Genomic DNA, 57289 nt, shown 5'->3' on the forward strand with positions numbered 1-57289 from the left:
AGAAGAAACAGAGAACATGGGTTCATGGAATTTTGCACTTCCATATTTACTGGATATTGCTAAAGGAAAAGATATTAAATATGTAGGGCGTGTTCATCGTTCTAGCCCTGCAGAAGGTGATATCGACACTTATAAAGTGGAACAAGCAAGAATTATTGAAGAAGCATTAAAAAGTTTGTAAGAAAAGCATTAGAGGAGGAAAATCAAGTGGCAGAAATTATTGTTCCGGAACTAGCAGAATCGATTACAGAGGGTACCATTGCACAATGGTTAAAACAACCAGGTGATACAGTAGAAAAAGGCGAATTTATCGTTGAATTAGAAACAGATAAAGTTAACGTAGAGGTTATTTCTGAAGAAGCTGGAGTAGTAAGTGAACTATTATTTGCAGAAGGTGATACTGTTCAAGTTGGTGAAGTTATTGCTATAGTAGGTGCTGGTTCAGGTGCACCAGCAGCTAAGGCAGAAGCAAAGGAACAACCAAAAGAAGAAGCGAAAGCTCCTGAAGTTAATGGTAACAAAGCACAAGAAGTAGCAAAAGCAAATGAAGAGGCTTCTAATGAACAAGATCGTACCATTGCAAGTCCTGCTGCTCGCAAACTAGCTCGCGAAAAAGGCATTAACTTAAGTGAAATTTCACCTGTAGATCCTATGGGTCGCGTTCGAGTTCAAGATGTATCTGCGCATGGTTCTAAACCTGCACCATCAAAAGCAGAGTCTGCTAAAACAACAACACCAGCTAAAGAGGATGATGGCCGTACTACTCGTGAGAAGATGTCACGCCGTCGTCAAACAATTGCTTCTCGTCTATTAGAAGTAAGACAAAGTACAGCAATGCTAACAACTTTTAACGAAATTGACATGACTAATGTTATGGCATTACGTTCTCGTAAAAAAGACAAATTCTTTGAGGACAATGATGTTCGTCTTGGATTTATGTCTTTCTTCACTAAAGCAGTTGTAGCTGCATTAAAAAAATACCCATATGTGAATTCTCAAATTGACGGGGATTACATTGTTAAAAACAATTTCTACGATATTGGTATAGCTGTTTCTACAGAAGGTGGATTAGTAGTACCGATTGTACGTGATGCTGACCGCAAAAACTTTGCAGAAATTGAAGGAGACATTGCGGGCCTAGCTAAAAAAGCGCGTGACAACAAATTAGCTCTTTCAGACATGGCTGGTGGATCATTTACTATCACAAACGGTGGAGTATTCGGTTCCCTACTGTCTACACCAATTTTAAATGGTACACAAGTTGGTATTCTTGGAATGCATACAATTCAAAAGCGTCCAATTGCTGTTGGAAATGAAATTGAAATTCGTCCAATGATGTATGTAGCGCTTTCTTATGATCACCGTGTAATCGATGGAAAAGATTCTGTTGGATTCCTAAAAACAGTTAAAGAACTTCTTGAAAACCCTGAAGATTTAATGCTAAATTCTTAATCATTTAGAGCAGACATTTAATTTGTCTGCTCTTTTTTTAGTTAAGAAAACATATACTGTTTTCAAAGTATATGTCCTGCTTTGCGTAACTAGTTAAATTAGTATCGTGATTGAATTTTCCTTCATTCAATCGTATACTATATTTAAAGGAAGTGGTTAAATGATACATACAAATTGGGCAGTGAAGCCAACTATTAAGACAGTAACATGTATCCATACAGACGCTAAAAAATTCTTAGTTAGCAATGTACTGACAGTTGGAAACACATATGAAGTTAAAAATGAAACCGAAGAATTTTTATTTGTCATAGACAATACAGGTAAGGTCGGCGGCTATTATAAGGAATATTTTCAATAAAAAACTGATGATTCTTCATCAGTTTTTTTTTGAAAACAAGATAGTTTTCGCGTTTTGAGCATGTAGGCAGTCATAGGCGCTTGAACTTTTCTTATTAAGGAGGAACAACATGATTGATTTAATAGAGAGAGAAAGACAAATAAGGACTAAAAGGTTGCACAGTGAGAAAGATATAGATTTGATTGGCTCTGGAGGATATGTTTCACCAATCGACTTTTTGTATGAGGATGTATTGATTGCGGTTTCCTTAAAAAAGCCTGTTTTATTAAAAGGTCCAACAGGAGCAGGGAAGACAAAGCTTGCTGAAACAGTGTCTCACTTCTTTTCTCAGCCTGTACAGAGCATTAACTGTTCGGTAGATTTGGACGCAGAATCCTTACTAGGTTTTAAAACTATTGTCATTAAAGAAGGAACTAATGTTATTGAGTTTGTAGATGGTCCTGTAGTGGAGGCGATGAAAAAAGGGCATATCCTATATATTGATGAAATAAATATGGCAAAGTCCGAAACCTTACCGATTTTACATAGCGTGTTAGATTATCGCCGTATGCTTACAAATCCCTTTACTGGTGAGGTCATCAAGGCTCACCCAGATTTTTCTGTTATAGCTGCCATTAATGAAGGGTATATCGGAACAACTCCTATGAATGAAGCATTGAAAAATCGTTTTGTCTCATTTACTATTCCATATATTTCTGGAGATTTACTTGCGAATCTATTTCATAATTTATTTCCTGATGCACAAGAAGAGCTTCACACTCTAATGCTTAATCTTGCATCAGATTTAATGGAACAAGTGAAGCAAGGTCTATTAGCTGAAGACGCTGCCTCTATTCGAAGCCTCCAATATGCAATGGAGCTAGCACACTACATGGAACCATTGAGAGCTATAAACTATGCGATTGCTGAAAAGTTAGAGGATGAACAAGAGAAGAGACTTGTTTTAGAGCTTGCTTCCTCTTGGATTAAGTGAGGTGATGTAATTGTCTTCGGTAAATCGCTTTATCCAATTCAATAACGAAACGATTGATGCAAGGCAACTGATGCATTACGAAACAATTGCTAAGGCTATGACGAAAAATATGGATATTACAATTAATGAAAGAAAGCTAATTGAGTTTCAACCTGAGGAACAGACTGTTTCTATAAGTGTATTTTGGAGACATCGTAGTGAAGAGGTTATGCATAAAGGTAGACTATCTGATATTTATTTATTAACAGAAGGATTTTGGAAGCATTTTAGTGTTCTTGCATGGTCACATTACCTTGATGAAAGGAATAGTATCCTACCAAAGTTCATGGATCAGATCATCTTTTGTCTGGAAGAGTTTCGATTGATGGAAAGTATTCAAAAAAAACGGATTGGTATGAGGAAAACTTTTGATATTAGAATAGAAACATATTTAGCCTTTCATAAGCAGCAGTTAATAGTAAATTTGCAAAAAGGATTTCTAGCAGATGCTTACCTCAGTTATATGTATATCTGTTTGTATGAGGGAACCATTTATGCTACTGGTCCAGATTCCTTTATCGAAACAAACCGAATTATTCAAAAGGTATATGACAATAAATCTACTCAGGATTCGATTGATCTTGCGTTCCAAATTATAAATATTTTATCAGAGTTTATTTTTGACGATACCCTTCTCCAGTTTTATGCCATCCTATCGCCTTCTAATATAGCAAATATAGATTTTCATTACCATCAAGGGTTGAAGGATTCTGAGATGGGGGAGGAAGCAAAAAAAGATACGATTGAAGAAGTATTTAGATCGTGGCATAGGGAAAATGAGCAGGAGGATGGAGTCCATCTTCAATATGAATTGGAGCATGGCCGGGATGGAAAGGCCGAGCAAAACGTAAATGCAGAACAAGGACAGGAAAATCATGAGATTACCGAAACGGGACGGGGAAACTCCACTGGAAATAACAGTGAAGTTCAGGACGTCAAGTATGAAGAAGAAAAAAGTGGTTATAGCAAAAAAGCGGGCAAGAATTTTGGAAACGAGCATACTAATGTGGTTTATGAAGAAAAAAGGATAGAAATTGTTCCTAACCTCATTCAAAAAACACAACTACAAGCTATTCGACAGGACCAGGCTCCCTTTGTAAAAGCATTTGTACAAGAAATGAAAAAACGAATGGAACAAAAGAAGATAGACCGACGAACAAACCTCTCTAAAGGCAGGCTTTCCACACAAATGACATCCATTTGGACTGAAGAAAGACCAAAACCGTTTTATAAAAAAAATGCTCCAAGTACTCAGTTAAATGCTGTATTTGGTTTACTTGTGGATGGTTCAGCTTCTATGCAGGATAAAATGGAGGAAACCCAAAAAGCCGTTTTATTATTTCATGATGTTCTAAGAGAGTTGAAGATTGTACATGAAATCGTTCTTCATTATGAAGATGCCTTCGAAGCATCTGAAACTAAGCAACCAAACACCTTTGAATGGGTTCATCGTTTAGAGGATGGTCAAAAAGATAGTGGTTTAAGTATTTTGTCTATGGAAGCACATGAGGATAATCGTGATGGATTTGCTATCCGCTGGATTGGTAAACGACTAGAGGCACGACCAGAAAATCATAAATTCTTACTTGTTTTCTCTGACGGAGAGCCTTCTGCGTTTGGTTATGCACAAAACGGCATTATGGACACTGCAGAGGCTGTATTGGAGGTTGAACGAAAAAAGATATCCATTCTTCATCTTTTCCTAAATGATGAGGAAGCCACTGAAGAACAGATAGAGCTTTTTCATCTGATATTTGGTAAGAAAACTGCTACTGCTGCATCTTTGGAAAAGTTCTCAGATGAAACTTTACGGTTGCTACGGAAAATGCTTCATCATATCGTTAAAAGCTGATTAGTGAAAACAAAACTATAGCGTTGTGTTTTTTTGGTGTGGCTTTGAGGAGAAATTGGAGAGAGGCTTTATTGTAAATTGTGTAATTGAATAGGAACTACTAGGTTTTTCTATAAGCATATAATATAAAAAGGCATCGCCAATAAAAGCTATGCCTTTTTATATTATGGTTGTACGGATCTGTTTTTAGATTGGTCAGCGATGAGAAGTAGACGTTGTTTCAGTTCTTCTTCCATACGGCTAATTTCTATTTCTGCTGCTTTACGTTTTACTCTTCCATCGGCTTGGATACGCATTGTTTCCTCGATTGTTTGAAGAAGATTTTCCTGTGTTTTCTTCAATGTATCGATTTCTACGATGCCACGTTCATTTTCTTTAGCAGTTTCAATACTATTTACTTTTAACATTTCTGAGTTTTTCAAGAGCAAATCATTTGTTGTTTTCGTTACCTGTCTTTGGGCCGCCACTGCTTTTTGCTGACGATTTAATGTAAGAGCGATAGCAATTTGGTTCTTCCACAATGGAATAGATGTCATAATTGACGATTGAATTTTTTCAGCTAACGTTTGGTTGGTTTGCTGAATCATTCGGATTTGCGGAGCGCTTTGGATGGTAATTTGACGTGAAAGTTGCAAATCATATACTCTTTTTTCTAAGCGGTCTACAAACTGTGCCATGTCATTAACTTCTTGATATGCCATTTGATCGTTAGACATTTCCGCTTTTCTTCTTAATTCTGGTATTGTTACATTTACAATTTCATCTCTTTTAAGCTCAGCTGCAGCAATATACACATTTAAAGCCTGGAAATATGTTTTGTTTTGATCGTAAAGTTTATCTAGCATTTGAACATCTTCCACAAGTCCACGTTTGGAATGCTCTAATTGAATGCCTATTCTGTCAATCTGAGTGCTTAGCTTTTGGTATTTAGTCATCATTTCTTGTACAGAACGGTTAACTCGATTAAAGAGTTTTCGGATACCTGATTTCTTTTCTGTGGAAAGCTCCTCGGGATTCAGCTCAGATAACTTTTTCATTAAATCGCCTAAAATATCACCAACTGGCCCAATATCTTTTTTCTGAACATGATCTAACATTTGGTGGGAAAAGCGAGTAAGCTCTGTTTGAGCATTGGCACCATATGTTAGTATCGCCTCATAGTTTCCAGCTGGTATTTGATCAGCTAATTGTTGAGCTTTCTGTTTTTCTTCTTCCGATAAACGATCTATTAATTTCGTTGGTAATGCATCTTTTGTTTGTTCGGAAACTGCTTGAGGCTTAGCTTCATTTAGAGCAAATGGGTTATTTAGTAGTTCGTCCATTAAAAAATCATCTGTTTTATTCGAGGTATTTTCGCTCATCTTTTGTCTCTCCTTTTAAATATAAAGGTTTAGCTTTTTTAGATACTGATAATTTAGCAAAGTCTAATTCCATTCTCAAATGCTCCATGTCGCTTGCTAGAACATTTTTTAAGTCATCTTCCATTACAGTGTTGATGGATTCTAAAGTCTCTCGTGTATCTTCTAAAGCTAGCTTCATTTCTCTGTTTTTAGAAGGTTGAGAAACTAAGAAAGTATACTTAGAAGTAAGTTCTACAGCTGAATCTAGATGAGCGTAGAAGAAGTTTTCTGCTTGATAAAATTTTTTAGGGTTTGCTTTAACCAATGCAATAATTCGTTTGGCTAATCTATTTAGTTCAAAAAGCTGTTTAAAGGAACTTATAGATCGCACTTTCAAATAATGACTATTAAGAGTACGGACCTTTGCATTAGCTTCCTTGATTTGATTTCGAATGTGGAAATATTCAGATGCTGTTAAATCATATTTCTTCATAATGGATTTTTGTTGTATTTTTTTAATCGTAAAGTTAGAGGCTGCATAAACGATAACAGCTAGTCCGGAACTCCCTAAAAATCCAAAATCGAGAGGAAAAAAGAATGTAAACCATGATGCAATCATGATTGGAATATTTATAAAATGACGAATGACGGTTTGAACTGCTTCAGTCATAGTCAAGACCTCCTTATATATACACTACATTATACGAATGAGAGAAAAGAAGGTTTCATTTTGCAAAAATAAACAATATGGGAAGAGCCTTTATAAGCTTACCCAATTTCTCCATTTTGTTTGTAGTTGTTAATTATAACTTAACCCAAAGAGAGAAGATTTTCAATTTAAACAGTTCAAGTAAGTCGTAACAGTAGACAAAATAATTTAGAGCAGTAAAATATGAATTATTATAAAGTATTAGAGGCGATATATTATGTATGAGGTAATTTATATGAAAGCAGATTATGAACCATGGTGGGCTTTTGAAGGATGGGAAGATCATATTTTAGAAAGAGTTTCGTTTGAAAAGGAAGAAGATGCACGATTGTATCTTGATAACAGGCTAACAGAATTTCGTAGAAAATTTCCAAAAGAAGAATCTAGAGAGGATAAATTCTGGGCTTTTTGGTCTGTTAAGGAGCAATGCTATTGTGAGTCCTGTGAGGATGATTTACAAATATTTCATGGTATCATCTGGAAAACTATCGAATAAACGATTTAGAATAATGTAAAAGTTTGTTGACTATATTTATCCAAATGCTATAATTTAGATAACAATTAAAATGATAAACCGTATTAGCAATTCACATATCCCATGTAGTGATCGATGATGTGATGTCGGTACTTCATGGAATATGTGAATTTTTAGATTTACATATTGTTAATTTTATTTTTGGAGGTAATAACATGAAACAAGGTACTGTAAAATGGTTTAACGCAGAAAAAGGATTTGGATTCATCGAAGTTGAAGGAGAAAATGACGTATTCGTACACTTCTCTGCTATTCAAGGTGAAGGCTTCAAATCACTTGAAGAGGGACAAAGTGTAGAATTTGAAGTAGTAGAAGGAAATCGCGGACCTCAAGCTGCAAATGTTACAAAACTATAAGTTAGAAAGCCCATCATTTAGATGGGCTATTTTTTTTTGTCTCAAAATAAAAAATGTTTATGAAAACACTATCCGCATAGTGTTTAACTTTAAAACTATATGGGTAAATAAGACGAGTGTTCAAATTATCATTAAAATATCTAGGGGGAAGCAACTTGGAAAAGCTATTTTTAGACGAAAGAATTATAGAGTACTTTAAAGAGAACAAGAATCGTGTTCAAGAAAATCTTCTTTCTGAAGCTGTAAATGTCCGTGACAAGATTAATGACATTTTAAGAGTTGGAGATATTGATTTAATTAATAATGCACATAGTCTTATTAAGAATATTATCGAAGGTAATGATGAGGAGTTAGACTTATTTGCTAAGCAAGAAGGAATCGCTTGGGCAACTCATTCCTTAACTTTAGCCTTCAAACTTGAATGGGTGCAGGCTATCCGTAGAACAGTCTGGGCCTTTATAAAAGAAATGAATGATCTTGAAGACTATTGGAATATGGAAGATTTCTTTGAAATAGAAAAACTGCTAAATAATCGAATAGATAATTTCTTAAACGCATTTTTCATAAATTATTCTACTTATAAAGATGCATTGATACTCTCTCAAAGAAAGGTTGTCGAAAATCTTTCAGTACCAATTATACCAATTACACCTTCTATCTGTATTTTACCTTTAATTGGTTCAGTTGATACATATCGAACAGCAATTTTAGAAGAGAAAGTATTGACAGAAATAGGAAGACTACGAATACAAACTTTAATCATAGATTTATCTGGAATTGCTGAAATGGAAAATGACGTAATAGAGCATCTTATGAAAACTTTATATGGAACTGCCATGATGGGGTGTCAAACAATAATTACCGGCTTAAGACCAGAGGTTGTTCGTCAAATGATCCGATTAGGAATGATGTTTGATAAAGATACAAAAACCTATGGCACATTACAACAAGCTTTAAATGAGTATTTAAATATAGGTGAAATAACATTAAAATAAGTTTATCTCATAAACAGAACATGCATGGAACAGGGATATTTAATGGCTTATCATTCATCCTGTACTTTGTTACAGGTGCCTGGCACCTGTAACAAAGTACGCAAGCTGTAGTGGAAATCAATTATTTCATTTAAGTAGTACTATATATGTTTCATTTACCTAAATATTTGGTATAGTGATAAAAAGAAGGGGGAGTTTTGTATGGACTTAGAGTTAAAAAAGGAATTGCCTTCCTATGATGAACAACAAGATTTTTATACGAAATTACGCGCTAAAATAACAAATTACGTTGATTCAAAATCAAATAAGATGGGAAAGTTTACTCCGTATCTTTTGTTTGCTCCTGATTTTTTTCATTTACTTATTAAATCAATGTTGGATGACCGCATTGACTCGAAAAGTAAAACACTTATAGGGAGTGGTATTCTTTACTTTATTACTCCAATCGATATCTTACCAGAGGGCCTAGTGGGACCTGGTGGTTTCATCGATGATATTATAGTTGCAGCATTTATCGTCAATATGCTATTAAATAAATTTTCACCTGAAATTGTAGAAGAGCATTGGGCTGGAGAAGACAAACTTTTAAACACGTTGAAAAAGGTATCGGAAACTGGAGATACTGTTTTAGGAAAATTACCGGCTCGTTCATTGCTTGGCCGATTTATCAAAACTTCAAAAAAAGCATGAGACAATAATTGTCTCATGCTTTTTTAAAAATTGATAATAGTAACTATTTTTGTTTGAGGTGGTAATAGTGGAATATTTTGAAGAAGCAAAAGCTATTTGGAAAAAATATGTTCCGCCGAATGGACAATCGGAAACCGTAGAAGGAGAATTAATTAGAGCTATTGAGAAGTTAAGATATGAGGCACAGAATAATGGCAATGCGAATTGGGATGTTGAATTTGTTCGATTCTGTGATTATATATGGGATTCTCTAAATGATGATGTTGTTTTTAAGCATGATGAGTTAAAAGAGATCAAAAATGATGTAGACGAGTTGCGAAATTCAGTTTCACCTGTTTTTGATGACGAATTGTATGATCGTATTATAGATCGTATAATCGAGTGGGGTCTGGTACATTATGGACCAATTAATAGAGATTTAGATCCTCTGCAATATAGATGAGAAAAGGGTATCCGTGAATTATCACGAATACCCTTTTTTAAGATAAGAAAATGAAGATTTTATCTAGCACTGCGCTTTTCTATATTATAATTTTTGAGCTTCTTTCCATTCCAAAAATTCATCGTATGTCAGCTGCTTATCTAAGATAGAGCCGTCCTTGCGGATTTCGATTACACGATTTGCAATCGTTTGAATGAACTGATGGTCATGAGAGGTGAAGATCATAGCACCTTTAAACGCGATTAAGCCATTGTTTAGGGCTTGGATTGATTCTAAGTCTAAGTGGTTGGTAGGCTCATCTAATAACAAAACATTACTTTCAGAAAGCATCATTTTGGATAGCATACAACGAACTTTTTCTCCTCCAGATAGTACGGAAGGCTTTTTCTTTACTTCTTCACCAGAGAATAGCATACGTCCTAGGAATCCACGTAAGAATGTCTCACTTTCATCATCTGGTGAATATTGACGAAGCCAATCAACTAGAGACGTTTCTGAACCGTTAAAGTATTTTGCGTTATCAAGAGGGAAATAAGCACGAGATGTAGTAACGCCCCATCTGATAGATCCTTCTTGTGGCTCTTCCTCTTCAGCTAGAAGACGAAGTAGAGCAGACTTAGCGAGCTCATCACCTAGCAAAATAATTTTGTCGTCCTTATTCATAGTGAAATTCATGCCAGAGAATAGTTTTTCGTTCTCTAATGAGTAACCAAGATCTTGAACTTGTAAAACGTCATTTCCAATTTCACGTTTCATAGCAAAGTTAACATATGGATACTTACGAGAAGATGGTCTAATATCATCTAACTCGATTTTATCTAACATTTTTTTACGTGAAGTTGCTTGCTTAGATTTAGATGCGTTAGCACTAAAGCGAGCAATGAAGGCTTGTAATTCTTTAATTTTTTCTTCTTTTTTACTGTTTTGATCTTGTGCCATTTTAGTTGCAAGCTGACTCGATTCATACCAGAAGTCATAGTTTCCAACATAAACTTGAATTTTACTAAAGTCTAAGTCTGCAATATGTGTACAAACCTTGTTTAAAAAGTGACGGTCATGCGAAACTACGATAACAGTATTTTCAAAGTTGATCAAGAAATCTTCTAGCCATTGAATTGCTTTTATATCTAAATGGTTGGTAGGCTCATCTAGTAAAAGTACGTCTGGTTTACCAAACAATGCTTGTGCTAAAAGGACCTTCACTTTTTCTGAACCTGTTAATTCAGACATTTTCTTTTGGTGCATACTATCTGGAATTCCTAAACCTTGTAGAAGGATTGCTGCTTCTGATTCAGCTTCCCAACCGTTTAGATCGGCGAATTCGCCTTCTAGCTCGGCTGCACGCATACCATCTTCATCAGAAAAGTCTTCTTTCATATAAATTGCATTTTTTTCATTCATTACTTCATATAAACGCTTATGACCCATAATAACTGTTTCTAACACATTATATTCTTCATACTCAAAGTGATTTTGCTTCAAAATCGCTAAGCGCTCATCTGGATTCATAATCACATTACCTTCTTGTGGCTCAATTTCACCTGACAAGATTTTGATAAATGTAGACTTACCAGCTCCGTTTGCACCGATTAACCCATAGCAGTTACCTGGTGTAAACTTTATATTTACATCTTCGAATAATTTACGATCGCCAAATCGAAGACTTACATTACTTACTGCAATCATACTATACCTCCTAAAATTCACAATGCTCTTATTATAGCATGTAGTTTAAACAAAAGCTATCAAACGTTGATATGTTGGGGTTTAGAGCTGAATTAATTAATGGAGTGCCCCAATTTTGGCCATACTTAATTGTAAAATATTTTTGAAACAAACTTACTGATTATTGTTCAAATTACAAATAGAATAAAAAAAATTGACTTAAACTTGTAATTTGAACCCAAAATGGCGATAAAGCTGAACGTAATAAATAAAAATGACTATTTTATTTTTTCCTGAAATTTCAAGTTGTAAAAACAAACAAATGTTCTTATAATAAATAAAAAGGAGGGAACAAATGTGCGTATTTCAATTTTGAATTCAATGAAAACAAATCAAGTATTTGAAATGATTTATATGAAAAACAACGGTGAAATCAGCAAGAGGAGAGTAAAAGTATTGAGTGCTTCAAAGGAAACATTCCAAGCCTACTGCTTTTTAAGGGGTACTAAAAGGATTTTTAAAATTAACAACGTATTAGCATTTGTCCCTGTCATTCATAAAGAAAGGACGGTTATTTAACAAAACTACTTGTTGTAGGAAGCTGTCTGAAGAACAATATACTTTTCATTCAAAGAAAATCAAAAAGCGGATGGCTTTAGATATTCTCTAGCTAGCTAATTAATAGTCAATTTAACATTTAAAAAAGAAAGGCTAATCATTTTTATTGAACCTTACTTATTACATTAAAGGAGAGTTTGACTTATGGGTTTTCATGATGCCTTTTTCGAAGAAGCAAAGAAATCAAAATATAATATTGATCCACGAAGAAATATTAAGTGGGGAACTTCAATGATGCTTCCAGAGCATGTAGCATTGCTACGTGATTATTACGAGGAAGTAAAAAGAGAGCCCAAACCAGAGTTAACAGAATATGATTACGTAACATTATCAGAGAATTTGGATATAGCTTATACATCCAAAAGTGATACAAAAATTAAAAGATGGAAAAATGGACAATTTGTTTATAATAGGGGAATTATCGAGGAAGTTGACTTAAAGCACAGGGTGATTCAGCTACAGGACCCATTTTATTTATTATCAATAAAAATAGATGAAATAGTAGATGTTACGATTATGGATTAAACTAAATGAATTTAAGAAGAATAAGTAAATAGAAGGAGAGGGTGTTGAGAAATAAATAGATAAGAAAACTAACAGTAGAATATTGATAAAATCAAAGATCAAAAAGAATTTTCTACCGAGTAATTTTTATCTTCTAACTTTATTTAATAAATAAATTCTCCTCCTACAACCCATCAACAATAACTTTAGGCTACAAGTTTTAAACCTACTGCAGCCCCTAAAACCATGCTTATAAAAACAATTCTTTTCCAATCTGAGGATTCTCCGTATAAAACCATACCCAAAATTGCTCCACCAGAAGCACCAATTCCTGTCCAAATAGCATAAGCTGTACCCATAGGAAGTGTTTTCATTGAATAAGCAAGAAGTATAAAGCTTGCTCCAAACCCTAAAATTAATATCACAAGCGTTTGCCAATTTCGATCTTTATGCAACTTACTTATCATTGCAACACCAAACATTTCACACAATCCTGCTAAGATTAAAGAAATCCAGGCCATTAGGATTCATTCCCTTCTTGAACTTTGTCGGGTGTAACTAGTTTCAAGCCAATTACTCCTGCTAACAAAAATAATATCAAAAGTACTTTTTCTACTTGGAACGGTTCGCCAAAAAATAGTATTTCAGAGAAGACAGTTCCTGCCGTACCTAAACCAACAAAAACTGCATATACAGTTCCTACTGGAAGTCTACGTCCAGACATGATCATTAAATAAAAACTGATAAAAATAGCAATGACGGTTCCAGCCCATGTCCAAAAGTCATCCGCATGTTTTAAACCAATAACCCAAAAAATCTCAAAGATAGCAGCAACAAATACCTTAATCCAGTCTTTATTCATCTAAAAGCACCTCCAAATTTATTATTACCAAAAATAAAAAAGCCTAGAAGATAACTGTTTAACAGTTTCTCCCAGGCTTTTATCCTTCCGTGACACAGCAAAGCTGTGAGTTTTCTCTCGGTCCAGACTAACGTAACTGTTACGGAACCCTAGAAAACATTTAAAGTATATAATTACTTTGTATTATACACATTTTAATACTAAAATCAATATTATGTTGAAAAAATTTTAATCCCTTAAGCATAAGCTCAGTCTGTAGTTAGCTTTGAGTTTTATTCCAATGCTTGCCGAGGAATTCATCTCTTCCGGATTGTGCACGATCTTCTTTATAGTGATCAGGACTTTTTTTATAAAAGTCTTGGTGATAATCCTCAGCAATATAAAAGACCTTGGCATCTCTTATTGTGGTAACGATTGGCTTAGAAAATTTACCGCTTTCTGCTAGCTGCTGTTTCGATTTTTCTGCTAGCTCTCGTTGGTTCTCATTATAAACAAATATAGCAGTACTATAGCTTTCTCCACGGTCCTGGAATTGCCCTCCAGCGTCTGTGGGATCAATTTGCTGCCAATAAATTTCTAATAGCTTTTCATAGGAAAAGATAGATGAATCATATTGTATTTCTACTACCTCTAAGTGCCCAGAATCACCTTTTTTTACCTGTTCATACGTAGGGTTTTCAATATGCCCACCCATATAACCTGAGGTTACTTTATGTATTCCGTCCCATGTATCAAATGGTTTTACCATGCACCAAAAACAGCCTCCGGCAAACGTAGCTTTTTCTATCATTTTTATATACCTCCTAATATAGTAAAATGATTTTACCATTACTTTTGAAGTTGTACAAAATTCTGAAACCAAGTTTATGAAAATACGTTATTATAAGAGTAGGCTACTAATGGCATTTAAGTGCCTTTTCATATAGCTGAGGAACTTAAGGGGAGATTTATAATGGATGAAGAACAAGTAAAAGAAAGAAGATACAAACCGAAGAAGAAGCTACGAAAAGGTAGAGTGATATTAACTATACTTATCGTTTTTGTATTAGTTATAGGCACTTATTCATTTTTACAATATAGAGCAGGATATAATTTAGCGAAGGAAACAAAAGTTCATCAAGAAATCGACTTCGAGGGTGACTCTTGGTCTAAAGGCGAGCGAGAAAATATTTTAGTCCTTGGTGCCGATTCAGGAGCAGGAGGGAAAGAAAAATCCAGAACTGACACGATGATGGTTATTTCCTGGGATAAGAAAAGTAATGATGTGAAAATTATCTCGTTCATGCGAGACATCTATGCAGATATTCCAAACTATCAATCATATAAGTTAAATACTGCATACTATTTGGGCGGTGTCCCGACTCTTCAGGCAACATTGAAGAATATGTTTGATATCCCGATACATCATTATGCCCTTATCGATTTTAGGAGCTTTGAGTCACTTGTTGATATTCTTGCGCCCGAAGGGATAAAAATGGATGTGGAAAAAGATATGTCCGAAAAAATTGGTGTGTCCTTAACTAAAGGGGAGCAACAATTAGATGGGAAGGAATTACTAGGTTATGCAAGATTCCGTGCAGATAATGAAGGCGATTTTGGGAGGGTTGCCCGACAACAAAAAGTGATGGAAGCTTTAAAGGATGAAGTGCTATCTATAGATAATATTTCTAATGTTCCTCAATTCTTAGGTGCAGCAGAGGGATATATCCAAACAGATTATTCAAGAAAAGATAAAGCTATTCGAGTGATGGATGCAATCGTTAGTGGAAAATTAGAAATAGACAAAATGACGATTCCTGTAGAAGGGAGTTATTCTTTTAAGAGCTATAAGCATGCTGGTTCTGTAATTGTCATTGATAAAGAGCAAAATAGGAAAGCAATAGAAGATTTTTTATCAAATTAGTAGCTTCTACATTTGATATTGAATCTTTACACTCGTAAAATAAGGGTATAGGAAAGGATGTTTGGTAAAAGTGGAACCAGAAAAGCCTTCTTTTTTCTCAACGAGATACATAAAGTTTTTAGGTGGGCGTAATACTATATTCACCCTTATATTGCTGTTGATGATTGGGTTAATCATTATGATTTATGATGAAATTTCCTTTATTTTTGTCCCGCTCACAGTTTTTTTGGGGAATGTTATACTACCAATCATTTTAGCGGTCATTGTTTATTATTTACTTAGACCGATATTGCGAATGCTAGAAAAAATTAAAGTTAAAAGAGTGCTCGGAATACTCCTGATCTTTTTAGCTTTAGTAGGAATTGTTACCTTATTGGTATTTCTTGTGTTTCCCTTTTTAAAAGCTCAATTTTTTAGATTGGCAGAAGAGCTCCCAGGTTATTTTATAGAAGTATTGAGTCAATTAGATTCATTTTTGAGAACAAATACTTTTATTAGCTCTTATTATTTACAAATAGAGAATGATGTTGCTAATCTGTTATATGATTTACCAAAGGAACTAGGAGCATTCTTCCAAAATACCTTCACTGGTATAGCAACTGGTATTTCATCTTTTATCGGTATACTTACTAGCTTCATATTAGCAATTGTCACTGTGCCTTTTATCTTATTTTACCTTTTAAAGGATGGAGAAAAGCTTCCTGCATATATTCTTAAAATATTTCCACCTCGTATGAGAGAGGATTTAAAATCGGTATTTACTAGCATAGACAAGCAAATTAGCTCTTACATCCAAGGTCAGATACTTGTTTCCATGTGCATAGGAATAATGATTTTTATTGGTTTCACCATTATTGGAATGGATTATGCATTATTGTTAGGCGTATTGGCTATGGTAACAAGTGTTGTCCCTTATCTAGGGCCAGTTATAGCTATTACTCCAGCAGCTATTATTGCTTTAGTCACATCGCCATTTATGTTGATTAAGCTCGCTGTTGTATGGACGGTTGTTCAACTGATTGAAGGGAAATTTATATCCCCACAAATTATGGGTAAATCACTACATGTGCATCCAATTACTATTATTTTTGTATTGATTACTTCTGGTGCATTATTCGGAGTTCCTGGAGTTATATTAGGTATTCCGGGGTATGCCATTTTAAAAGTTATAGTTTCCCATTTTTACACATTGTTTAAAAAGAGGTACAATAAATTTGAACCGGTTGTAGAAAAACATTATGAGTACACAAATAACAAGGTGGAATGAGAGTAATGGCCAAAAAATTTAACTCCAGTATAGAAGTAAAATCAATAAAGATTGATACAATTGTGGATCATCCTTATATCGAACACGGTATAAATCTTTCAGGAACTATCTATATTGATGGCGTACATGACTATGAGCAAATTGAAAATATTAAATTAGAAGTCTTTAAAGTGATTAATGGTAAAGTACCAAAGGTTGTTTCCAAGCATTCTATTGAACTGGTTGGTACTGTCGCATCTAAGGATATGCAAATGATTCCTTTTGAAATAATGCCAGATGAAAGATGGCTTCCAGATGGTGAAGAAGAAATGACTACACTTATCTTAAGAACGACCGTCTTGTTTGAAAATGGTTCCGAATACAATGATGAAGATGAAATACATTTTGATATTGAGGAATAAAAAGCAAAGAATCCCAGCATTTATTGCTGGTTTTTTTGTGGATAAAATTCTATTTGAAGACCACTCTATGTGAAAAGAGACTGCAGATTATTGCTTACAAGTGATATCTGCATCATAAAGGAGCAACCGATGAAAAAGTTAATTGTTTTGTTAATATTAGTTTTGTTGCCTTTAACTGCTTGTGGAGAAGATCGTACTTCAAATGATGTCCCACCGCCAGAAACGATCGATAATACAAGGGATAGTATTACCCCGGAATCAGGGAATGAAGAAGTTAATAAAGAAAATGATGAAGGAATGCCAAACACGAACGAGCTTAACGATCCTGGCTTAGAGGGCTTAAAAGGTGACGAATAAAAATTCACATTGTACAAAATAGTGGAATATGTTAAAATAGTCTTACATTAATGACCGGAGGTGAAGAAGGAATGAAAAACGCTGTGAATGCACATGGATTTATTTTGGGATTTTTATCCATATCCTGTGCGATTACTCATGGATTTACTAAGAACGGGACCAGTCTGTCCTTTTTTAAACAGTTACATGAAATTCACAGCTGATAAGCCATTCTTTCTGAACCACATTTAGGAGACTGCTCGCTTATGGAGCAGTCTTTTTGTATGCAGAAAAATGCTTCCAGCTATATTTTGGAGAGGAAGCGAATTAGAATGATATGTAAAATACAGGAAATTAGTAAAATGCTTGGTGGAAACACAATATTTGAGGATTTAACCTTGGATGTAAGGTCTGGAGAAAAATTAGGGATAGTTGGTAGAAATGGAAGCGGTAAAACAACTCTTTTTAAAATGATTGCAGGTATAGAAAAACCAGATCAAGGTACGATAACCTTCAAAAAGGGGACAAAAATAGGTTATCTTGCTCAAATCCCCACTTTTGAAAACCATATTACAGGGAAAGATCTGCTATATGATGCTTTTGAGGATATAAGGCTACTTCAGCAAAAGATGAGCGAACTAGAACATGAGCTTGCAGTAGCTGATTCTGAGATATTAGAAAAGCTCTTAAAACAGTATGGGGATATTCAGGAAAAATTCACTTTACAGGGTGGATACGGTATTGACTCGGAAATTGATAAAGTAATTCAAGGGTTACAGCTAAGTGGCTTTGTCAATCAGACTTTTTCAAGTTTAAGTGGGGGTGAGCAAACAAAAATAATGCTTGGACAGCTTCTTCTAACCAGACCACAGTTATTACTTTTGGATGAGCCGACCAATCATTTGGATTTGTATGCTATAGAGTGGCTGGAGGAATATTTGGTTAACTATTCAGGGACTGTAGTTTTAATTTCACACGACCGATATTTCCTAGATACGGTTGTCACTAATGTTGCCGATCTTGAGGACGGGATGTTAACACTTTATCATGGTAATTATTCTTCGTTTTTAATAGAGAAGGAAGAAAAGCTGACTCGTGAATTCCAGCAATATGAGGAACAACAAAAAAAGATAAAAAAAATGAGAGAAGCCATTAAGAGATTGAAAATTTGGGCTAATCAGGCTGTTCCTCCAAATGCAGGACTTCATCGACAAGCGAGAAATATGGAACGAGCTCTAGAACGTATGGAAAAGGTTCGAAAGCCTTTGATAGATCCTAAAAAAATGAACCTGACATTTGACGCAGCACCTAGAAGTGGAAAAGAAGTAGTAATAATGGAGAGCGTCTCCAAATGCTTTGGAGATAAAAAGATTTTAAATGACACAGATATGCATGTTTATTGGAAAGATCGACTTGCTATAGTAGGAAGAAATGGAACGGGTAAAACAACCATATTAAATATTCTCAGAGGGGAAGAAACAATTGATATAGGGGAAGCTCGATTTGGGAGTAATGTAAGACTTGGCTACCTATCTCAACATTTTGAGATAGGAGATCCAAAAGCTCGATTGATAGATATTTTCAGAGGTGAAGTGAACGTTAGTGAAGGAGAAGCGCGCCACATTTTAGCGAAGTTTATGTTCTACGGACCCGATGTTTTCAAAAGAGTTGCTGATTTAAGCGGTGGAGAAAGAATGCGTCTTCGTCTAGCACAGTTAATGCATCAAGACATCAATTGTTTAATATTAGATGAACCAACTAACCATCTGGACATTGATTCTTGTGAGGTGTTAGAAGAAGCACTCGATGATTTTAGTGGAACAATTATTGCTGTTTCCCATGATAGATATTTCTTAAATAAACTATTTTCAAGAACTGTTTGGCTAGAGAATGGCAAGCTTACAACTTATGAAGGCCCGTTTGAATGGGCAAGAGAAAAATGGGTTGAATTTAGCTCTAAACAAAATTCGGAGAAAGAAATAAAGGAGCAGCATCCCATAAAAAAATCACCAACCACTAAACAAGAAAATAAGGTTCCACTAGAGCACCAAATAAATGAGCTAGAGAAGATAATAAGTGACTTAGAAAATCAGATTAACTTAGAGGCAGACTGGTCAATCTATGAGTCATTAAGCTTGAAGAAATTGCACGCAGAAGAGCAGTTGGAACAATTAATGGAGAAGTGGTTAGAACTATGAGATTAATAGGCTATTCTTGAAAATGGGTTGATATAAATAAGAGACCATGCTAATATTATTTATTGACAAATAATTATAACAATTAAATATTCTTATCAAGAGAAGCGAAGGGATTAGGCCCGTTGAAGCTTCAGCAACCTCTGTTTTACAGAAAGGTGCTAACTCCTACAAGACATTATCTTGGAAGATAAGAGCTAAAGAGCAACTTTCTGCCCCTCTTTTCTTACATGGAAAGAGGGGCATTTTTGTTTGAAAAAAAGTATCTGGTTTTTGGTTGTCTAGCTCAGACTTTACCCACAAGGTTCAAGTAAAATCTGAATTGCTTTGTAATTGTATCTATGTTTTCACTGTACAAACGTTAGTTCTAGTGCTTTTCTATAAGGAGGAAATAAATTGCCTATTAATATTCCAAAACAATTACCGGCAACAAAATTATTAAAAGAAGAGAAAATCTTTGTAATGGATCAAGAAAGAGCATATACACAAGATATTCGTCCACTCAACATCGTTATTTTCAATCTTATGCCTGAAAAAGAAAAAACAGAGTTACAGCTACTAAGACTTTTAGGTAATACACCATTACAAGTAAATATAACATTTATGAATACAGCAACATACGAATCTAAAAATGCTAGTAAAACTCATCTAAATACATTTTATTCGACATTTGATGAAATTAAGGAAAAAAAGTATGATGGGATGATTATTACTGGTGCTCCAATTGAGCAACTTCCATTCGAAGAAGTAGATTACTGGAGAGAGATGAAGGAAATCATGGAATGGTCTAAATCGAATGTGACCTCAACGTTACATATTTGCTGGGGTGCCCAAGCAGCTCTTTATTACCATTATGGAATTGATAAATTTCCTCTTGATCAAAAGTGTTCAGGAGTGTTTAGGCACATTTTAATTGATCAGGTCGAGGATCTAGTAAGAGGATTTAATGACGAATTTAATGCCCCTGTATCGCGTTATACATCTGTTTCAAGAGAAGAAATTGAAAAGAATGAGCACCTAACCGTACTTGCCAATTCTGAGGAAGCTGGAGTCTTTCTTGTGAAATCGAATGACAACAAATATGTGATGGTGACTGGTCACTTAGAGTATGATGCAAATACTTTAGCAGAGGAATATAATAGAGATCTCAACAAAGGAATAGAGGTTCAGATGCCTAAATACTATTTCCCTAACAATGATCCTTCTAGTCAACCATTGAATACATGGAAGGCTCATACGCATCTATTATTTTCAAACTGGTTAAATTACTATGTATACCAAGCTACACCTTATGATTGGGAATAATATGTTTAATTGAACAGTCAGAAGGAAGTATTATTTGTCTTGTATATTAAACTCCTGTTTATTTAAACAGGAGTTTTTCCTATTTTTAGTTTTATTTATTCAGATATTAGGGAAAACAAAAGAGAAGAGACATTGTATTATGCAAAGAAACATATTTTTAAATGGAATTGATTTACACTTTATTGGAAGCGAGGTTAGGTCTATGAGTTTGACACCAAAACAAAGAATCGAGTTACATGGGTTTAATAATCTAACGAAAACACTAAGCTTTAATATGTATGATATCTGTTATACGAGAACCAAGGAAGAAAGGGAAAAATATATAGAATATATTGATGAGCAATATAACGCTGAACGCTTAACTAATATACTAACCAAAGTATCCGAAATTATAGAAGCGAATATATTAAATATTGCACAGCAGGATTACGAGCCGCAGGGTGCAAGTGTAACCATTTTAGTATCGGAAGGACCTGTCGATCAAACACCGATAGAATCATTTAAGCAATCTCCGGGGCCAATACCAGAAACTGTACTTGGTCACCTAGATAAAAGCCATATTACTGTTCATACTTATCCGGAATATCACCCGGATGAAGGAATCAGTACTTTTAGAGCAGATATAGATATTTCTACTTGCGGAGAAATTTCTCCATTAAAAGCACTAAATTATTTGATTCATTCCTTTGAAACTGACGTGATGGTCATGGATTATCGAGTGAGAGGGTTCACGAGAGATGTGAAAGGCCATAAATTATTCATAGATCACGATATTAATTCCATTCAAAATTATATCCCAGATGCTTTGCAGGAATTTTACCATATGATCGATGTTAACGTTTATCAGGAAAATATTTTTCATACTAAATGTAAGCTAAAGCAGTTTGACTTGAATAATTACCTATTTGGCTACAACGAAGATGAACTTTCAGAAGAAGAAAAAATATTGATAACGAAAAAGCTAAAAACAGAAATGGACGAAATCTTTTACGCAAAAAACATGACTCGATCAGATTAAATTGAAAAAAGCTCTGAGTAAATCACTCAGAGCTTTTCATTTGTGTGAAGAATGGACTTTATGACCGGATAGACCAAGTTTATGACCGGATAGAAAAATTTATGACCGGAAAGAAATTTTATAGCCGAATAAACCAGTTGTAAGACAATAGTCATAAAAAAGGTTGATTTATCATTTAATGTTCAGTGAACTACTTAGACGACTCTTACTTCATGAAATAATATGGCTGAAAATTAATATTCAGAAATATTCGAAACATTATAACCCTTTCTCCGTAAATGTTAGAAAGGGGATGAAAAGATGGACTTTTTAATAAACTTCATAATTATTACTTTGTTTATTAGCCCAATTATTGCACTCATTCACGAAGCTGGACACGCATTTTTTTTGAAAATATTTGGTGCGAAAGTAAGTGAGTTCTCTATAGGGAATGGTAATACACTTTTACAGATAAATAATTTTCTCATAAAAAAAGTTTACTTCTTTGGAGGAAGAGTTTTTTCAGAAAACCATGAGAAATTAAGTAAAAGCCAAAAAACATTTTATTACTTAGGGGGAGTTTTCTTTAACTTTATTTCTGCTATAGTACTTCACTTATTAACTGGTTATGAATTCCTAGTTTTTAGAAACTATTTGGATAGTTTTATTTTTGTATCGTATCTAACTGTTTTAATCAATCTAATTCCACTTAATACAATAATAGGTGCTACGGACGGTAAACAATTAATAGAACTATATAAGAATTAGTTAGAAGTTAATAGTAAAAACATATTGGAATAGACAGGATATTTCTGGAATGATAAACTTTAATGACCATACAATATTGGACGGCAAAGTGTAATGCTACCTTTATTTTGGATAAATTTTAATGGGAGTAGCTGCCAATAACATATACCTATTTTTAAATTTGTTTTTGTCTATAAAATGACGTACAAAATTATGATAGGAGTGTAATAATGATTGAATTAGACACAGAAAGATTAATATTAATTCCACTGACTGCAGAAAATCTAAGATTACTAATTGATAATCCAAAGAAAATGGAACAGAGTTTATCTATCAATGAATCAAATAGATTTCTTAGTTCGGATCTTAAACAAGCTATGGAAATTAGACTTTCAAAACTGTTAAGTGATGAAGAAAATTATATTTGGTATACCAATTGGTTAATCGTTTCGAAAGATCAAAACTGTAGTGTTGGTGGAGTAATGTTAAAAGGTCTTCCTAATGAAAATGGTGAAGTAGTAATAGGGTACTATACTCTTCCAGAATATCAAGGGAACGGCTATATGACGGAAACTATTAATAACATGAAAAACTGGTTGCTAGATCAGGCCGATGTTATGTATGTTATTGCTGATACGGATAAAGACAATATTCCATCGCATAGAGTTTTAGAAAAATGTGGGGCGAAAATTTATAAAGAAACAGATGAATTATATTTTTGGAGATTTGTTTAAAATAAATTAACGTAGGATGAAACGAGGCATCATTTGGCAATGGTGCCTCGTTTTTTTGTATTATTACCAAGGTCTATAGCATTAATAGTTGTTCCCAACATTCTAGTTCTATTATAGGTGCATAAGTAAATATGAAATTTTGAAAAGTAGAAGTATAACTGAGATTGTGATTTTTAATTGAAGATGTGTTTCATTTCGATGATTTGTTTATCAGTGTGAAATATTAAAATTCTACTAACGAAAAAGTTTAGTATAAGAGGTTGAATATAATATGCTTTATTCTGTATAATAATTCATATAAACGGACATATGAGGGTATTTATTTTTACTTTTGAGAGAAGTGTTCATTGTGAGTTTGTATTTTGCTTATGTAATGGTGGGACTTGCCATTGCAATGCCTGTAGGCGCAATTACAGTCGAAATGACGAAGCAAGGATTGAAAAATGGATTTATACATGGATGGGCAGTAGGGTTAGGTGGTATGACAATTGATTTTGTGCTAATCATTTTACTATCAACAGGACTTGCTTCTATCTTAGCGCTGCCTATTATCCAAATTCCGATGTGGCTTATTGGTGCTCTGTTTTTATTGTACATAGGTTACGATTCAATTAAAAATGCTGATAAAGATATTACTTTATCTGGAGAAAAAGTAACAAAGTCTTTTTTTAGTTCATTTAAGAACGGACTTCTTGTGGCCATATCTCCAGGGAATCTAGTTTTTTGGGTAAATGTATTTGGAGTAGTACTTGCTAAAAACTATGCCAGCGATGAAAGTCATTTTTTCATTGTTGCATTAGGAATTTTAAGTGGAATATTGCTACACGACATTGGATTACTCACTATTATATCGATTACAAGGAAAGCACTAAATAGAAATATGATTAAATGGTTAACAATAATATCGGGGATATTATTAATAGGTTTTGCGGGATATTTTGTTTATGAGTTCATTCAAAGTTTGAAGTTATATATATAATACTTTTTCACGAACGGGTGCTGAAGTTACACAAGACCATCATTATCGATGGTCTATTTTTACATTATAAATAACAAGTAGAATTCGTTGAACCACTGTGAAATGTTACAGGTTAGTTGAACAAGCTGATAAACTTTTTGCAATGAAAATATGAAGTAGATGAGGTATGTATGGAATGGGAGAAGAGGAACTTGTATTACTCTTTAAAAATGGAGTTTCTGATTTTAAAAGATGGGCTCGCAAAGCTGATAAATCCTCTGAAGAATGGGAAACAGAATACCCAAACTGGAACTGGCAATACCACGACACAGGAAATTTACTTAAAGAGTTATCAGTTGAGCGATGGAACGAAGAACTTATTGAAGATTTTCTTTATATACTAGCAAGAGATAATGAAGTCGAGAATATCATAGAAAACCTTATAGACATACCTAATCAACTTTTATCATTAACTAAGTATGCTTTAATTTATAGTGATGCCGATGCAAAATGGCAAGTTGCTTATGGTCTCGGAGAAATCAAGGGAGATAACTTATTGATAAGAATGTATTTAAGTGATTTTCTAAATGATGAACAGGAGTATGTGCGAAGGCGTGCTTCCTTTGCTTTAGATAAACATGGAACACAATAACTAACTTATGATGTGTTTAGTTTTATGAGCTAATTAGTAAACAATATTGGTCAACATACGGTTTGGTACTATTTCTCATTGTATGATTAACATTATATGGAGAAAGCAAAAATAAAGAATTTTTTTCTCTTGTGATGTATATTGATTATTGAGGAGGGATCATTCTTGACTAACGAAGAAATAAACAAACTATCGGATGTATTGTTACAAAGTCTGTATGAGTATCATTTTGCTAATAATGGAGGAAGCTATGTATTACCTAAAGCAATGGTAAATACTGATCTCAATAGCAAACAAGCTATTGAATACCTTATTGAAAAGGAATATGCCATAGATAACGGGCAAGGGTCAGATAACCTAGTTTTAGCGATAACAGCGCAAGGTATGGACTATATTAAAAACAAATAAGTGTATCAGCAGAGGAACGTCCACAGGAGGCGTTCTTTTTATTTTATCCAACTAACTCGAGGGGGGAGAATGATGGAGGGAGTGAGTGTATGGGACGAAATTTTTGGATAATGGAATTAAATCGATTAGAGTACTTTTAGCGATTATTGGAAAGGTATATGCTCCGTATAGTAAGAGAGGCCATGTGGTAATCTTTCTTTCATGTTATTAGACATGGTAACAGGCCATATTCGACTTGCTTAACTTGCATTCCGTCCAATCTCATTTAGATGGCCTTCATTTTTAGTTCAGCTAGATAACTTATCTTTTTCCCATAGAAAAACACCTCCACGTAGATAAGTTAGGTATTGTTATACCCGATTTTCAAGGAAAGGTGTTTTTATTTGTCTTATTTCTTTAGGTCACTGCATATTGCAGATTTCAAGTATTTGTTACCTTTTTTTTGGTTGATTATCACTTAACGGCACTCTCGTTATGTCCTGGTACTAACCCAGCTCAAGAACACAAATGAACGACGATAGAGAATTGTTTCACGATATCCGTAGCAACTTTGGCTAAGGTTTGCTCAGCCATTCGAGTGGCGATGTATGGAATGGAGTCCAACCTTCTCGATATCTTCTTTGTGGGAGGATAGTCTAGTAGCCACCTCTTGATTTAGCACCTGTTCAGTAAGAAATTCTATATGAGTTAGAATGGTTTTTACCAAAAGTCGTTGATGAGCCTCTAAGCGCTAGTTCCAGTTCAGTTGGAAATTCGTATAATGACCTTGGCAAACGAATTAGAAGATTATAAGATTGTTTGTTGGCTATTATATGCGTTCTGAAGTGTCCATAGATGTTTCTGCTGATTATTCAAATTCATTCTTACGATTTTTGAAAAAGTCGTAGAAAAATCTTACGTTTTCAAGTTCAGTCCATATATATGTTCTCAAAATGGGTGCGTCAAGACTATAAATTTTAGCATCTAGTGTTCCCAACATAAATGGAGAGTGTGTCGCTATAATAAACTGACAGTTAAAAAATCTTGCCAGTTTATTGATTTCTTCTGCCAGCTGAATTTGGTTTGTAGGTGAAAGAGATGTTTCAGGTTCATCGAGCAAGTATAATCCATTTGGGACTAGATACTCATCAAATATCTGGATGGATGTCTCACCGTTAGAATACTTTTCATTAGAAAACTTCATAATCTCGATTTGTTTGTACATCTCTGAAGAATGTTTCAACTTTTCCAAATGCTCCTTAGTATATCCCAATCGAGAGTGTTGGTACAGGTAACCTTCCTTAAGAACTGCCTCCTGCTGAATCTTCTTGATCTCATATAAAATATCTTCGCTTTTGATGTACAAACTATGCGGTATTCGATCTGACTCTCCGTCACTCTTATTTTCACCTAGGCCGTAAGAACAATCCGAAATGTAATCTAACGGGTATTTGTTATAGATATTATTTGTGATTTCCTCAGCCCCTATAATTTTCAGCTTGTTTGCCATTAAATTTAACAGAGTGGACTTACCAGAACCGTTGTTACCATACAATACTGTAATGTTATTGAAGATTAACACTTCTCCAGTTATTTTTCTAAACACATTGTATGGATAGGCATTTGGATTCTCGACTGTATGAGGAGGAAGTTTGAAACTTTTCAGATATATCATACGGGTAAACCTTCCTTTTGGAAAAATGAATAGCTATCATCAATAATATCATCTTTTTACCACGGTTCCAGAAATTTAGTGTGAGGGTTGAATTATGTTTTTCATAAATGCTTATTCTCCTAAAGTATAGGAAAAGCTAAGTCTTGAGGTATTACAGGGTTGTATTAGACTAACTAAAGCGCACGATGATGGATACCTATTAAATTTCTATTAGCTGCTTTTAAACACAATCGATTCTCAATTCTAACAGCCAGTTTTTTACTTTGTATTAATTATTGATCAACTGGACCTCAACTCGACAAGGTTATAAGTTATTACTTTTTAACAGTTTGTCTAAATGGTCAACCAGTTCATTTATGGCATTTAATAGTGTTATGGTATTGTAGCTAAGAATCATGATTATGTTTTCTTCCATCTTGTCTGGTAGATATTTGCATGTTTTTTGTGCGATCTTAATTAACTTCTTTTCTCCAGGGTGTGGCAACTCGTTAATCGCAAATAAGATATCAAAGTAACTTGCAAGTAATGCAGCAACCCTATGATTTATACTTATATAGTCTTTTCTTTTTAAAGCTTTCTCGATTTGACAATAGTAGGATGTAACACTGTCTCGCAATAAAGGGTAATTTTTGTTAAGGATATTTTCTTTTAATTCTTCTGGAAAGGTTACGTTAATTTTATCCTGTAGTTTCTTTAATTTACCATTTTGGTCATATAGTATTTTGGAATTTAAATAATTACTCCATAAGCAAGTGGAGTAACCGACTTGAGCCTGGAAATTCATTACCATGTTCATAAGTTCATTCTCAATGCCAGCATAATTTCTATATATAATTTCTATACCAATATTGGGTTCATTTAGCGTTCCATCATCTTCTGTTTCCCAATACTGGTTATTAATCTCCATATAATCAGAAAACGGTTCTAACAATTTTTTGCGAGTGCTGGTAGGGATTTCTTGATCACTATATATATACAAATCTATATCAGAATGTTCATCTTGGCTATTTGTTGAAAGAGAGCCAGAGAGCACAACACCTTCCACTTCTTCTAACTGAGAAAATACAGATGAAATCTTCATAATCATGTCATTAATAGTATTCATTTTGGATTTCTTCCCATCTCTTTTTATTTTTTTGTATTGTCCCAATTATAGGGTATTTATGGGATGTAAACCATTTTTATATTAGTAGATTGCTAACATTAAAGCACTTCATATTTCTAACTACTATATATAAGATTGTAAAATAAAAAAAATAATCCCATCTAAACGTTGTTCCATTCTGTTTTGGTAAAAAACAGCTCAAATAAAATTTTGGCACAGATAATCGGTATAGAAGGTTACTGTGACTCCGAATACAAATCTTTTAGTTTTTTAGCAACCAAACAATCTTTTCCACACTTTTTGTTCATCATTAATTGCTAATATTGCATAATGAAACTTTTCTAATTCGTCTAATAAAATTACAATCAGATAGTTTTATCATTTCTATATGCCTTCTTATTCAACTAAAATAATCCTTTAGTTAACATCCAAGTATAATAAGAATTTTATAACAATTAGAGATGGAGTTATTTCAATTGATTACATTTGAATAATATCTTGTTGAACTAAAGTGTGCTTTACTTAAAGAAGGAGTAAAGCCTTTTTTATTGAACAAACGGTGCAGTTTAGTTGAAGAAGCAATGATATAATATCTTATTAAATTCTCTAATAAGAATAGCTTTTCAGGAGGAACAAATGATTGAATTAAAGCATACAAAGTCTGATACTGCAATTATTTTAATACACGAAATATATGGTATTAACCAACATATGAAAAGTTTTTGTGAATTTTTATCAGAACAGAATTTTGATGTTATTTGTCCAAATTTATTAGGAAGTGATGTACCTTTTGATTATTCTCAAGAAGAATTAGCTTATCATCATTTTATGGAGAACGTAGGTTTTGAAAATGCATTACGTAAAATAAAAGCTGTATTATTGGATATTAAAAATAAATACAAAAGAATATATGTTGTTGGGTTTAGTGTTGGTGCCACTTTAGCTTGGTTATGTAGTGAGGAAGAATCTGTTGATGCAATAGTTGGGTACTACGGTTCACGTATTAGAAACTTTGTAAGCATTACACCGAAATCACCAACAATGCTATTCTTTCCAATAGAAGAAAAATCATTTAATGTCGATGAGTTAATTTCAGTTTTAGATAAAAGAAAAATTAAGATATTTAAATTTAGAGGTCAACATGGATTTGGTGACCCTTATTCTTCTAATTATAACAAGGAGTCAGCACAAAAAGCATCTATCCAAATGGTGCTTTTCTTTCAAAATTTACTTTAATTCCAATTAATTGTCAAAGGTAAGATAAAGACAACAACAAGTAAATCACTAGGAGTGTTGTATTGAAATTTTTTTCTAAACTTTTTACAAGCACAAATATTAGTAGTATGGCTATGTTTCTTGGGTTTTTAACTTTATATACTATTATTTCAGATATAGAACCAAACATATATATTATTGCAATCATTACAATTCTTTTTTGGATGGCTAATTCATTGCAAGTTATCAAAGAAAAAAGGTAGAACATTAATACCTTCTGTCTAGTTTTTATTAACCTACATAGGCAGTTTAGTTGAACGAAAATTTAGAAAACTAATTGATATAATTGGATAAATAAGGTAAAGTAAGAATTGATAACAATAGGAGGATTAAATATGAATTTTACGATAACTGGGCATGAATTGAATCAATATCAAGATATGAAGAAGTTAGACATTGTAGTTATACAAGCTATGTTAAATGAACTACAAAAGGAAAAAGTAAATAAAAGAAAAGTAATCATCTTAACTTCAAATTGTTATATAGTTACTGACAAAATCAATACAGAAGAACCTGATAAAGGGAAATTACCTTTATTAGATCGTGCGGTACTTGAATCAGAGGAAATAATATTTAGAATGGATAATCAAAAGTTTATAAATATGACAGGTATGATTTTACTAAATAATGTTGAAATAATTCCTTTTACACATCCCGACAAGGTAATGAAAAAAGAGAGTTTTATACTCTTTACCGATCAAATAATGGGAATTACTCTTTCAGAGGAGTAAAAGATTAAAAATACTTTTTATTGAACTAACGCAAGCAGGATGTATTTACTAACTATCAACAAGTCCCTCAATTTGAACTGCCCCGTAAATGTTAGTTGGTGTCTAACATTTACGGGGCAGTTCATTTCGATGGTCTATTTTTATGATCAAACATTAGAAGTGACCTCACTAATACAATGTGAAATGTTACACTTAAAATAACACAGCACTTTATTAGAGATTAGACATTTTTATCATATTAGAGAAAAGAGGGAGTTAAATGACTAATTTTTTCTTAATACTTATGGGCTTTTTTATGGTAAGTGCAAATATTATCGGATTTCTATCATATAAAAAAAAGAAAAATTTATATTTTGCCGCTTTTATAATTTTGTTATTAGCAGTTTTATTTGGGGCAATCGGTGGTGCAATAGCAGTATTTATGATTCGTGATGCTTTTGCAATATTTTATGGTTTGCAACTAGGACAATATCTAATAGTAGATAGTGTCATCGTTTTTTTTATTGCAATTTTAGTAACTTTAATAAAGAAATTTAGTCTGAAAAATCTTATTCACGATTATATATTCAACTATCGTGGCGCTTCAGGTAAACAGGATCAATACTTTTATGTTGCATTTGACACAAAAAGCGTCAAAAAAGAGCATCAAAATTCGATGCTGAGCAACCTTATTTGAGCATTTCCAAACTGTAATAACATAATTTATACGAAAATTAATCTGTTTTATTCTTTTTTTATACAATAAAACTAATCTTTTTTAACTGTATATCTAACTTGTTTAAAGACTAAGATATCTCCGTTTTCAGTATCATCGGTAGTTTGCCAAAGTTGAACTTTTGGCCTGTAGTCCGTCCTATGAGCATCTTTGATACCCTGAATGTCAAGTTCATAGGGTTCATCATTTTTAATTTTTTGTTCAAATACTTTTTTATTGGCAACAAAAATAAAAGTCACTTTATTTTCATCAATACCCTCCGTCATAAATTCTAATTGACTATCTTTTGTTGTAATAGTTGGTGTTAATAATTCAATACTTCCGTTTCCAGTTTCTTGTTTAATAGCAATTTCATAATTAGCTCTTTCACTTGAATCTATAGAATTTTCTATTACACCTGAACATCCAGGTAATGTGATACCAGCAGAAAGAATAAAACTTAATCCAATTACCTTTTTCATGAGATTACCCCCCTCGACTTAATATCGTGATATGAAAAAAATGAGCAAAGAAAGAACAGGCATAATACCCGTTCTTTTCGTGTTCAAACTGTTATACAACCGGTTCGTCTGTTCCCCATTGTTTTTTCTTTTGCTCGACGTCTATTTCTCCACCTTTTTTCTTCATGCTTCGTTTTATAATGACAAACCAAAGCTGTGCAGAGATATAAATGGATGAATATGTTCCTGCCAATAAACCTAAGAACAGTGCAAATGAGAAGTTTCGAATTGCCTCTGCACCAAATAGAAGTAGGGAAACAACAACAAATGCAATATTCAACACAATGTTTACTGAACGAGCAAGCGTTTGACGAAGTGATTTATTTACAATTTCCGCTAACTCATTTTCATTATTAATTTTCTTCACTCGATTTAAGTTCTCACGTATGCGGTCGAACGTTACGATTTTGTCGTTTATCGAGTACCCGACAATTGTTAGAACAGCAGCAATAAAGGTTAAGTCAACTTCAAAACGAGTAAAACTGAAAATTGCTACCATGAGAATGATATCGTGTAAAACACCAAGTATTGAAGCAATCCCCATTCTCCATTCAAAACGAATTGCTACATAGATAATAATTCCAATTGCTGCATAGATTAATGCATAAATCGCGTTTCTTATAAGTTCTTTACCAACTGTATTAGAAACTGCACTTATATTTGGCTCAGTTCCAAACTCAACCTTCATTTCTTTTTTCAATTTCAAAATTTCATCTTGAGAAAACTCATCTACATAACGAACTGCGGCGATATTTTTCGTATCACCAGAAATAACAATATCGTCAGATGGATAACCTAAGTCTTCCATATAAGTTAAGACTCGTTCTTCAGTTAGTGGCTCGTTTGTTAATACTTCAACTCGTGTTCCACTGGCAAAATCAATACCTAAGTTTAATTTAAATATACTTAATATAATTACTCCAATTAAAATAAAAATAATCGAGAAGGTGAAATATCGTTTACGTGAGTGCACGAAGTCAAATCTATCAAAATTTGTTGAAAGATCAAGTGAGCTGATATTTTCTTCGATCGAATGAACTTTTGAACTCCTAACACCGAACCAACCAATTTTATTATCGAAATATCCACTTCGAATAAGTAATCCAAGTAAAACTCGAGACCCCCAAACAGCAGTAATGAAGCTGACTAAAATACTGATAATTAAAATCGTTGCAAATCCTTTTACAGAACTTGTCCCGAAGTAGAATAATACGACTGCTGCAATTAGTGAAGTTACATTCGCATCAAGAATGGCAGACCATGACGATTTTGTTCCTTCTTCGAAAGCTTGTTTAACAGTTTTACCAATTCGAATTTCTTCTCGAATTCTTTCAGCAGTTAAGATATTCGCATCAACTGCCATTGCAATCCCTAAGACTAGCCCAGCAATTCCAGGTAACGTAAGAACTCCGTTAATCCAATCAAATACTAATAAATTTAAATACACATAAACAACTAACGTAAGATTTGCTACAATTCCTGGTAGACGATAGTAGAACATCAAGAATAGTAAAATAAGTAATGCTCCAATAATTCCTGCATTGACCGTCGATGATAATGCATGTTCACCGAATTGTGCCCCTACGGATGTCGAATAAACTTCAGTTAGTTTAACAGGTAAAGCACCAGCGTTTAAAACACCTGCTAAATTCTTTGTTTCTTCAACTGTGAAGGATCCTGAAATTTGAACCTCTGAAGTATTCAAAACTTTACTTACTTGAGGTGCAGATATAAATTTAGGTTTTTCTTTTGATACTTCTTCTTTGAAAGAATCAACACCCTCTTCAAAGTCCAACCAAATTACAAGGACGTTGTTTGGAGCTTTAGCAAGAATATCTTGTGTTACTTGAGCAAATTTATTTGCGTCCTTTAATTGTAATGACACGATAGGTGCTCCATTTTGATCGAAAGAATCATTTGCACCGCCCTCTTTCAAGTCATTCCCATCAAGCATTAAGTTATCATCAGCGTCACGGAATGTTAAATTTGCTTCTGTTGATAATAATTTACGTGCAGAGGCTTCATCATCAACGCCGGCTAATTGAACTCGAATTCGATTTCCTTCTTCTACTTCAATAACCGGCTCATTAACACCTAATACGTCAATACGATTTAAAAGCGCATTTGCAGTAGCCGCTACATCCTTTTCGGTTATTTTGGGACCATCTTTCAGTGGCTCAACTTGATATAAAACTTCAAATCCACCTTGTAAGTCTAAACCTAATTTAATATCGTTTAAGATTCCCTTTGTCGTCGTGCTCATAGAAGCACCTAAGACTACGATAACAAGGAAAAATGCGACAATACGCCATCTTGTCTTCATATGTAATTCTTCCTCCTCGCTTTAAGTAACGCACAAATCTATAACAAACGAGCGCAGCTTAAGACCGTCACATTTATTTGATAACCGAGTTACATACAACAACTTTTAAAGATAACCTTTTAATGTTTGCGCCTGATATGCATAAATGATGTCCAACTTATGGATTTAAAGTAAAGATACAACAATTTCATTATGAAACACATTGAAAAAAGAGTCAATTTTACTTTACAGAATAAATAAACTAGAAAGTGAGTTATTCCAAGAAAATAAACTCTTTTTGTTGTTTACCGAGTACTTTACTTCGAGAGGGAGTAAAGCATTATTTATTGACCTAAGCAGAAGCTAAGCTTAAAAACAAACTGGATTTTTTAAATAAAAATGGGAAAAATGAGTAAAATTGCAACCTAAATTTATTTTAAACGTATTAAAGGAAGGTTAGTACACAGTTTTAAGTGGAGGGAGTATATGAGTGAACGATTTGAATTAAGTTTTAAAAATAAGGAAGTAAGAATATGGTTTTATGTGATGTTACCGACGTTTATAATAGGAAGTATCTTTATATTTTATGGGCAACAAAAATATCAGTATATTCCTTTTTTATTGTTAGTAATAGCATGGTCTATCTTTTATTTATGGCGTTTCTTTTACCGTAAGAAAAGAAAGAACAGTGAGAAATTCTTCTTAAACTAACTGAGGCAGTTTGTTTTAGGAGGTTAAGTGATAATTACGATGTTTTTTGGTTGTAATCTTTCCTAGGAAGTGGTGTTATTTTGAAGGAAAGAAATAAAGCTCTCCTTATAGCGTTGGCGGTTGTTATGAATGTAATATGTGTATATTTATTTTTTTACATTTGGGAGATGATTGATCAAGGGGAGTATAGGAAATATGATAATGGTGTTACTATTGAGGTAAATAATTTTAGTGATCAAAATCTATCTGATCTTATATTTTCATATAGCGTCAATCAGTTGGATTTTAAAGAAGTAGGAATGATAAAAAGTCTAAAAGCTGGAGAATCAACCCAAATAACTGGGAGCAGCAAAGAGATAAAATCAAGTGATACAAGCTTGTATTTACATTATTACATTGATAATGGTGGAAAAGCAGTGAATAGTTTAGCTTATTTTTATACTGTAGAACCTAAAAAAGCTGTCATTGTTTTAGATATCCATGAAGTAAAACCTCATGGATTTTTAAAGTTTGAATATAGAGGTTATAATGGTTGGACTCAATATGGTCCAGATGAAATTAACTATTGAATAATGAATTATTCAATAATTAATCATTAAGCTATCAGAATAATTCATGCAATAAAAAGCACCTTAAAGGTTACATTAGTTAAAAACCTTCTTAAAGTAATATATGAACATCAAATTATAAACAAGTTCCATTACAATTAAAATAGTTAAATCCATCAAATTTGTTTCATCCAGTAGGAGTTATGGGATGGAGCAATGAGGGATATATAACAGCTTTCTGTTCTACATTTAGTCGTAGGTTTAAAGCTGTTTCGGTTGGAGGCGGAATTATTAATTGGAGTACACATTATGTAAATACCGATATCCCTTATTTTATTAGGATGTATTTAGGAAATAATCCATGGAATGATCCTGAGATATATACTAAAACGTCACCAATGACATATATTAAATCAGCCCGTACCCCCACTTTAATCCAACATGGAGAAAAGGATGCAAGAGTTCCAATTCCTAATGCATATGAGCTATATCAAGGATTAAGGGATATGGAAGTTGATACAGAATTAATTATATTTAAAGGAATGGCATATAGTTCAGACCAACCAGGAATTAATGTGGCTATTATGAAGCAGAATTTGATGTGGTTTTCACACTATATTCTTGGAGAAAAAAAGATATTATCAGAGGATGTAAAATGATAAAACAATCTTCATAGAGAATTGTTTTTTCTTATTTAACCTGTGATTACAGCTCTCTTTCATTTTGTGGCAGTTTTCCTTGTTCAATGGGAGAGTAGTGGAAAGGCCATTATTTATAAAGTCTTCTAGTCAAAGAGCGCTATTATGGACTTATGAAAAAGCCCAATTTACCATTTTTAATACTATGAAATTGATCTAGTAACAGTTGGATCTGGTTTGAAATAGTTTCAAAAATAGTATTTTGGGATGTCAAATTGTGTAGTAGGTTACTTATAAAAACAATAAAGGAGTAGTTTAAATATGTTTATTCCTAAATATTTTAAAGTCACAGACATGGATGAAGTCAAAGAGTTTATTCAAACGAACTCTTTTGGAACACTCGTTACAACAAAACAAGGGAAACCTATTGCCACACATATACCTTTGGAGTATAGAAAAAAAGGCGATGAATATTATATTACCGGACATATGGCATACGGGAATCCTCAGTGGAGAACATTCGAAGCATGTGAGACCGCACTTGTTATTTACCAGGGGCCGGATGCGTATATTACTTCTTCATGGTATGGTCATGAAAATGTTCCAACATGGAATTACCAAGCCGTACATGTATATGGAAAACCGGTTGTTTTAGAGCAAGACGAGTTAGAACATGACCTGGTTATGTTACTAGAAAAATATGAAAAACATCGGAAAAATCCAATTTTATGGGACAAACTTTCACCGGGGCTATTGGAAAGGGAACTTAAAGGTATTGTGGGATTTAAGATTAAAGTACAAGAAGTTCAAGCTGCTTATAAATTAAGCCAGAATCGAAATGAAGAGGATTACCGCAACATCATTGAACAACTACAGAAGGAAGAAGATTTGAATTCTCATCAATTGGCGAAAGCGATGAAATATAATAAAAAATAAGAGGAATTAAGAAGATGGTTTGTGTAGATTTCTCTTATACTAATGGATGGTTTAGTCAAGTGAGCGAAGGATTATTCCCAATTTAATAGAATTATAGACATAGGGTGTTTTACAAATCGTGCAGGGTTAGTTCAATAAGAAGGTATTTAAAATGTACGTTAAAGTCATATCATTTGGGGATTCATTGAATGTAAATTGTGTAGAAAGGGGCGGTTACATTGAGGAAAGCAATAAAAATAGGTATTATTTTTGTTTCTATTTTGCTTTCAGGATGTAATACGAACAAAATAAGCAATGCTGAATTTACTAACACTACACCCGCCAAAATTAAAATAGAAAATTTAACCTATTTAATGACCGATGAAGTTTTAGCTACTAACGAGGTTGAAGAACAAATAGGCAAGATCACTCGAATACAAGAAATTGTGTCGTACTCTGAAGACGAAAACCCATATAAAAGCCCCAGTAAAATTTTTAAAATAATTAATACTGATATCGAAGAGGCAATAGCTATTAAAGTTAGTGACAAGTTATATAAAGCATATATGGAATGAACTTAGGAAAAGTTTCGGAGTTAGATGAAATTCCTTATTGAACTACCATGAAAAGTAATTTCTTCAATGACCGGGCTTAAAAAGAGCTCTGCTTAATCGTAATGAAAAAGAGGAGAGAGGGCTTTAATAAACGAAAGGTACTGGTATTTAAGATGAAAAAAATTAAGTATTTAGCCTTTGGGATTAGTATAGTTTTATTATCATTCTATCTTTATAAGAATTTCATATATTATAGTATTCCTTTCAACCCTATTAAAGAGTACTCATCTGAATCCAAGATTGATTTTTTTATGACAAAAAATATCCCTGATGGTGAAGGAATCAATACAAAATGTAAGGATACAAATACTTGTGACTTAGTTTTGGAATATTTTGGCGATCTAAAATTAGTACCTATAAAGGATAAGGCAGCATATGAGATGTTTAAATATGAAAATAGCACTTTTTATACAGGAATGTTGACGTTTAATGAATCGGATAAGATATTAATCTCGGATATATCTATAGACTCACCTAATATCCTTCATATCAGTTCTACTATAGATGGTTTCAAGAGTGGATATTATAAAATTGTGGATTCTACTTTTGACTATAACTATATTTATGATTTAATTAGTGAGACTGAGGCATGAAACTCTGTTGCTCTCCATTAGTTACCTTTCCGCCCGCCCCATACTATTTTGCAACCCCAGAAAATGTTATAAAAAAAGAAAGATTTTGTCTTTAAACCGACCTTATAACTGGGAACTCTATTTTCTTATTCAACTAAAGCAGCAGTGTAGTTGAAGGAGGAGAAGGAGGAATATACAACTTCTTTATAGAAGTTGTATTCTCAGCAAGAAAATAGTGGAGGGGATTAAATGAATGTGGAGAAAATATATGGTGATTTACCTATCTTAGAAACAGAACGTCTTATTCTTAGAAAAGTCACTTTAGAAGATATTCAAGATATGTATCTATATGGTTCAGATGAAGAAGTATCTAAGTATGTAACTTGGAATACCCATGAAACGATATCTGATACAAAAGGCTTTGTTGAATTTGTATTGAACAAATATGAAAACAAGCAGGTTTCACCGTGGGGAATTGAATGCAAGGAAAATGGAAAATTTATCGGGACTATCGATTTTGTTTGGTGGCAACCAAATAATAAAACTGCTGAAATCGGATACGTTATTTCAAAAGATTATTGGAGAAAAGGTTTAACTAGTGAAGTAGCGAAAGAAATAATAAAATTTGGTTTTGAAAAAATGGATTTAGTTCGTATACAAGCAAGGTGTGATGTAGAAAATATCGGATCAGCACGAGTAATGGAAAAAGCAGGAATGTCTTTTGAAGGGATCATTAGAAAAGGTATATTTGTGAAAGGAATGCATCGAGATTTAAAAATGTACTCTATCTTAAAGGAAGAGTTTAATTATTCCAATGAAACTCGAACTTGAAGATAAAATTTCTTTTTCAACTTACAGGTGCTTTACTTCAAGAAGAAGTAAAGCTATTTTTTTGAACTACGTATCAGGTTCGCTGAAGAAGTAATCTCTTATTTTGGAGAATAAGGAGAACACCTATATGAAAAATACAATTGATTACGACAAACTCATTGAAGTTGCTTTAGGACATTATGGGATTACTGATTTTTCATCAATATTTATAAGACAAAACGACAATATCACATTAAAAATAGAAAATAATGAAAATAACAATTGTTATGTTTTGCGGATTCATTCTCCTATTACTCCTGGGCTATATGGTGTACAGCATACCTTTGAAGGACTAAACTCGGAAGTGGAATTGCTAAATAGTTTAAACGAACAAACCTCTTTAACTTTACAACAACCAATTAAAAACAAAAAAGGAAACTTGGTTACTACAATTGTTGATACTGATAATAATTTAATTCAATTGGCAACACTCCTCACTTGGAAAGATGGTGATGTATATACTGGGGTGGAAATAAATTCAAAAAATATTTCTTATGAAGTAGGAGTTGTATTAGCTAAAATACATAATTTCTCAAATAACTGGATTATTCCACAACCATTTATCCGCCCAGTCTACGATATTGAAAAGTATAGGAATTTGACTGATCGATTACAGTATGGTGTTGAAATTAACTTATTTACACCTGAACAATATGATGTGATATTGGATACACTGAAATATATAAAAGTTATTTTTGATAGAATACCAAAAACGAATAATAATTGGGGAATTATTCATGCTGACCTACAAGGTGGAAACATAATTGTGTATAATGATACAGTTATCCCTATTGACTTTGGTTTCTCAGGTTATGGTTATTATCTATTCGATATTGGCATTACGCTCACAACCTTTAAAATTAATCACAGAAAAAAAGTGTTAGAAGGATATAAAACATTAAGAAATCTTAATGAAGAAGACGAAATTCTAATAAGTGCGGGTTTTCTTTTAGCTATTTTTGGGGGTTTTGGATTTGTAGTTAATAACCAAGAATCTCACGAATGGATACAGCGGAGAATGCCCTATGTTACACAAAATTATTGTAGTGCTTTTCTCGTGAAAAAATCTTTTCTGTTTGAAATAGAGTAGTAAATTACTTTTTTTCCACCAACGTTGTATTTTAGTTTAATAATGATGCACAATTTTCTTGGATATCTAATTATAAAGAATAGGTAAATTACGGTTCCAAAATTTTCTGTTCGAGGGGGACTAGAGGTATGAAATCTAGAAAAAAATTAGTATTTATTGCTATAGGGTTAATGTGTCTTGTAATCATAATTAATTTATTCAAGAAGGATTTATGGGATGTAAACGAAGCGTTATTAAGAGAAAAAGTGTTATCAATTGAACATTCTGATAAAACAGTAAATTTATTAGATATAACACCGTTTGAGTGGGAATTGGTATATTCCTTTCAGCCATATACCCCGAAAGATGAAATATATAAAACAGTAGGATATAAATGGGATACTATCAGCGAAACAGTAAGTGAAGGAATGAATCAAATTGTTTTTTTGAATGATGGAAAAGTGGTTTGCTATTTATATGGGTATCCTGAGAATAACGGTTATGGTATATCTTTTAAATCTAGTAATTATAGTGATTCTGTTTTTATGCTACAAAAAAATGATCATTTAGATTTTAAAATAGAAAGAAGCGGTAGTATCGTATTTTTGAGAAACTAGTTATTCTTCAACTACCGATGTACATGAGTGAGAGATCGTTGAAATGTTGCTGATCAGCACTGTCCAACAAAAAGGACGCTTCCTATAAGTGGAATGTGGAAGATGCTTATATTGTAGTTAGACTATCTGGAAGTGTTTATGTAAAAGTTTATGAGTAATAAATCCCTTATTGAGCTAGCGGATGTTTCGTGAAAAAGAGAAGAAAAATCCATTATTGGGTTGTGAGTTAATAGTAAAAACGAATGAATTGCAATCTGAAATCCATTCGTTTTATACTATTTAATCTATTTGAAAGGCGTTAATCGACGCACTCGCTAGTTTAGCCTTTATCATGTCCTCCATTGGTGGATTGTACAAACCTGCTCTCACATTCATGTAATAGCGATGCATTGGATTAGACTGCGATAGTGCTCTTGAGCCTACAATTTTCATGGCTAAGTCGACTATTTTTATGGCGCCATTCGTTACAGCTATTTTAGTAATATCTAGTGATTCTTGGAGAGTTGTTTTATCTTCCGCCTGCTCATATCTTTCCGCCGTTCCATAGAGCATATGTCTTGCGATGGATAACTCTAGTTCCATTTCTCCTATAATTTGTTTTATATTTGGTGTCTCTGCAATTGGTTTTCCTAAGGAGGAAGGGGTATATGTAGCTGCAAATTCAACTGCATAGTTCCTCGCAGCTGCAGCAATTCCTATGTAGCAGGCAGGAATATGAAGCATCCATCCTTTAGCCTCTGGTCTTGTAGCTGGTAAGGTTTTTAGTATATTCCTTTCAGGAACCCTTACATTTTCTAGAACAAGAGTGTGACTAGCAGTTCCTCTCATAGCAAGCATATCCCAGGTTTCTTCTATTGTTACTCCTGGACTATCTTTGGGAATAACAATCATTTCAATAATTCCAACTTCATTCGTACATGTTACTAAAATATAATTCAAAACAGGTGAAGCGGACGTAAAGGTCTTTTCCCCATTAATAATTAGTTCCTTTTTATCACGAACTACGGTTGTTCGTGGAAGTGCTCCACGTGTAGGGCTGCCAGCATTCTTTTCAGTTGCGGCACTATTGATAATTGCTCCTTTACCAATCTCCCCGAGCAGCCATTCTGCTGTTTCTCTGTTCCAATGGTTATTTTCTGCATACTCCAAAATAATTCCGTTATGCCAGCCGATAGATAATCCTGTGGAGCCACTGCCTTCAGAAATTGCCTCCTGAGCAAGAATATACTCATATAAACCGAACCCTTGACCACCATATTTCTCTGGTAGTGTTAACGTATGATAATTTATATTCTTTAAGTCTTGAAAGTCGGCAAAGGGAAAAGAGCCTAAATTATCTAGGTCAGGCTCTCGATGCCTGAAAACTGGTTTTAAATCATTAATTATAGATAATAATTCATACTGTTGCTCTGTTTTTATAAACTGATCCATTGACTATTGCATCCTCTCTTACTTAAATATGGTATCTATTTTCTCTATCTCTTCTTTTGAGAGGTTTACTTCCTGTGTTTTTAAATTTTCCAAAACCTGTTCGGCTTTCTTAGCACCTGGTATTACGACATCGATTGCATCGTTTGCTAAATACCATGCTAATACTAAATGAGAAACAGCAACGTCTTTAGAATTAGCAATTGTCTTCAATTCATCTACCTTTCTTAGGTTTTGTTTAAAAGCTTCCCCTTGGAATAAAGGATTTTTTGAGCGTCCATCCTCAAAGGTACTATTTTCATTAAATTTTCCAGTGAGTAAGCCAGATGCTAAAGGGAAATAGGGTATAAAAGAAATATTATTGTCGATTGAATAAGGGAGAAGATTTTGTTCTGCATCTCTTTGAAGCAGGTTGTAGCCAGATTGAAGAACATCAATATAGCCATCTTTATTTCCTTCTTTCAACTGCTCTAATGAAAAATTAGAAACACCGATGGAACGAATTTTACCTTCTTCTTTCATTCTATGAAGTTCTCCAACTGCCTCATATTTAGGTGTAGCTTCATCTGGAAAATGAATATAAAACAAATCGATATAGTCAGTTTGTAACCGTTTTAAACTATTTTCAACGCTTTCTCTAAGAAAAGCAGGTGAATTATCTACAATCATTTTTCCTTCAACATATTTCTGTGCGCCCTTTGTAGCTAAAACTAGTTCGCTTCTTTTACCGCCTTCTTTTATCACTTCTCCGATAAGCCTTTCGGAGTGTTCGGGACCATAAATATATGCAGTATCTATAAAGTTAATATTATTTTGTATAGCAGTTCTCACAATTTCTTTGCCAACCTCATCATTTAAATTAGGGAATATATTATGGCCTCCAACTGCATTTGTTCCTAGTCCTACTGGATAGACGTGTAAGCCAGTTTTACCGATTTCTACTTTTTTAATCAAGTAAACCCTCTCCTTTTCCAAGATGTTTGACTATTTAATCTTAACAATAAATTACACAACGTACTAATAAAGAGCTTTTACTTGCTAGTGTACTGCTAGTTAAATTGCCGTTTAAGAGGATATTTAAACTTTCTTGTCGAAATAAAAATAAAAGCATATTAGAGGACAAGAGGAAAAATTACATTTCAGATAACCAGAAGTTAAAGAGCACAAGAGATGGTCATGAAAAAAAATTAAATAGAGAAAAATCTGTCTTGTTTTCTAGAGGTATGAGATTTTGGCACTGTAGCTAACTCTAAAAATGAACACATTTATGCATGTATCGATTTGTCGACGAAAACGGAGGGATATAATGAATTTAGGTATGTATAAGGATGAGGTTAAGTTAGTTCCATACACAGCAGAGTGGAGCGAAGAATTCCAAAGGGTAAAGAAACAAATATTATTTTCAACCGGTTTAGAAACAGGTCGTGTAGAGCATATCGGTAGCACAGCTATTGTTGATATGCCTTCCAAGCCAATCATTGATATTGTAGTAGGAGTGGAAGATATAAATGCGTTAGATAAGGATTTCTTTAAAGCTATGCATTCTGTAGGTTTTTTGCGACTCCGAGTAGAGAGACCAAAGGAAATTGTACTGGCTCGATTTAAAGATGAATTATATGAGATTAAAACTCACTTTGTTCATTTGGTGAAATATAAAGGGGAGCATTGGAGAAATTTAATATTCTTTCGGGATTATTTAAATATTCATGAACATGAGAAAAAAGAGTACATGGTGTTAAAAGAGGAACTTTCTAAGAGAGGAAATATCAATATTAATAATTATACGAATTTAAAAGAAAGCTTTGTAAAATCACTGATTGCCAAAAGGAGGTCTAGTAATGATAACTAATTTATACTTTGTAAGACATGCTCATTCCACTTATACACCTAACGAGCTCGAACGCCCTTTATCAGAAAGAGGGAAAGAAGATGCAAGATGGATAACTGAATTGCTGAAAGAGGAAGGAATTGATCACGTTATCTCTAGTCCTTATAAACGAGCTATTCAAACTGTAGAAGGAATTGCACGATTTTTGGGCTTACCCATTGAATTGATGGAAGACTATAAAGAACGAGTATTAAGCGAACAACCGGTTGAGAATTTTAGTGAAGCTATAGAAATGGTATGGGATAATTACTCCTATGCTTTTGAAGGTGGAGAATCTAATTATCTTGCACAAAAAAGAGGGGTCGAAGTGGTTTACCATACTTTAGAACGTTTCGAGGGAAAGAACGTAGCTATTGGTACACACGGAAACATCATGGTTCTAATAATGAATTACTTTGACGCGAAATATGATTATAACTTTTGGAGAGAGTTAGGAATGCCTGATATTTACAAACTATCCTTTAAAGGTAAGGATTTGATAGATGTAGAGAGAATCAGTAATCAAAAAATCATTTGCTAAAGAGGAAGAAGATTGAGGAGCGTAGTTTATGAACATTAGAGGGGTAAATCATTTCTTATTTTCGGTATCTAATTTGGAGAAATCTATTAAATTTTATGCGGATGTGTTTGACGCAAAGTTATTAGTCGTAGGAAGAAGCACAGCCTATTTCGACTTAAATGGTATTTGGATTGCATTAAATGAGGAACCTTGTATACCTCGAGAAGAGATAAAAGAATCATATACACATATCGCTTTTACCATTGACGAAAATGATTTGGAACATATTTATTCGAAGTTTAAAAGATTGAATGTTACTATTCTTAAGGGGCGTGATAGGGTAGAAAAGGATAAAAAATCTATATATTTTACGGACCCTGATGGACATAAATTTGAATTTCATACTGGAAGCTTAATGGACAGATTAGAATATTATAAACAAGAAAAACTACATATGAAGTTCTATGAATAGAATTAGTCATATAAAAACACTTGACACCCAGCTATTAAAGAGGGTGTCAAATGCTATTAAATAGAATGATAATATGGTTAATAATAAATCTTCATCTCCTATTCATTACTTAAATCAAAGAAGCTAGGTGTATTATATGAGATTTTACTTTGTATAATCTTTATAATTTTTTCCTTTAACTCCTGCTCCAAATCCTCTCGATATTCAAAGCTAGTTTGATGAAGAACCCTTTGCATCTTTGGCTTTAGCTGCGTTATTAAGGCTAATATCTCAGCTTCGTCCACTCAATTTCCCTCCTTTCTTTTTATCGGTACCTTGGACAACAGCATCAGACAAGTCATGCATGGAATTTTCTAGAGCTTCTAGCTTGTTTTCAAATCGATGAAGTAAATAGATGGAGACTACAATTGGAAAGCCGAAGTTGCCAATCATTTGGACAATATTACCCGCTTCAATCATAAGTAAGCTCCTTTCGAATGTTATCGATTATATTGCGTCGAGATTTTGAAACAGCTTGCTGGGAGATGCCGAAATACGATGCGATTTCTCGGTCTGTCATTTGCTTCACAAAGACTAGGGATAGTATTTTCTTTTGACGTTCAGAAAGTTTCCTAATACTAAAAAATAATTTTTCAGATGATATATGATCGGCTATGTCATCAGAAAAACCAATGAAATCCGTAAAAAACCTTTCATGATAAATGACTGTAATTTTATCATCGCTGTCTAGCGATAATATATTCTTTGATCTGTGCAATCGCTCCTTCTGATCGAACCGTTTGCTTTCATAATGTAAAACCTTTATAACATAAGACAAAATTCGGATATTCTGATAAAACTTTTTGAATTCATTATCTAATTGATTTTTGATCTCTTGGCTCTTGGTGTACTGATAATCCTCAAATAGTTTTTTGTTGTCAGGGTAACTTAGAAACTCTTCTATTATCTTTTTATTACCAGTCCCCATCTTGAACATTCCCCCCTAAATCTTAGAATGTATTGCTAGGCTAGCGGTATGGAAAAAGGATTTTACCGAGGCGAGTGAAATAGTGTTGTACTATAAAGGTATTTTTTTTATAAAATTTACAACTCCATTCTTCGGTTAGAAAAAAAAGTAAAAAATGTATTTCCATATCCTAAATATTACTAAATTTTAGTTGAAAAATAAACAAAATATTAATGGGAAATTAAAAGTAAAAAGTACTGTTATTTAATATTGTTTGATAAATATTTCTTCTTTTCATTCATTTTTATTATAATATATTGATTTTATAAAGAATTTTACTTTTTATTGAGAAATTTGCTGAAAATAGTCGAAAATATAAAAAAGGAATTCAGCGTTTTAAGCAGAATTATAAACTATACTACATGTAAGGAGGTGACTTCCGATGAGTAGTATTGGTCTCATTATTAAGCAGGAAAGATTAAATCGAAATATTAAACAAACAGTATTAGCGAAAGGTATTTGTTCCACTTCTTACTTGAGCAAGATTGAAAATAATTCCACCATGCCTAGTAAAGAGGTAATGGAGCCTTTGTTAGATCGATTAAATTTGATGCTGGAAGAAATATCACAGGAAGAAGAAAATAATATTATTAATAACTTGTATGAATTGTATAAAAGCTCCATATTAACAAGAGATAAAGAGAGACTTAAAGTTTGCATACAACAATATACTGCCCGTAAAGTTAATTTCTCTATGTTGAAAAACTTTTATAGCTACAATTTGTATATGTTTAGATTAATGTTAGTTGTAGATGAGGAGGTCCTTCAGGTTTATCCATATTATCAAGTTTTGATTAAAATGGAAGATGATTTTGATGAAAAACAAAAATTCCTTTTAAACTTGAACCTCGGGTTGTACAACTATCTAATTGGTGAATATTATGCGGCTTTAGAAAGGCTTGAGCAAGCTCTCAAGCTATTGAATAATAATTCTTTTGAGGAGTGGGAGCTAGCAGACTTTCACAATGCTATAAGCTTGACCTACTTTAAATGCAACGAATATTTCAATGCTATCAATCATTCTAGTAAATCACTGAAGTATTATAAGGATAATTTACTCTTTGAAAGAGCAATTGACAGTTACATAGTTACAGGAATGGCCTACAAAAACATGAAAAATTATGTAGAGGCCGAAAAGAACTACAATCTTGCGAAAAAGCTGGCTAAGGATTATAGGCTGACACAGTATAAAGGTATGCTTTATCAAAACCTTGGTTCACTTCAGGCCATTCAAGAAAACCATGAAAAGGCAATCGAGTATTATAAACATAGCTTGGAAAATAAAGAGGGCCCACACCAAGTGGAGGGGTATATGATAACTACTCTTTCAATTATTAAGGAGTATTCCAAGCAAAAGGATCATTTGCGTGTGCTAAGCTGGTGTGAAGCTGGGTTAAGTAAATTGGATGAAATAAAGGACAATCAAACAATGGCCACTCTATCTTACATACACCATTTTCACATATATAAAGCGTTTCATAGTTGCTCTGAAGATTTCGAAGCTATCATTAAAAAAGGGATTAATTATTTTGAGAAGGTCCATGACGATCGACACGTTCAAAAGTACTCTATATTATTAGCAGATTATTATTATAGGAACAGTCGTTTTAAAGCAGCCAATATTTTTTATCAAAAGGCAAATGAGATATTATTCAGACAAAAATCTATTTCAAAATGGGAGGATTTATAATATGAAAAAAATATTTATTCTTAGCTTGATAACATTAACAGTATTGTTTAGCTTTGGGACTTCTACATTTGCTGCAGAGGAAGAGGCACCAAGACCAACTTCAACAGGCAATTCGAACATCTAAAAAAAGTCTTGTCATGGGCTTTTGATAAATATTTAACTATAGACACTCACTTTTAATTCAGGTGAGTGTCTATTATTTTTGCAGGTTTAGTTCTAAGTACGGTCTTTAAAGACTGATAATTACGCGTTTAATAGAGCATATCATGTATACTCGTGTTGAAAAGTGAATTGTTATCCTCCATATGATTTTTAAATTTTTCTATACTTCCTATTGACATTAGTTTTATTTACATGTTAAATTTATCCACAATAAAACCATACAAATTCGTTGATGAGAAAAAGTAGAATATGAACCTGCTCCAAAGAGAGCCGATGCTTTGCTGAAAGTCGGTGTTCAGGTCATTTTTGAAAATCCTCTCTGAGAAGTCGTGCTGAACATAGTAAGCTCGATCGGGTGTCTACCGTTAAAAGGAACGCGTATGCTTGTACGTGGCTAAGTGCTATTGGAAGGTAATTTTCCATAGAATTAGGGTGGTATCACGGTTAAACCCGTCCCTTTACTGGGACGGGTTTTTTGTATGTTTTATTAAACTTAATAAGGAGTGATGCCAATTGGTTAACAAGAACAAGAAGGAAATAGTTTCAAAACGGGAAGAAAAAGTACGAAAAGTTTGGTTAGAGAAAAATGTTTTTCAAGAATCTATAAACCAACGAGATGGAAGGCCATCCTTTGTATTTTATGAGGGCCCGCCCACAGCAAATGGCATGCCCCATGTAGGGCATGCCCTCGGAAGAACGATTAAGGATCTGATCGCTAGATACAAAACAATGAAAGGGTATCAAGTTATTCGTAAAGCGGGATGGGATACACACGGGTTGCCAGTAGAATTGGGTGTAGAAAAACAGCTTGGTATCTCTGGAAAGAATGACATAGAAGATTTTGGTGTGGAGGCATTTATCGAAAAATGTAAGGAAAGTGTATTTGTTTATGAGAAGGAATGGCGTGATTTCACAGAGAAGTTAGGATACTGGGTGGATATGGGCAATCCCTATATGACGATGAGCAACAGCTATATTGAAAGTGTATGGAATATCCTTGGTACCATTCACGACAAGGGGTTGCTACAAAAAGGTCATAGAGTATCACCATACTGCCCTAGTTGTCAAACTTCCTTAAGTTCGCACGAAGTATCGCAGGGCTATAAAATGGTGAAGGATCTATCGGCTACAGCGAAATTTAAGTTAACAGATGCAGAGAATGAATACTTCCTAGGTTGGACGACCACACCCTGGACGCTACCAGCAAATGTTGCTTTAGCAGTTAACCCTACGCTGGAATATGTTCGTGTGAAGAAGGGAGAAGAAGTTTATATACTTGCTAAAGTTTTGTTAGAAAAAGTAATGCAAGATGATTATGAGATTCTGTCCACCTTTAGAGGGGAGGAATTAGAAGGCATTACCTATACTCCACTTTTTGACTTTATGAGTGTTGAGTCTGGTCATAAAGTAGTTACCGCCAGCTATGTCACATGCGATAGCGGTACTGGAATTGTGCATATCGCGCCAGCTTATGGAGAAGACGATTATAAAGTGGTAAAGGAAAATGACTTGTCCTTTATCAGTGTGGTGGATGAGAGAGGGAGATACACTTCAGCAATAAAAGGATTTGAAGGTCGATTTGTAAAAGAATGCGATATAGATATAGTCCGATTTCTCTCCAATAAAGGACTACTATTCCATAAGGAAAAATATGAACATAGCTATCCCCATTGTTGGCGCTGTGACACCCCACTCCTTTACTACGCAATGGAAAGTTGGTTTATACAAACGACAGCTCTAAAAGAAATATTAATTGATAACAACGAATCTGTATCATGGCATCCAGAGTACATTAAGCATGGTAGGTTCGGTAACTTTTTGGAACAAATGATGGATTGGAATATCAGTCGCAAACGTTATTGGGGGACACCACTTAATGTGTGGGAATGTAATAATTGTAAGGTAGAAATAGTGCCGAAATCGATCGATGAATTAAATAAATATTCTTTAAATGTACTAGGGGATATTGAGCTACACAAGCCATATGTGGATAAGGTTCAGCTATCTTGTCCTTCCTGTGGTGGACCGATGCAAAGAACTCCAGAAGTAATAGATGTATGGTTTGACAGTGGTTCTATGCCCTTTGCCCAATATCATTATCCATTTGAGAACAAAGAGTTATTTTCCAAGCAGTTTCCAGCGGATATTATAGTCGAAGGAATTGACCAAACAAGAGGGTGGTTTTATAGTTTATTGGCCGTTTCTACCCTATTTACAGGTAAAGCACCATATAAGCGTGTGCTTTCCACTGGACATATTTTAGATGAGAACGGTCAAAAAATGTCTAAAAGCAAAGGGAATGCGTTGGATCCTGTTGACCTAATCCAAAAATATGGAGCGGATTCACTTAGATGGGCTTTACTAATTGACAGTGCCCCATGGAATGAGAAACGGTTTTCAGAAAAAATTGTTCAGGAAGCAAAATCCAAACTGGTTGATACGCTCGATAATGTTTATCTTTTTTATGATTTATATACGAAATTAGATAAATATATTGTGACTTGCGATAGACAGGTAAAGAAAACAATATTAGATAATTGGATTATTTCATGCCTGCATAGTACTATCAGCAAAGTCAACAGTCATTTAGATGATTATAAATTTACAAGTGCCGCTAGGGATATTGCAAAGTTAGTAGAGCAGTTGAGTAACTGGTATGTGAGAAGGTCTCGGGAACGTTTTTGGTCAAGTGGGATAGATGAGGATAAGGTAGCAGCATATGAAACACTTTACGAAGTTTTGACTAAAACCAGCCAATTACTTGCCCCGTTTGTTCCCTTTATAGCTGATGATATCTATTTATCGCTTACAGAAAAAAGTGTTCACCTTTCGGATTATCCTCAAGCAGAAAAATCGCTTATAGATCAAACACTCGAACAGGAAATGGAGGAGGTTCTCCAGGTTGTAGAGCTAGGAAGAAGTATACGAAATAGCTTGGCTATAAAAGTAAAACAGCCACTTTCTCAACTGTTTGTTAAGAGCAATAAGTCAATAAAATGGTTCACATATGAAGGTATTATTAAAGAAGAGTTAAATGTAAAACAGTTACATTTGGCTGATAGTGATGAAGATTTTTTCACATATACCGTCAAACTAGATTTTAAAAAATCAGCGGCTAAGTTTGGAAAACAATCCAACACTATCAATAATTATTTAAAAGGCCTAGTGTCTAGTCAGGTTTCGGAGCTATTTCAAAAAGGAGGTATCATGTTCGAGGATACCTTTATTTTAAAGGAAGATGTTATGATCGAAAAGAAAGTAATGGATGGCTTTGCTTCAGCTACAAATAGGGAAACAACTGTTACTTTAGATGTGAAGTTAACAGAAGCACTCGTTCGAGAGGGATGGATGCGTGAGCTGATAAGGGCTATACAGTCTTATAGAAAACAGCTGCTTCTCCCCGTAGAGCAGAGAGTGGATATTATACTCCGTACAGACAACGAGATGCATAGGATGATTAAGGATTTTCACCAAATGTTGGAGCAAAACGTACTAATGCGTGAACTCATCGTTACTCAGTCATCCGTCCATGGTTTAAAACTGTCGATAGGAGACCATGAAATTGAAATAGAATTATCACCGCTTGTATAAATGGCAAAACAAAAGGGAGCATTCTTTATTAATTGCTTCCTTTTGTTTAAGCCTCATCTTTTGTGTTTAATGCCAATAATTTCTTTCTACTAAACGAGCACATAAAACATAAAACTCTCTTTCGGGATACTTCTGTTTCATTTTATCAATTTTCTTAACAGCAAAATCTTCAGCATCCTCGTAAGTAAGATGAGCAGCTATTCCATCTGTTTTGGGGTACATCGGGGGAGTCGCTTGGTTAATTTGTATGAATGTGAATGTTATATATTTTTTATCGGGGAGGTACTTGTCGCTTTCATCTTCTGCTTTTTGATCATTTTCGGGAAAGTAGAAAGCATTTTGCTGGCTGATTAATCCCGCTCTTTTTAGTACCCATAAATCTGTATACCCCATAGAAATTTCTTCTCTCAGATTTGTATGTATTTCCCTTAAGCTATCACCTATTTTAGGGAAGGCATCTAATCTGTTCGTTAAATAAACAAAATAGTTAATGTTGCGTGTCTCATCCAGTAACTGATGGATCATTGTTTTCCTCCTTTAAAAAATATATCAAGAGTAGTTAAAGTATATTATATTTAATTGTATTAGCATTTATTTGTTTAAATGTAACATTTATTAGTCTGGGGGGGATGGGAGAAATGGAAGAATTACTTACTTACATGAAAACATTAGGGGATCAATCTATTCAACGAACACAGCTTAAACATCGTCTAGATTTAGTACAAGCTTTTAAGATTGAAGAGGGTATGCGAGTTTTAGAAATTGGATGCGGACAAGGTGATACAACAGTTGCGCTTGCAAACGCTGTAGGGGAAACAGGATTTGTAAAGGCAGTCGATATTGCAAGCAGAGAATACGGTGCTCCTATTACCCTCGGAGAAGCAACTGATTTTATTAAGGCTTCTCCAATAGGCAACAGAATTTCCTTTATTTTTGAGGCGGATTTTTTGAAGATGAATATAGAGGGAAAATATGATGTAGCCGTTCTCTCTCACTCTCTTTGGTATTTTCAGGATCCGGCTTTGTTGCTTTCATATTTTAGAAAGCTCAAGCATATTGCTAAACGCATATGCATCGCTGAATGGGATTTAGAATGGTCTATGAAAGAGCAACTTGCTCACTTTTATGCAGCCAACATTTTAGCGATTTATGCTGATCAGTTTGATGACGAGGGCAATATTCAAAATTTATTTCATAAGGAGCAACTGAAAGAAATAATGAAAGAAGCAGGTTGGAAATTACTAGACACAAAAATAGTAGATGCTTCTTTTCTGCAGGACGGGAAATGGGAGATAGACTTTGCAAAATCGATTAGGGGAAAATTCAAAAATTCATCAATCAAAATAAACACACTGGTTCAAAGTAATTATTCTATGTTAGAAAAGGCAACTTCTCATGGTGAGCAATCGTTAAACAGCGTTGTGTTAATCGCAATTTAACATAATAAATACTCCATAAGTGATCACTCTTATGGAGTATTTATTATGCATGGTTCGTTTCATCATTAACAATATCAGTTATTTCTTTGACTGCCTTAGAGGTTTTCACAAAATGGAGCCATTTTGCATTTGCAGTAATTTTATTTTTTATATGAATCTCCACAATATCTTTGTCTTTTAATATCGTTTGAAGTGAGCTTACCTTGCCGTTTACTTTAGCAAAGGCCATTTTACTTGCCATATTCGGGTTTAGAGCATAAGCAAAATCAATAATATTAGAATTTACCGGCAACCTAATAATATCCATTTTAGGTGTGTATATTTCCATTTCTTTATGAAAAAGTTCTAGGGAGACAAGTTCGCAAAAGGCAATCGAATTATTAGCAATGGATTTAGCAAAAGGAATAGAGCTTCCTAATAGGGACGAGCTCAATGTAGTGGAGTCTATCGATTTTAAGATTGCAAAAATTCCATTTTGGTAAAAATATTGGGTCTGTTGGTCTTGTAAAACAATCGTCAAAGGGACTCCAGCTACCCTTACCTTAGTTTTGAGCTGCTTGATAAAGGGATGTTTTTCAATAGCAATCTGGTCTACAAATTGATCTGGCATAGTTTCAAAGTTGGAATGTACGAGACCAAGAGCTGTATAGCAATTGAAGGGCGAATTGATAGTGATGTGGACGGTGAAAATATCTGAAAGATAAAATCCCTCACTTAACAAATTATATCCTTGAAATAGGGGGATATTAATCCATCTAGATTTTATTATTATGTTAGTTGTATCCTCTTTTTTTAATTTAGTAATAAATTCTTTATATGATTCTTCAAAAACTTTAGTGTAATTGTTTATCTTTTCTTTAAATTGCTTATAACGCTGCGGATGTAAATAGCTAAAGGCTAATTCTTCGAGCTCTCTTTGGAGTGTAAATAATCCTATTCTTTCTGCTAAAGGTGAAAAAAATAGGATTGTTTCGTTTGAATAGGGAATTTTCTTTTCCGTTCTTTTAATGGCCAGGGTTCTCATATTATGCAATCGATCCGCTAGCTTAATAGCAGCTATTCGTATATCTTGGATAGCGTAGGAGAGGAGTTTTTCCATATTGATAGCGCTATACTCTTCCTTTTCAAAGCTTCCTTTTTCGAACTTTGTCAATCCATCCACGATAAAGGAAACATCATCTCCAAATAAATTTTCTATTTCCTTCAGGTCAATGGTTGTGTCTTCTACAACATCATGAAGTAAAGAGCAGACTAGAGTGGTTAAGTCAGCCTTATATTCCGATAAAATAAGACAAACCTCCAATGGGTGTACAATGTAAGGCTCACCGGTGGCCCTTGTTTGGCCTAAATGTGCTTTTTCAGCAAATTCCATTACTTTTTTTAATTGTTCCATTTCTAATTCCTCTAAATAGTTACAGCTATGTAAAAGCTGCTCTTTTATTTCTTTCATTTGAAGTCACCTCCATTTAATAATATATGTATTAAGTCCTCCTTGAGCAAAGCAATTTAGACTATTATTTTGATACTTTTATATGTATTCTACTGAATTTTCAAAAAACCTTTTTCTTTGTTATAGAGTAATAATAAGTTGGATAAAAGACCTCAAGTTATTCATTTCCAAAATCATGTTAATATAATATTGCATAGACTGGTGTTCGAAATCAGAGGAGTAAATGTGGAAACGCTAGTTAATGCTAGAGCTTGTCGAGAACCACTCCTAAAGTGCTAAGAAGTGTCACGTAAAACGTTGAATCTGTCCTCTAATTGAGTAGAAATCACCCCTAACGGGGGAAGTGTCTTATAAGTTATAGGAACACTCCCCTTAACCAAAGGAACGTTCTTAACAACAGGGGGCAAGAGCCACATCTAACTATTAGGAAATTCTATCACAGCATTATTTTTTGCTTAATAGCTATTTTTTGGCTACATTGTACATGAACAATATGGAGGGATTTATATGAAATGTGGTGAAAAATGCTTTCTAGTGGAGATGGAAGTGAATGGGGTTGTTCAAGTTAAGCCCGTGACCGCAAAATCTCCAATTGAGGCGAGAAAAAATATTCGATTAGAATATGGGGGAGAATCTAAGATTCTTACTGTAACTGCGGAGAAAAAGAAATAACGATCATTTATAATTTAGAGAAGCAGCTTCGATTAGACAGGCTCCTTTATTAATATATCAACCTTCTAAAAATTCTCTTTTATTTGTTAATTATTGTGATATGATAATTTCATCGTAATTTTCAGACAACGGGGGAATTTTTTATGAAGGCTTTTTGGAGATGGATGCTACAGCTGTCTGTAGCATTTATTGGTATCCTACTGATTAGTGGGTTGCCTTTGTTAATCACCGGCTTCCAACAAGGAGAATTTTGGTGGGAAGAATATAGAAATCATTTACTCGGCTTGTTTTCTATAGGAGAACTTCTGGACCGATATGCTGGCATGCATATTGAGGGGTTTGTACAATATTCGTTAGAAGTATTATTTTTGGCGCTTCTGGTTGCTGTTTTGTTGGCGTTATTTTTTACAGTGCTAACTATGCTATGTAAGGAACGGGTTAGACAACGTATTAAAACAGTTTTTTTCTTTTTGGAATCGATTCCGGACATATTGGTTATTATGCTTATTCAGCTATTGATCATTATTATCCATAAGCATACAGGTATATTCTTGAAAATAGCTGTTACTGGTGGGGAAAAAATTTATTTACTTCCCGTGGTTTGTCTGATGATTCTACCAATGGTTCAGCTCTATCGTTTAAGTATGCTTACTTTCGAGGCTGAAGAACGTAAAATGTATGCAGAGCTTGCAAGGGCGCTTGGATTCGGTAAATTGGCTATTCTACTTATACATATTTTTAGAAATGCAGTTATTAGTATTTTCTTTCAATCAAAAAAGACTATGTGGTTCATGCTTTCAAACTTATTCATTCTTGAACGAATGTTCAATATGCCCGGTATTATGTATTATTTGAGCAATAACATTTCAGGAGAGTTATTTTTAATCACGGTATGCAGCTTCTTTTTCCCAGTGTTTCTCCTTTATAGTTTTGGCGAGTGGTATTTTCTACGTCATTTGAACAAGGGGAGAGCAATCGGATGAAGATGAAATCAGTTTGGAGACAGCCATATTTTGTTTTTGGATTTACTATATTAGCCTTCTTTTTAATAGGCAGTTTTATATTTGAGTGGATTTTTGGGCCAGATCCGAAACAAACTTATTTTTTAATGGAAAATGGCAGAGTAATAGAAGCAGCTCCACTATCCCCAAGCTGGATGCACCCACTTGGGACCGATCAATATGGCTATGACATGTTTGCTAAAATCATGCTTGGAGCAAAATATACCATTATATCTGCCATGGGAGTTGCAGCTGTTCGAATGCTTATTGCAGTACCACTAGGATTTGCAATCGGTACTTATTGGCAGAAGAGACGGGCCATTATTAATAGCGCTATCGATCCTCTACATTATATTCCTATGACTATTTTTTCTTATCTTATGCTTTACCCAGTGCTATGGGAGCCGATGGAGGGATTTTCTACAACTGTGTGGGAGAGAATTATCATCCAGGTTGTGCTAATGGCCATTATCACCGTACCAATTGTGGCTTCTCTCATAGGCAACGAGGCCAATCTGCTTTATCAGGAGGAATATATTCTGGCTTCTAAAACGTTAGGGGCTGGTCGACCGAGAATCATTACCCGTCACCTATTTCCAATGATGAGAGAGAAATTATTCGTTTTGTATGGACAACAAGTCGTCGAAACATTAGTTGTGTTTACGCATCTCGGGTTGCTCCAATTGTATATTGGAGGTACAGCAGTTAGCTATGACCCTATGTTTGGAGATCCTCCAAAGTCTATTGCCTATGAATGGGCAGGACTTTTTGGTTCATCTTTCCGATATCTGCAAGGTGTACCATGGCTTCCACTAGGACCTGCTATATGCTTTGCATTGCTCATCTTGGCAATTTCCGCAATGATAGAAGGCTATACTCGCGCAGTGAACGGACAAGTCAATATTCCAAAGAGAAAGAAAGTATCGTTTCTGTCTGAGGACATCATTGAATGGAACCAGCAGCAACTACAAGAAAAGATGCAACTTCTTTATGAGGATAAAGAAAAGCAAAAAGTCTGAGCTTAAGGAGGATATCTTCAATGCTTATTATGGATTCCTTATATGGAGAATTTTATGTAGATGGAGTATTAGAAGAATTAATAAATAGTAAGCCTGTTCAACGATTAAAGGGCATACATCAAGGCGGGGCAAGCTATTTAGTAAAGAAAGAATGGAATGTCACTCGATATGAGCATTCCATTGGTGTCATGCTTCTGCTAAAGAAAATAGGGGGTTCGTTAGAAGAACAGATTGCTGGTCTTCTACACGATGTTTCACATACTGCTTTTTCTCATGTCATCGATTTTGTTCTGGATAATAAGGACGAGGACTATCATGAAAAAATATATAGTAGAATAATTAACGGTTCCTCAATACCTACTATCCTAACTAAATATGGATATAACTTAAAAGACATCCTATTTAATGATTCGAGATGGTCCTTGCTCGAGCAAAGTGCCCCTGATTTATGTGCAGATCGTGTCGATTACACATTACGCGATCTGTATGCCTATGGAAATATTTCAATGGAAGAAGTTCAACATTTTTTACAGAATCTAATCGCGAAAGACGGTAAAATGGTTCTTCCAAATATAGAAATCGCCGAGTGGTTTACATCGGTCTACTATGAGGAAGTAATTGATTTCTTTATGAATCCTTTAAATTTATATGGCAACTACCAGTTAGCTTTTGTTTTAAAGGCAGCATTGGATAAACAAATCATCACATTAGAGGATTTTCTTTTGGAGGATAATCAGTTGCTCCAATTGGTAGTATGCTCACAGGATGATGAAATTCAACATGCTCTTCAAAAGCTTCATCCTTCTGTTGAAGTGATAGACGAGCTAACCAATTATGATTTTC

64 protein-coding genes, 1 pseudogene, 2 riboswitches and 1 other annotated feature (2 of these 68 running past the window's edge) are annotated in these 57289 nt (G+C 33.9%); of the genes and pseudogenes, 48 read left to right on the forward strand and 17 right to left on the reverse strand.

Features of this window, described 5'->3' with window-relative positions; all coding sequences use genetic code 11:
- The 5 genes from MKY94_RS09810 to MKY94_RS09830 all read left to right on the forward strand — a co-directional run.
- On the forward strand, positions 1 to 181 hold the final stretch of the coding sequence (locus MKY94_RS09810) for a 2-oxoglutarate dehydrogenase E1 component (RefSeq protein ID WP_191697057.1). Its footprint begins 2621 nt before the window's first position; the window shows 181 of its 2802 coding nt (coding positions 2622–2802); its start codon lies off the left edge, out of view; it ends in the stop codon at positions 179 to 181.
- A gap of 26 nt (positions 182 to 207) precedes the next feature.
- Positions 208 to 1452, forward strand: coding sequence for a 2-oxoglutarate dehydrogenase complex dihydrolipoyllysine-residue succinyltransferase (odhB, locus tag MKY94_RS09815; protein ID WP_191697058.1), 1245 nt, complete (start codon positions 208 to 210; stop codon positions 1450 to 1452).
- Positions 1453 to 1612: 160 nt separating this feature from the next.
- Positions 1613 to 1810, forward strand: coding sequence for a DUF6501 family protein (locus tag MKY94_RS09820; protein WP_144536623.1), 198 nt, complete (start codon positions 1613 to 1615; stop codon positions 1808 to 1810).
- A gap of 109 nt (positions 1811 to 1919) precedes the next feature.
- A complete protein-coding gene (locus MKY94_RS09825) occupies positions 1920 to 2783 on the forward strand; it encodes an AAA family ATPase (protein WP_144536621.1) in 864 nt (287 codons plus the stop codon).
- A gap of 10 nt (positions 2784 to 2793) precedes the next feature.
- Positions 2794 to 4674 carry a hypothetical protein gene (locus MKY94_RS09830; RefSeq protein WP_191697059.1) on the forward strand — a complete coding sequence of 627 codons (1881 nt, stop codon included), beginning with the start codon at positions 2794 to 2796 and terminating at the stop codon, positions 4672 to 4674.
- Between the two features lie 164 nt (positions 4675 to 4838).
- Here the strand turns inward: MKY94_RS09830 and MKY94_RS09835 are convergent, their stop codons facing one another.
- Both MKY94_RS09835 and MKY94_RS09840 read right to left on the reverse strand, forming a co-directional pair.
- Positions 4839 to 6035, reverse strand: coding sequence for a toxic anion resistance protein (locus MKY94_RS09835; RefSeq protein WP_151109990.1), 1197 nt, complete (start codon positions 6033 to 6035; stop codon positions 4839 to 4841).
- Positions 6013 to 6684 (reverse strand): 5-bromo-4-chloroindolyl phosphate hydrolysis family protein, encoded by a 672-nt coding sequence (locus MKY94_RS09840; protein ID WP_144536615.1) that lies wholly within the window; start codon positions 6682 to 6684, stop codon positions 6013 to 6015. The genes MKY94_RS09835 and MKY94_RS09840 overlap by 23 nt, the downstream gene beginning before the upstream one ends.
- A gap of 256 nt (positions 6685 to 6940) precedes the next feature.
- Between MKY94_RS09840 and MKY94_RS09845 the strand changes: the two genes are divergently transcribed.
- The 5 genes from MKY94_RS09845 (at position 6941) to MKY94_RS09865 (ending at position 9741) form a co-directional block, all read left to right on the forward strand.
- The gene (locus tag MKY94_RS09845) at positions 6941 to 7219 is read left to right on the forward strand and encodes a DUF1033 family protein (protein WP_144536613.1); all 279 of its coding nucleotides are present in this window, start codon (positions 6941 to 6943) and stop codon (positions 7217 to 7219) included.
- 194 nt (positions 7220 to 7413) lie between these two features.
- On the forward strand, positions 7414 to 7614 hold the full coding sequence (locus MKY94_RS09850; protein WP_144536611.1) for a cold-shock protein: 201 nt from the start codon (positions 7414 to 7416) through the stop codon (positions 7612 to 7614).
- Positions 7615 to 7769: 155 nt separating this feature from the next.
- Positions 7770 to 8609, forward strand: coding sequence for an STAS domain-containing protein (locus MKY94_RS09855; RefSeq protein WP_144536609.1), 840 nt, complete (start codon positions 7770 to 7772; stop codon positions 8607 to 8609).
- A 201-nt stretch (positions 8610 to 8810) separates the two neighbouring features.
- The gene (locus MKY94_RS09860) at positions 8811 to 9299 is read left to right on the forward strand and encodes a DUF1232 domain-containing protein (RefSeq protein WP_144536607.1); all 489 of its coding nucleotides are present in this window, start codon (positions 8811 to 8813) and stop codon (positions 9297 to 9299) included.
- Between the two features lie 58 nt (positions 9300 to 9357).
- Complete coding sequence (locus MKY94_RS09865; RefSeq protein WP_342578676.1) at positions 9358 to 9741, forward strand: hypothetical protein; 384 nt, start codon at positions 9358 to 9360, stop codon at positions 9739 to 9741.
- Positions 9742 to 9825: 84 nt separating this feature from the next.
- Here the strand turns inward: MKY94_RS09865 and MKY94_RS09870 are convergent, their stop codons facing one another.
- On the reverse strand, positions 9826 to 11427 hold the full coding sequence (locus MKY94_RS09870) for an ATP-binding cassette domain-containing protein (RefSeq protein ID WP_144536605.1): 1602 nt from the start codon (positions 11425 to 11427) through the stop codon (positions 9826 to 9828).
- A 360-nt stretch (positions 11428 to 11787) separates the two neighbouring features.
- Here MKY94_RS09870 and MKY94_RS09875 point away from each other — a divergent pair, with 360 nt between their 5' ends.
- Positions 11788 to 11985, forward strand: coding sequence for a transcriptional regulator (locus MKY94_RS09875; RefSeq protein ID WP_151113674.1), 198 nt, complete (start codon positions 11788 to 11790; stop codon positions 11983 to 11985).
- Between the two features lie 183 nt (positions 11986 to 12168).
- Positions 12169 to 12549 carry a YolD-like family protein gene (locus MKY94_RS09880; protein WP_191697060.1) on the forward strand — a complete coding sequence of 127 codons (381 nt, stop codon included), beginning with the start codon at positions 12169 to 12171 and terminating at the stop codon, positions 12547 to 12549.
- 185 nt (positions 12550 to 12734) lie between these two features.
- On the opposite strand, the gene MKY94_RS09885 is transcribed toward MKY94_RS09880, so the two are convergent.
- The 3 genes from MKY94_RS09885 to msrA form a co-directional block, all read right to left on the reverse strand.
- On the reverse strand, positions 12735 to 13049 hold the full coding sequence (locus MKY94_RS09885; RefSeq protein ID WP_144536601.1) for a multidrug efflux SMR transporter: 315 nt from the start codon (positions 13047 to 13049) through the stop codon (positions 12735 to 12737).
- Positions 13049 to 13390 carry a multidrug efflux SMR transporter gene (locus MKY94_RS09890; RefSeq protein ID WP_144536600.1) on the reverse strand — a complete coding sequence of 114 codons (342 nt, stop codon included), beginning with the start codon at positions 13388 to 13390 and terminating at the stop codon, positions 13049 to 13051. The genes MKY94_RS09885 and MKY94_RS09890 overlap by 1 nt, the downstream gene beginning before the upstream one ends.
- Before the next feature lie 66 nt (positions 13391 to 13456).
- A riboswitch (guanidine-I (ykkC/yxkD leader) is annotated at positions 13457 to 13554 on the reverse strand.
- A 95-nt stretch (positions 13555 to 13649) separates the two neighbouring features.
- The gene (gene msrA / locus MKY94_RS09895; protein WP_342578590.1) at positions 13650 to 14180 is read right to left on the reverse strand and encodes a peptide-methionine (S)-S-oxide reductase MsrA; all 531 of its coding nucleotides are present in this window, start codon (positions 14178 to 14180) and stop codon (positions 13650 to 13652) included.
- A gap of 162 nt (positions 14181 to 14342) precedes the next feature.
- Here msrA and MKY94_RS09900 point away from each other — a divergent pair, with 162 nt between their 5' ends.
- The 13 genes from MKY94_RS09900 to MKY94_RS09960 all read left to right on the forward strand — a co-directional run bounded on the left by MKY94_RS09900 (position 14343) and on the right by MKY94_RS09960 (position 25293).
- Entirely contained in the window at positions 14343 to 15293 is a 951-nt protein-coding gene (locus MKY94_RS09900) for an LCP family protein (RefSeq protein ID WP_342578591.1), read from the forward strand.
- A gap of 70 nt (positions 15294 to 15363) precedes the next feature.
- A complete protein-coding gene (locus tag MKY94_RS09905) occupies positions 15364 to 16560 on the forward strand; it encodes an AI-2E family transporter (protein ID WP_144536596.1) in 1197 nt (398 codons plus the stop codon).
- A 5-nt stretch (positions 16561 to 16565) separates the two neighbouring features.
- The gene (locus MKY94_RS09910; RefSeq protein ID WP_191697063.1) at positions 16566 to 16961 is read left to right on the forward strand and encodes a sporulation protein; all 396 of its coding nucleotides are present in this window, start codon (positions 16566 to 16568) and stop codon (positions 16959 to 16961) included.
- Positions 16962 to 17090: 129 nt separating this feature from the next.
- Positions 17091 to 17318, forward strand: coding sequence for a hypothetical protein (locus MKY94_RS09915; protein ID WP_144536592.1), 228 nt, complete (start codon positions 17091 to 17093; stop codon positions 17316 to 17318).
- Between the two features lie 71 nt (positions 17319 to 17389).
- A complete protein-coding gene (locus tag MKY94_RS09920) occupies positions 17390 to 17521 on the forward strand; it encodes an RAxF-45 family protein (protein WP_318245402.1) in 132 nt (43 codons plus the stop codon).
- Positions 17522 to 17629: 108 nt separating this feature from the next.
- Positions 17630 to 19495, forward strand: a complete 1866-nt coding sequence (abc-f, locus tag MKY94_RS09925) for an ABC-F type ribosomal protection protein (protein ID WP_342578592.1) — start codon at positions 17630 to 17632, stop codon at positions 19493 to 19495.
- An 89-nt stretch (positions 19496 to 19584) separates the two neighbouring features.
- Positions 19585 to 19689, forward strand: a riboswitch (SAM riboswitch).
- 199 nt (positions 19690 to 19888) lie between these two features.
- Complete coding sequence (gene metA / locus MKY94_RS09930; RefSeq protein ID WP_342578593.1) at positions 19889 to 20797, forward strand: homoserine O-succinyltransferase; 909 nt, start codon at positions 19889 to 19891, stop codon at positions 20795 to 20797.
- A 202-nt stretch (positions 20798 to 20999) separates the two neighbouring features.
- Positions 21000 to 21815: an adenosylmethionine decarboxylase gene (speD, locus tag MKY94_RS09935; RefSeq protein ID WP_144537200.1), complete on the forward strand. Its 816-nt coding sequence runs from the start codon at positions 21000 to 21002 to the stop codon at positions 21813 to 21815.
- Between the two features lie 300 nt (positions 21816 to 22115).
- Positions 22116 to 22562, forward strand: coding sequence for a site-2 protease family protein (locus tag MKY94_RS09940; protein WP_151109967.1), 447 nt, complete (start codon positions 22116 to 22118; stop codon positions 22560 to 22562).
- Between the two features lie 209 nt (positions 22563 to 22771).
- Positions 22772 to 23275, forward strand: a complete 504-nt coding sequence (locus tag MKY94_RS09945) for a GNAT family N-acetyltransferase (RefSeq protein WP_191697066.1) — start codon at positions 22772 to 22774, stop codon at positions 23273 to 23275.
- 349 nt (positions 23276 to 23624) lie between these two features.
- Positions 23625 to 24254, forward strand: coding sequence for a LysE family transporter (locus MKY94_RS09950; protein ID WP_144537198.1), 630 nt, complete (start codon positions 23625 to 23627; stop codon positions 24252 to 24254).
- 175 nt (positions 24255 to 24429) lie between these two features.
- The gene (locus MKY94_RS09955; protein WP_191697067.1) at positions 24430 to 24885 is read left to right on the forward strand and encodes a hypothetical protein; all 456 of its coding nucleotides are present in this window, start codon (positions 24430 to 24432) and stop codon (positions 24883 to 24885) included.
- A 165-nt stretch (positions 24886 to 25050) separates the two neighbouring features.
- The gene (locus tag MKY94_RS09960; RefSeq protein ID WP_151109961.1) at positions 25051 to 25293 is read left to right on the forward strand and encodes a hypothetical protein; all 243 of its coding nucleotides are present in this window, start codon (positions 25051 to 25053) and stop codon (positions 25291 to 25293) included.
- An 847-nt stretch (positions 25294 to 26140) separates the two neighbouring features.
- Here MKY94_RS09960 and MKY94_RS09965 read toward each other — a convergent pair.
- Positions 26141 to 26947 carry an AAA family ATPase gene (locus tag MKY94_RS09965; RefSeq protein WP_342578594.1) on the reverse strand — a complete coding sequence of 269 codons (807 nt, stop codon included), beginning with the start codon at positions 26945 to 26947 and terminating at the stop codon, positions 26141 to 26143.
- A 304-nt stretch (positions 26948 to 27251) separates the two neighbouring features.
- Positions 27252 to 28052: a nucleotidyltransferase domain-containing protein gene (locus MKY94_RS09970; RefSeq protein WP_342578595.1), complete on the reverse strand. Its 801-nt coding sequence runs from the start codon at positions 28050 to 28052 to the stop codon at positions 27252 to 27254.
- A 636-nt stretch (positions 28053 to 28688) separates the two neighbouring features.
- Between MKY94_RS09970 and MKY94_RS09975 the strand changes: the two genes are divergently transcribed.
- The 3 genes from MKY94_RS09975 to MKY94_RS09985 all read left to right on the forward strand — a co-directional run bounded on the left by MKY94_RS09975 (position 28689) and on the right by MKY94_RS09985 (position 30734).
- Positions 28689 to 29288, forward strand: coding sequence for an alpha/beta fold hydrolase (locus MKY94_RS09975; RefSeq protein WP_342578596.1), 600 nt, complete (start codon positions 28689 to 28691; stop codon positions 29286 to 29288).
- Between the two features lie 374 nt (positions 29289 to 29662).
- Complete coding sequence (locus MKY94_RS09980; RefSeq protein WP_340863123.1) at positions 29663 to 30058, forward strand: hypothetical protein; 396 nt, start codon at positions 29663 to 29665, stop codon at positions 30056 to 30058.
- Positions 30059 to 30317: 259 nt separating this feature from the next.
- On the forward strand, positions 30318 to 30734 hold the full coding sequence (locus MKY94_RS09985) for a hypothetical protein (RefSeq protein ID WP_342578597.1): 417 nt from the start codon (positions 30318 to 30320) through the stop codon (positions 30732 to 30734).
- 71 nt (positions 30735 to 30805) lie between these two features.
- Here the strand turns inward: MKY94_RS09985 and MKY94_RS09990 are convergent, their stop codons facing one another.
- On the reverse strand, positions 30806 to 31234 hold the full coding sequence (locus MKY94_RS09990) for a hypothetical protein (RefSeq protein WP_340863125.1): 429 nt from the start codon (positions 31232 to 31234) through the stop codon (positions 30806 to 30808).
- Positions 31235 to 31325: 91 nt separating this feature from the next.
- The gene (secDF, locus tag MKY94_RS09995) at positions 31326 to 33596 is read right to left on the reverse strand and encodes a protein translocase subunit SecDF (protein WP_342578598.1); all 2271 of its coding nucleotides are present in this window, start codon (positions 33594 to 33596) and stop codon (positions 31326 to 31328) included.
- Between the two features lie 465 nt (positions 33597 to 34061).
- Between secDF and MKY94_RS10000 the strand changes: the two genes are divergently transcribed.
- The 9 genes and pseudogenes from MKY94_RS10000 (at position 34062) to MKY94_RS10040 (ending at position 40129) form a co-directional block, all read left to right on the forward strand.
- Positions 34062 to 34286 carry a hypothetical protein gene (locus MKY94_RS10000; RefSeq protein WP_340863127.1) on the forward strand — a complete coding sequence of 75 codons (225 nt, stop codon included), beginning with the start codon at positions 34062 to 34064 and terminating at the stop codon, positions 34284 to 34286.
- 80 nt (positions 34287 to 34366) lie between these two features.
- Positions 34367 to 34855 carry a hypothetical protein gene (locus MKY94_RS10005; RefSeq protein ID WP_340863128.1) on the forward strand — a complete coding sequence of 163 codons (489 nt, stop codon included), beginning with the start codon at positions 34367 to 34369 and terminating at the stop codon, positions 34853 to 34855.
- Between the two features lie 173 nt (positions 34856 to 35028).
- A pseudogene (locus tag MKY94_RS10010) lies at positions 35029 to 35493 on the forward strand (prolyl oligopeptidase family serine peptidase); the annotation flags it as partial.
- A 300-nt stretch (positions 35494 to 35793) separates the two neighbouring features.
- Positions 35794 to 36408, forward strand: coding sequence for an FMN-binding negative transcriptional regulator (locus MKY94_RS10015; protein ID WP_340863129.1), 615 nt, complete (start codon positions 35794 to 35796; stop codon positions 36406 to 36408).
- Between the two features lie 218 nt (positions 36409 to 36626).
- Entirely contained in the window at positions 36627 to 36962 is a 336-nt protein-coding gene (locus tag MKY94_RS10020) for a hypothetical protein (RefSeq protein WP_340863130.1), read from the forward strand.
- Positions 36963 to 37114: 152 nt separating this feature from the next.
- Entirely contained in the window at positions 37115 to 37594 is a 480-nt protein-coding gene (locus tag MKY94_RS10025) for a hypothetical protein (protein ID WP_342578599.1), read from the forward strand.
- A gap of 228 nt (positions 37595 to 37822) precedes the next feature.
- Positions 37823 to 38404, forward strand: a complete 582-nt coding sequence (locus tag MKY94_RS10030; protein WP_151109941.1) for a GNAT family protein — start codon at positions 37823 to 37825, stop codon at positions 38402 to 38404.
- 127 nt (positions 38405 to 38531) lie between these two features.
- Complete coding sequence (locus MKY94_RS10035; RefSeq protein ID WP_342578600.1) at positions 38532 to 39533, forward strand: phosphotransferase; 1002 nt, start codon at positions 38532 to 38534, stop codon at positions 39531 to 39533.
- 128 nt (positions 39534 to 39661) lie between these two features.
- Entirely contained in the window at positions 39662 to 40129 is a 468-nt protein-coding gene (locus MKY94_RS10040) for a hypothetical protein (protein WP_342578601.1), read from the forward strand.
- A 279-nt stretch (positions 40130 to 40408) separates the two neighbouring features.
- On the opposite strand, the gene MKY94_RS10045 is transcribed toward MKY94_RS10040, so the two are convergent.
- Positions 40409 to 41560, reverse strand: coding sequence for an acyl-CoA dehydrogenase family protein (locus MKY94_RS10045; RefSeq protein ID WP_191697075.1), 1152 nt, complete (start codon positions 41558 to 41560; stop codon positions 40409 to 40411).
- 18 nt (positions 41561 to 41578) lie between these two features.
- On the reverse strand, positions 41579 to 42511 hold the full coding sequence (locus MKY94_RS10050; protein WP_342578602.1) for an aldo/keto reductase: 933 nt from the start codon (positions 42509 to 42511) through the stop codon (positions 41579 to 41581).
- Between the two features lie 352 nt (positions 42512 to 42863).
- Between MKY94_RS10050 and MKY94_RS10055 the strand changes: the two genes are divergently transcribed.
- The 3 genes from MKY94_RS10055 to fosB are packed head-to-tail and all read left to right on the forward strand — an operon-like array spanning position 42864 to position 44416.
- Positions 42864 to 43406: a GrpB family protein gene (locus MKY94_RS10055; RefSeq protein WP_191697077.1), complete on the forward strand. Its 543-nt coding sequence runs from the start codon at positions 42864 to 42866 to the stop codon at positions 43404 to 43406.
- On the forward strand, positions 43399 to 43965 hold the full coding sequence (locus tag MKY94_RS10060) for a histidine phosphatase family protein (protein ID WP_318245408.1): 567 nt from the start codon (positions 43399 to 43401) through the stop codon (positions 43963 to 43965). Before MKY94_RS10055 ends, MKY94_RS10060 begins: the two co-directional genes overlap by 8 nt.
- Before the next feature lie 28 nt (positions 43966 to 43993).
- Positions 43994 to 44416, forward strand: a complete 423-nt coding sequence (fosB, locus tag MKY94_RS10065; RefSeq protein ID WP_191697079.1) for a metallothiol transferase FosB — start codon at positions 43994 to 43996, stop codon at positions 44414 to 44416.
- A 98-nt stretch (positions 44417 to 44514) separates the two neighbouring features.
- On the opposite strand, the gene MKY94_RS10070 is transcribed toward fosB, so the two are convergent.
- From MKY94_RS10070 to MKY94_RS10080, 3 genes are read right to left on the reverse strand one after another with little or no spacing between them, the layout of a single operon-like run.
- A complete protein-coding gene (locus MKY94_RS10070) occupies positions 44515 to 44700 on the reverse strand; it encodes a hypothetical protein (RefSeq protein ID WP_144536540.1) in 186 nt (61 codons plus the stop codon).
- Complete coding sequence (locus MKY94_RS10075) at positions 44687 to 44875, reverse strand: YvrJ family protein (RefSeq protein WP_144536538.1); 189 nt, start codon at positions 44873 to 44875, stop codon at positions 44687 to 44689. Before MKY94_RS10075 ends, MKY94_RS10070 begins: the two co-directional genes overlap by 14 nt.
- Positions 44868 to 45383, reverse strand: coding sequence for a sigma factor-like helix-turn-helix DNA-binding protein (locus tag MKY94_RS10080; RefSeq protein WP_191697080.1), 516 nt, complete (start codon positions 45381 to 45383; stop codon positions 44868 to 44870). Before MKY94_RS10080 ends, MKY94_RS10075 begins: the two co-directional genes overlap by 8 nt.
- 421 nt (positions 45384 to 45804) lie before the next feature.
- Between MKY94_RS10080 and MKY94_RS10085 the strand changes: the two genes are divergently transcribed.
- From MKY94_RS10085 to ileS, 3 genes are all read left to right on the forward strand, one after another.
- On the forward strand, positions 45805 to 47112 hold the full coding sequence (locus MKY94_RS10085; RefSeq protein ID WP_144536534.1) for a tetratricopeptide repeat protein: 1308 nt from the start codon (positions 45805 to 45807) through the stop codon (positions 47110 to 47112).
- A 1-nt stretch (position 47113) separates the two neighbouring features.
- Positions 47114 to 47236, forward strand: a complete 123-nt coding sequence (locus tag MKY94_RS10090) for a hypothetical protein (protein ID WP_260866579.1) — start codon at positions 47114 to 47116, stop codon at positions 47234 to 47236.
- A 258-nt stretch (positions 47237 to 47494) separates the two neighbouring features.
- Positions 47495 to 47735, forward strand: a binding site (T-box leader).
- A 52-nt stretch (positions 47736 to 47787) separates the two neighbouring features.
- Positions 47788 to 50865, forward strand: coding sequence for an isoleucine--tRNA ligase (gene ileS / locus MKY94_RS10095; RefSeq protein ID WP_342578604.1), 3078 nt, complete (start codon positions 47788 to 47790; stop codon positions 50863 to 50865).
- 66 nt (positions 50866 to 50931) lie between these two features.
- Here the strand turns inward: ileS and MKY94_RS10100 are convergent, their stop codons facing one another.
- Entirely contained in the window at positions 50932 to 51390 is a 459-nt protein-coding gene (locus MKY94_RS10100; RefSeq protein WP_342578605.1) for a hypothetical protein, read from the reverse strand.
- A gap of 113 nt (positions 51391 to 51503) precedes the next feature.
- Here MKY94_RS10100 and MKY94_RS10105 point away from each other — a divergent pair, with 113 nt between their 5' ends.
- The gene (locus MKY94_RS10105; RefSeq protein WP_342578607.1) at positions 51504 to 52304 is read left to right on the forward strand and encodes a methyltransferase domain-containing protein; all 801 of its coding nucleotides are present in this window, start codon (positions 51504 to 51506) and stop codon (positions 52302 to 52304) included.
- A gap of 43 nt (positions 52305 to 52347) precedes the next feature.
- Here MKY94_RS10105 and MKY94_RS10110 read toward each other — a convergent pair whose 3' ends face one another.
- A complete protein-coding gene (locus MKY94_RS10110; RefSeq protein WP_342578609.1) occupies positions 52348 to 53754 on the reverse strand; it encodes an HD domain-containing protein in 1407 nt (468 codons plus the stop codon).
- Between the two features lie 507 nt (positions 53755 to 54261).
- On the opposite strand from MKY94_RS10110, the gene MKY94_RS10115 reads away from it, so the two are divergent.
- The 4 genes from MKY94_RS10115 to MKY94_RS10130 all read left to right on the forward strand — a co-directional run.
- Positions 54262 to 54426 carry a hypothetical protein gene (locus tag MKY94_RS10115; protein ID WP_342578611.1) on the forward strand — a complete coding sequence of 55 codons (165 nt, stop codon included), beginning with the start codon at positions 54262 to 54264 and terminating at the stop codon, positions 54424 to 54426.
- Positions 54427 to 54569: 143 nt separating this feature from the next.
- Complete coding sequence (locus MKY94_RS10120; RefSeq protein ID WP_342578613.1) at positions 54570 to 55409, forward strand: ABC transporter permease subunit; 840 nt, start codon at positions 54570 to 54572, stop codon at positions 55407 to 55409.
- Positions 55406 to 56446: an ABC transporter permease subunit gene (locus MKY94_RS10125; protein WP_229654076.1), complete on the forward strand. Its 1041-nt coding sequence runs from the start codon at positions 55406 to 55408 to the stop codon at positions 56444 to 56446. The genes MKY94_RS10120 and MKY94_RS10125 overlap by 4 nt, the downstream gene beginning before the upstream one ends.
- 20 nt (positions 56447 to 56466) lie before the next feature.
- On the forward strand, positions 56467 to 57289 hold the 5' portion of the coding sequence (locus MKY94_RS10130) for an HD domain-containing protein (protein ID WP_342578615.1). Its footprint extends 155 nt past the window's final position; 823 of the gene's 978 nt are visible here — the first part of the coding sequence; the start codon lies at positions 56467 to 56469; its stop codon lies off the right edge, out of view.

Source organism: Psychrobacillus sp. FSL K6-2843, from assembly GCF_038626375.1.
Taxonomy (GTDB): Bacteria; Bacillota; Bacilli; order Bacillales_A; family Planococcaceae; genus Psychrobacillus; species Psychrobacillus faecigallinarum.

Excerpts from the sequence above, each read along its gene's own strand:
- MKY94_RS10105 (WP_342578607.1), top strand. The coding sequence starts at position 51,504 with ATGGAAGAATTACTTACTTACATGAAAACATTAGGGGATCAATCTATT.
- MKY94_RS09915 (WP_144536592.1), top strand. The coding sequence starts at position 17,091 with ATGAAAAAGTTAATTGTTTTGTTAATATTAGTTTTGTTGCCTTTAACT.
- MKY94_RS09980 (WP_340863123.1), top strand. The coding sequence starts at position 29,663 with ATGAATTTTACGATAACTGGGCATGAATTGAATCAATATCAAGATATG.
- MKY94_RS09820 (WP_144536623.1), top strand. The coding sequence starts at position 1,613 with ATGATACATACAAATTGGGCAGTGAAGCCAACTATTAAGACAGTAACA.
- MKY94_RS09990 (WP_340863125.1), bottom strand. The coding sequence starts at position 31,234 with ATGAAAAAGGTAATTGGATTAAGTTTTATTCTTTCTGCTGGTATCACA.
- MKY94_RS09945 (WP_191697066.1), top strand. The coding sequence starts at position 22,772 with ATGATTGAATTAGACACAGAAAGATTAATATTAATTCCACTGACTGCA.
- MKY94_RS10040 (WP_342578601.1), top strand. The coding sequence starts at position 39,662 with ATGAAATCTAGAAAAAAATTAGTATTTATTGCTATAGGGTTAATGTGT.
- MKY94_RS09850 (WP_144536611.1), top strand. The coding sequence starts at position 7,414 with ATGAAACAAGGTACTGTAAAATGGTTTAACGCAGAAAAAGGATTTGGA.
- MKY94_RS10000 (WP_340863127.1), top strand. The coding sequence starts at position 34,062 with ATGAGTGAACGATTTGAATTAAGTTTTAAAAATAAGGAAGTAAGAATA.
- MKY94_RS10055 (WP_191697077.1), top strand. The coding sequence starts at position 42,864 with ATGAATTTAGGTATGTATAAGGATGAGGTTAAGTTAGTTCCATACACA.
- MKY94_RS09965 (WP_342578594.1), bottom strand. The coding sequence starts at position 26,947 with ATGATATATCTGAAAAGTTTCAAACTTCCTCCTCATACAGTCGAGAAT.
- MKY94_RS09885 (WP_144536601.1), bottom strand. The coding sequence starts at position 13,049 with ATGGCCTGGATTTCTTTAATCTTAGCAGGATTGTGTGAAATGTTTGGT.
- MKY94_RS09970 (WP_342578595.1), bottom strand. The coding sequence starts at position 28,052 with ATGAATACTATTAATGACATGATTATGAAGATTTCATCTGTATTTTCT.
- MKY94_RS10085 (WP_144536534.1), top strand. The coding sequence starts at position 45,805 with ATGAGTAGTATTGGTCTCATTATTAAGCAGGAAAGATTAAATCGAAAT.
- MKY94_RS10115 (WP_342578611.1), top strand. The coding sequence starts at position 54,262 with ATGAAATGTGGTGAAAAATGCTTTCTAGTGGAGATGGAAGTGAATGGG.
- MKY94_RS09900 (WP_342578591.1), top strand. The coding sequence starts at position 14,343 with ATGGATGAAGAACAAGTAAAAGAAAGAAGATACAAACCGAAGAAGAAG.
- MKY94_RS09955 (WP_191697067.1), top strand. The coding sequence starts at position 24,430 with ATGGGAGAAGAGGAACTTGTATTACTCTTTAAAAATGGAGTTTCTGAT.
- MKY94_RS09875 (WP_151113674.1), top strand. The coding sequence starts at position 11,788 with ATGAAAACAAATCAAGTATTTGAAATGATTTATATGAAAAACAACGGT.
- MKY94_RS09825 (WP_144536621.1), top strand. The coding sequence starts at position 1,920 with ATGATTGATTTAATAGAGAGAGAAAGACAAATAAGGACTAAAAGGTTG.
- MKY94_RS09860 (WP_144536607.1), top strand. The coding sequence starts at position 8,811 with ATGGACTTAGAGTTAAAAAAGGAATTGCCTTCCTATGATGAACAACAA.
- speD (WP_144537200.1), top strand. The coding sequence starts at position 21,000 with ATGAGTTTGACACCAAAACAAAGAATCGAGTTACATGGGTTTAATAAT.
- MKY94_RS09890 (WP_144536600.1), bottom strand. The coding sequence starts at position 13,390 with ATGAATAAAGACTGGATTAAGGTATTTGTTGCTGCTATCTTTGAGATT.
- MKY94_RS09845 (WP_144536613.1), top strand. The coding sequence starts at position 6,941 with ATGTATGAGGTAATTTATATGAAAGCAGATTATGAACCATGGTGGGCT.
- MKY94_RS09840 (WP_144536615.1), bottom strand. The coding sequence starts at position 6,684 with ATGACTGAAGCAGTTCAAACCGTCATTCGTCATTTTATAAATATTCCA.
- MKY94_RS10125 (WP_229654076.1), top strand. The coding sequence starts at position 55,406 with ATGAAGATGAAATCAGTTTGGAGACAGCCATATTTTGTTTTTGGATTT.
- MKY94_RS10035 (WP_342578600.1), top strand. The coding sequence starts at position 38,532 with ATGAAAAATACAATTGATTACGACAAACTCATTGAAGTTGCTTTAGGA.
- MKY94_RS10080 (WP_191697080.1), bottom strand. The coding sequence starts at position 45,383 with ATGGGGACTGGTAATAAAAAGATAATAGAAGAGTTTCTAAGTTACCCT.
- MKY94_RS09975 (WP_342578596.1), top strand. The coding sequence starts at position 28,689 with ATGATTGAATTAAAGCATACAAAGTCTGATACTGCAATTATTTTAATA.
- MKY94_RS09870 (WP_144536605.1), bottom strand. The coding sequence starts at position 11,427 with ATGATTGCAGTAAGTAATGTAAGTCTTCGATTTGGCGATCGTAAATTA.
- MKY94_RS10120 (WP_342578613.1), top strand. The coding sequence starts at position 54,570 with ATGAAGGCTTTTTGGAGATGGATGCTACAGCTGTCTGTAGCATTTATT.
- MKY94_RS09985 (WP_342578597.1), top strand. The coding sequence starts at position 30,318 with ATGACTAATTTTTTCTTAATACTTATGGGCTTTTTTATGGTAAGTGCA.
- MKY94_RS09940 (WP_151109967.1), top strand. The coding sequence starts at position 22,116 with ATGGACTTTTTAATAAACTTCATAATTATTACTTTGTTTATTAGCCCA.
- MKY94_RS09910 (WP_191697063.1), top strand. The coding sequence starts at position 16,566 with ATGGCCAAAAAATTTAACTCCAGTATAGAAGTAAAATCAATAAAGATT.
- MKY94_RS10025 (WP_342578599.1), top strand. The coding sequence starts at position 37,115 with ATGAAAAAAATTAAGTATTTAGCCTTTGGGATTAGTATAGTTTTATTA.
- MKY94_RS10015 (WP_340863129.1), top strand. The coding sequence starts at position 35,794 with ATGTTTATTCCTAAATATTTTAAAGTCACAGACATGGATGAAGTCAAA.
- MKY94_RS10110 (WP_342578609.1), bottom strand. The coding sequence starts at position 53,754 with ATGAAAGAAATAAAAGAGCAGCTTTTACATAGCTGTAACTATTTAGAG.
- fosB (WP_191697079.1), top strand. The coding sequence starts at position 43,994 with ATGAACATTAGAGGGGTAAATCATTTCTTATTTTCGGTATCTAATTTG.
- msrA (WP_342578590.1), bottom strand. The coding sequence starts at position 14,180 with ATGATAGAAAAAGCTACGTTTGCCGGAGGCTGTTTTTGGTGCATGGTA.
- secDF (WP_342578598.1), bottom strand. The coding sequence starts at position 33,596 with ATGAAGACAAGATGGCGTATTGTCGCATTTTTCCTTGTTATCGTAGTC.
- MKY94_RS10030 (WP_151109941.1), top strand. The coding sequence starts at position 37,823 with ATGAATGTGGAGAAAATATATGGTGATTTACCTATCTTAGAAACAGAA.
- MKY94_RS10045 (WP_191697075.1), bottom strand. The coding sequence starts at position 41,560 with ATGGATCAGTTTATAAAAACAGAGCAACAGTATGAATTATTATCTATA.
- abc-f (WP_342578592.1), top strand. The coding sequence starts at position 17,630 with ATGATATGTAAAATACAGGAAATTAGTAAAATGCTTGGTGGAAACACA.
- MKY94_RS09920 (WP_318245402.1), top strand. The coding sequence starts at position 17,390 with ATGAAAAACGCTGTGAATGCACATGGATTTATTTTGGGATTTTTATCC.
- MKY94_RS10090 (WP_260866579.1), top strand. The coding sequence starts at position 47,114 with ATGAAAAAAATATTTATTCTTAGCTTGATAACATTAACAGTATTGTTT.
- MKY94_RS10075 (WP_144536538.1), bottom strand. The coding sequence starts at position 44,875 with ATGATTGAAGCGGGTAATATTGTCCAAATGATTGGCAACTTCGGCTTT.
- MKY94_RS09880 (WP_191697060.1), top strand. The coding sequence starts at position 12,169 with ATGGGTTTTCATGATGCCTTTTTCGAAGAAGCAAAGAAATCAAAATAT.
- MKY94_RS09835 (WP_151109990.1), bottom strand. The coding sequence starts at position 6,035 with ATGAGCGAAAATACCTCGAATAAAACAGATGATTTTTTAATGGACGAA.
- MKY94_RS10100 (WP_342578605.1), bottom strand. The coding sequence starts at position 51,390 with ATGATCCATCAGTTACTGGATGAGACACGCAACATTAACTATTTTGTT.